Genomic DNA, 57,671 nt, shown 5'->3' with positions numbered 1-57,671 from the left:
GTGTCGAGCTTCATCCAGACATCCACCGGCGCGCTCAGGGTGGCGGCTTCCAGGGCTTCAAGCTGTTCGACGCTGTGGATCACCGTATGCAACTGATGCTCAGCCACCAACGTTAAATCGCTGGCGGCAAAGAAGCCTTCGAGTAACAGAATCGGTTGAGTAATGCCCCCTGCGCGCAGTTGCAGGGCCTCTTCAAGACGGGAGACGCCGAAAGCATCGGCATCGGGGAGCGTTCGCGCGGTCTCGAGAAGACCGTGTCCATAAGCGTTCGCTTTCACGACCGCAACCAGTCGGCTGGCGGGAGCCAGTTCGCGCAGGCGTTGCAGATTGTGTCGCAGAGCGCGGCGGTTAACTACTACGGTTGCCGCTTGCATGTTTTTCCTCAAAAACAATTTTGTCGATCGTTCGTGGGCAGGTGCGTTGAAGGCACCTGCGGCGCGAAGAGTAACGAAACGTTATTCGTCGTCGTATTGTGGCCCGGCATAGTTATCGAAGCGTGACCACTGCCCATTGAATGTCAGACGTACCGTACCGATAGGGCCGTTACGCTGCTTACCAATAATGATTTCAGCGATGCCTTTTAAGTCGCTGTTTTCGTGATAAACCTCATCACGGTAGATAAACATGATTAAGTCGGCATCCTGTTCGATAGAGCCCGATTCACGCAGGTCGGAGTTGACCGGACGCTTATCGGCGCGCTGCTCCAGCGAGCGGTTAAGCTGCGACAGCGCCACCACCGGCACCTGCAACTCTTTCGCCAGCGCTTTCAGCGAGCGGGAGATCTCGGCAATTTCCAGCGTACGGTTATCCGACAGCGACGGCACGCGCATCAGCTGGAGGTAGTCGATCATAATCAGGCCAATGCCACCATGCTCGCGGGCGATACGCCGCGCACGAGAGCGCACTTCCGTCGGCGTCAGGCCGGAGGAGTCATCGATATAGATATTACGTTTTTCCAGCAGAATGCCCATCGTGCCGGAGATGCGCGCCCAGTCCTCATCATCGAGCTGCCCAGTACGAATGCGGGTCTGATCGACGCGCGACAGCGACGCGAGTGAACGCATCATAATCTGCTCGGAGGGCATCTCAAGGCTGAAGATAAGCACCGGCTTATCCTGCAACATCGCCGCATTTTCGACGAGGTTCATCGCAAACGTCGTTTTACCCATCGAGGGACGCGCCGCGACAATAATCAGATCCGACGGCTGCAAACCGGCGGTCTTCTTGTTCAGATCGTCATAGCCGGTGTTTACGCCGGTCACGCCATCATGAGGCTGCTGGAACAGCAGCTCGATACGCGCCACCGTCGCCTCAAGCACATCGGCGATGTTCTTCGGCCCTTCATCTTTATTGGCGCGGCTTTCGGCGATTTTAAATACGCGGGACTCGGCCAGATCGAGCAGATCCTCACTGCTGCGGCCCTGCGGATCGAAACCGGCATTGGCAATCTCATTCGCCACCGCGATCATTTCGCGCACTACCGCACGTTCACGCACGATATCGGCGTAAGCACTGATGTTCGCCGCACTTGGCGTATTTTTGGACAGTTCAGCGAGATAAGCGAAGCCGCCGACGATATCGAGCTGGCCCTGTTGCTCCAGCGATTCGGCAAGGGTAATCAGGTCGATGGGTTTGCCCATCTCCTGCAGGCGGTGCATTTCCGTAAAGATATGGCGATGCTGGCGAGTATAAAAATCCTCGGAGACGACGCGTTCGGCAACGTCGTCCCAGCGCTCATTATCCAGCATTAAACCGCCCAACACCGACTGCTCCGCTTCGATCGAATGCGGAGGCACTTTCATCCCCTCAAGCTTGTGGTCGCGGGGCTCAGTCTGTTTGTTGAAGGGTTTATTTCCTGCCATAGTGAATGGAGTTATCCGGGTAATGAATGGGTTGAGAGATTATCACAGATCAGGAGGAAGCATGGCGACAAGAATCGAGTTTCAACAGCACGGCGGCCCTGAAGTCTTAAAGGCTGTGGAGTTTACGCCCGTCGATCCGGCAGAAAATGAGGTGCAGGTCGAAAACAAAGCTATTGGCATTAACTATATCGACACCTACATCCGCAGCGGTCTCTATCCGCCGCCGGGCTTGCCAAGCGGGCTGGGAACCGAAGCCGCCGGCGTGGTCAGTAAAGTGGGTTCTGGCGTCACGGATGTGAAAGTTGGCGACCGCGTGGTCTACGCCCAATCGGGACTTGGCGCATACAGCTCCGTGCACAATGTGCCTGCCGATAAAGTCGCCGTCCTGCCCAACGCCATCTCCTTTGAACAAGCCGCCGCCTCCTTCCTCAAAGGGTTGACCGTCTTCTATCTGCTGCGCAAAACCTATGAAGTGAAGCCCAATGAGATGTTCCTGTTTCACGCTGCGGCGGGCGGCGTTGGCCTGATCGCCTGCCAGTGGGCAAAAGCGCTCGGCGCGAAACTGATTGGCACCGTTGGCTCGGCGCAAAAAGCGCAGCGCGCTCAGCAGGCGGGCGCCTGGCAGGTGATCAACTACAGCGAAGAGAGCGTGGTTGAGCGGGTAAAAGAGCTGACCGGCGGTAAAAAAGTGAGCGTCGTATACGATTCCGTTGGTAAAGACACCTGGGAAACCTCCCTCGACTGCCTGCGCCGCCGCGGCCTGATGGTCAGCTTCGGCAACTCCTCCGGGCCGGTGACCGGCGTCAATCTGGGCATTCTCAACCAGAAGGGATCGCTCTACGCCACCCGCCCTTCGCTGAACGGTTACATCACCACGCGCGACGAGTTGCAGGAAGCGAGCAATGAACTCTTCTCGCTGATCGCCAGTGGCGTCATCAAAGTGGAAGTGGCTGAGAGCCAGAAGTTTACGCTCGCCGATGCGCAGCGCGCCCATGAAGCGCTGGAGAGCCGGGCCACCCAGGGATCGAGCCTGCTGATTCCGTAAGTGATTGTGCAGAAAGAATTAGGGCTTCCCGCAGGAAGCCCTTTCTTTTTTTGTTCGGCTGTATTGTAGGGTACAGCGCGATGAATTCGTTACGCCGGAATAGTGACAGATTTACGCGCTAAATCCTATTTGCTTCACCGGGCTGCACGGGGAAATGTTTCAAGGATGTGACGAAGCGCTCACTCCTTTCGTAACCGATCCCACGATTGCGCAATAAATCTGCACGCCTTAGCGTTTCGACGCCACCAGATTGAGGGCGTGCTCCACCACATTGATATCCGCCCCCGCTTTGTGCGCGTTTTCACTCAGGTAACGACGCCACTGACGCGCGCCCGGCACGCCCTGGAACAGGCCCAGCATATGGCGAGTGATATGGCCGAGATAGGCTCCCTGGCTCAGTTCGCGCTCAATATAGGGGTACATTGCGCGCACCACCGCCACCGGGTCGGCATCCGGCGTATCGACGCCGAAAATCTCTCTGTCTACCGACGCGAGGATGCCGGGGTTTTGATAAGCTTCGCGCCCGACCATCACGCCATCCATATGTTCGAGATGCGCTTTCGCCTCTTCCAGCGATTTGATTCCGCCGTTGATCGACATCATCAGGTGCGGGAAATCGCGTTTTAGCTGATAGACGCGCGGGTAATCGAGCGGCGGAATTTCGCGGTTCTCTTTCGGGCTAAGGCCAGAGAGCCAGGCTTTGCGGGCGTGGATCGTGAAGCTTTCGCACTCGCCTTTACCGGCCACGGTGCCAATAAAGTCGCAGAGGAATTCATAGCTGTCCTGCTCATCAATGCCGATACGGGTTTTGACCGTGACCGGAATAGAGACAACATCGCGCATCGCTTTAATGCAGTCCGCCACCAGCTGCGCTTCGCCCATCAGGCAGGCACCGAAACGGCCATTCTGCACGCGATCGGAGGGGCAGCCGACGTTAAGGTTGATTTCGTCATAGCCGCGCGCTTCGGCAAGCTTCGCACAGTGAGCCAGCTGCGCCGGATCGCTGCCGCCGAGCTGCAACGCCACCGGATGCTCCTCGTCGCTGTACGCCAGGTAATCACCTTTGCCATGAATAATCGCCCCGGTAGTCACCATCTCGGTATAGAGCAGCGTGTGGCGCGACAGCAGACGCAGGAAGTAGCGGCAGTGCCTGTCCGTCCAGTCGAGCATCGGGGCAACCGAGAATCGGCCGGGCCAGTGAGAAGCCGAATCGGCGGACGTTACGCAGGTTTGAGGGGTGTTTGTCATATCAGGATTACCGTGCATTTTTTGGGCAATTAAAATCAATCTCTCGTCATCGCTCCCACCTCAGGCGCGGGCAAAAAAACCGGCTCCAGAAATCGCGGGCCGCCATTCTAGCACAGAGAAATGCGTTAAATCCGACGGCGTGCAGCCCGCATCCGCAAACAGGTCCGCGCCGTCACGCTGGTCAAAACTTAACCATGACCTATTATTTTTGTTAGTCAACGTAGTTCTATTCCAATAAATCGCACTATTCACTTCACCTCTGCGGGTAACAGGAGCTGAAACATGACCACACCTTATGTTCGCCTTGATAAAGATAATGCTGCGGTACTGCTTGTTGATCATCAGGCAGGTTTACTCTCTCTGGTGCGGGATATCGATCCCGACAAATTCAAAAATAACGTGCTAGCGCTGGGCGATCTCGCAAAATACTTTAATCTTCCCACCATCCTGACCACCAGTTTTGAAACCGGCCCAAATGGCCCGCTCGTCCCTGAGTTAAAGGAGCAGTTTCCCGATGCGCCTTATATCGCGCGCCCGGGCAATATCAATGCCTGGGATAACGAGGATTTTGTGAATGCCGTTAAAGCCACAGGTAAAAAACAGCTGATTATTGCCGGCGTGGTGACGGAAGTGTGCGTCGCCTTTCCGGCTTTATCAGCCATTGAGGAGGGTTTTGAGGTGTTTGTGGTGACCGATGCATCAGGAACATTCAACGAAATCACGCGACATTCGGCATGGGATCGCATGTCGCAGGCCGGTGCGCAGTTGATGACCTGGTTTGGTATCGCCTGTGAATTACACCGCGACTGGCGTAATGATATTGAAGGCCTCGGGACGCTCTTCTCTAACCATATTCCCGATTACCGCAACCTGATGACCAGTTTTAACACCCTTAACAAGCCATAACCGCAATAAAAAAACCGGAGGCGCAGAGCCTCCGGTTACTCCTTAGAATGTCAGGCTAAGCTGTGCTCCAGCACCCCAGGTTTCGTCTTCGCCCACCAGCCCCATCAGATCAAGATGAACGCGGTTGAACGGCGAGAAGCCAACACCGGCGGTGAAGACATCTTTGTCATCGCCCTTCACATCAGCGCGATAACCGGCACGCACTGCCAGCCAGTTAAGCGGACGGACTTCTGCACCGACGCCAACATACTGCGAGTTCTTCTCGCTCTTAAAGCCTTTGGTTTCAGTCAGATCGCCGTCAGCACTCAGCGTTACCAGCTCGTTATGCCATGCGGCACCGGCGGTGACGATCGGGCTAATCTGGTAGGTATCTTTGTAGTTGCGCACTTCGCCCGTTCTGCCGTTACGAATAATGGCGTCCTGGGTGTCGATATTACGCGAGATGAGGTTCTGGCCGGTTAAGCCGAGCGTCACGTTTTCATTAAGGTCGGCGGCGAGGCCAACGTCAACGTTGAAGCCGGTGTCATCGCGGCGGTAGCGGCTGCTGTTCCAGTCACTGCTGTCGTAGTCATAAATCGACGCCGTGTAGTTGTAGACCCACACCTTTTGCAGCTTCGGCGTTACGCCAACGGAGAGCGGAATGCCGCCCGCGTCAAACTGATGTGCCAGCGCCACGCCAAAGTCGGTGACAATCGCGCCACGTCCGGAAGCGGTGGAGTTCAGGTTACGGGTGATCTCATCGCTGCCGTTTGGCGACAGCGCCGCGCCCAGTGCTTCACGCACCGCAACGGCATCGCTGTTCTGAATGCTGCGCAGGTAATCAATATCCTGCTGTTCGATATTGGAGCTAACGCGCGCGTGGGCGTAGGCTTTGGTGACAAACGCCGCAGAGAGCACATCGTTAGGGATGCTGACCGCAATACCGGCTGCCGCTTTAGCCTGCGCAGTTTTGCCACGTAGTTTAACCAGCTCGTCACCCAAATCTTTGGCCGCGTTCTGGAACTGATCGACGGTGCCGAAAGGGTTGGTAATAATCTCTATCGGCGTCAGATTATTGACGACATCTTTATACTGATCGACTTTGTCATTGATGTAGTCAATTTCGTCGCGCAGATTATCCTTATCTGAAATTTGTGCCTGTACGCTTGGCAGGATCACGGTGACATCATCTTCCGGCTGACCTTTCGCCAGCAACGCCGGGTTGATTAATGCTCCACTGCCATAATTTGCCGATGCGACGCCCGTTCCACCCATTGCATCGTTACGCGCCTCTGCCCATGTATTGGCTGCTCCCGCCTGATTTGCCATAAAAAAGGAGACACCAATAGCGACCACCGAAAGTTTCGCATTTATTTTCACAGTATGTTCTCGTAGCCAGATGAGTATTTAAGCCTGTTAGTTTGCGCACAAACAGGAATTTATATTGCTGTGAATAACAGTAGAAAAAGGCACTACCTCTTCCGAACGCTCCAGGGCGGCCGGTTCATATTTATAGTGATGGCACTCACTATTTATAGAAGAGGAAAATCATTTCGGGAAGGAAAGTTCCGAAAGTGTCTTTAAAGTTGGCGGTCTCGGCGTTTCCGGCAGGACATGGTAAAGTGTGAAGCTTCATCTTTTCACCAACCCGAGAGCGCCTATGGATAAGACCACTTCGCAAGAGATGTTAGTGCAGGCTGAAAAGCTGTGCGCGCAGCGCAACGTGCGCCTGACTCCACAGCGTCTGGAAGTTTTACGTTTGCTGAGCCTGCAAAAGAGCGCCATTAGCGCCTATGATCTGCTCGACCTGCTGCGGGAGAGCGAACCGCAGGCGAAGCCGCCCACGGTGTATCGCGCGCTCGATTTTCTGCTGGAGCAGGGTTTTGTGCATAAGGTGGAGTCGACCAACAGCTATGTGCTGTGCCATCTCTTTGATCAGCCGACGCACACCTCTGCGATGTTTATCTGCGACCGCTGCGGCGCGGTTAAAGAGGAGCAGGCGGAAGGGGTGGAAGATATTATGCATGCGCTGGCGGCGAAGATGGGCTTTGCCCTGCGCCACAATGTAATTGAAGCCCACGGCTTATGCGCGGCCTGCGTCGAGGTCGAAGCCTGTCGTCATCACGACCATTGCCAGCACGATCACAGCCTGCAGGTGAAGAAGAAACCACGTTAGAGATTTTTACTTTTCTTTTTCTGTTTCTCTTTTACAAGGCAATCCCAAAAGATTTCGCGTTTTAGCAAGGCGGCAAACGCGCGAATCATGGGGAGCATACGAAAGTATGTGACTCATGTGAGCAAGTGCAGCCAACGCAGATAAAGCGTGAAATATGAAGGGATTGTAGATAAAACGTGGAAGATAAGGGGTGATTAGGGAGGTACATCCTTGTACCTACGGGCAGGGTAGCCTGTGAGGGTTAATACACTTGAGGGGGAAGTGTTGGCTACCAGCGGTATTCGTTACGTGATTCCCAATCCGTAACTTCCTTCTCCGCTTCGTCTTTCGCGTAACCGTAACGCTCCTGGATTTTACCTACCAGCTGGTCACGTTTACCTTCGATGACGGTCATATCGTCATCAGTCAATTTGCCCCATTTCTCTTTAACAGTGCCTTTAAACTGTTTCCAGTTACCGCCGACTTCGTCTTTGTTCATAATTGACTCCTTATCGTTCGGTTAAAATGACGTTCTTGCGTGCTGAACGTATTAATTATTGTAGATAAGGATTCGGCGTTCGGTTTTTTATTCGGAATCTTTAACCATACACGCCAGACGAAGCCGCAGATCCTCATGCATTGTCGGCATTGGCAAACCAGCTGCCGTTGCGCCAGTGATGACGCCAGATCAGCGCCAGCGTGATGCCACGCAGCGCAAGGAAAACCGCCAGAGAGAGCCATAAACCGTGGTTGCCCAACCACGGCACCGTCAGCAGAGTCAGGCCAAAACCGGCAGCGGCAACCGCCATACTGTTACGCATTTCAGCCGCACGCGTCGCACCCACAAACATGCCGTCGAGCAAATAGCACCACACCCCCACCAGCGGCAATACCACTTGCCAGATGAGATAGTGCCCGGCAACCGCCTGCAGTTCAGGAATGGAGGTCAGCAGCGTAATAAGCGTGCTTCCTGCCAGCGCATAGACAAGGGCAAAGGCGAGCGCCACAAACCCTGCCTGCCTGCAGGCCGCGCGCCAGACGTGCAGCAGCTGGCTACCATCACGCGCACCGTAAGCCTGACCGGAGTGGGCTTCGACGGCATAGGCAAAGCCGTCCAGCGCGTAGGCGGTAAAAGTGAGGAACATCATCAGCACCGCGTTGGCGGCGACCGTTTCGCTGCCGAGGCGTGCGCCCAGCACGGTGATGGAGCCAAAGCAGAGTTGCAGCAGCAGGGAGCGCAGCATGATATCGCGATTGAGCGCCAGCAAACGGCGAACGCCGCCGCGCCACGCGGATTTCAGCATCGAAAGAGAGATAGCTTGCCGGCGTAAAACCTGCCACACCATCAGCAAGCCGATAAAGAAGGTGACATATTCCGCGATAACCGTCGCGAGCGCAGCGCCCTGCACATTCATATGCAGGCCCATCACCAGCCAGAGGTCGAGCACGATATTAAAGAGGTTGCCGACCACCAGCAGTATCACCGGTGCGCGGGCATACTGCACGCCGAGCAGCCAGCCAAGCAGCACCATATTGCCCAGCGAGGCGGGCGCGCTAAGCCAGCGAATGGCAAGAAAGCGCCGCGCCTGTTCCAGCACCGCCTCGCTGCCGCCGGTAATATGCAGAGCCAGGTCGATAAGCGGCGTACGCAGCAGCGCAATGACGATACCTGCGCCGAGCGCCAGCAGCAGAGGCTGGACAAGCGCACGTGAGAGTGCAGAGGGATTTTTTGCACCAAATGCCTGGGCGGTCAGCCCGGTGGTGCTCATACGCAAAAACAGCAGCAGCATAAAGAGGAAGCTGGTTGCCGTTGCGCCAATCGCCACGCCGCCAAGGTAGACGGGGCTATCCAGATGACCAATCACCGCTGTATCAACTAAGCCCAGCAGCGGAACGGTGATATTCGATAAAATCATCGGCAGCGCAAGCCGCCACAAAGCTTTGTCGGATGCGGTTAACAGCGGCATAGCGTAAGCGTCGTTAAAGAGGAGAAGCGTGGCGCTGCGGCGCTAAACGGGGCGCCACAGCAGAGAAAAGAGGCGTTACAGCCATTCACCGTTACGGATCACGCCAACTGCCAGCCCTTCAATGGTGAAGTTCTGTTTGCGCAGATCAACCACAATCGGGGAGAAGTCGCTGTTTTCCGCCAGCAGTTCAACGGTGTTGCCATGTTTTTTCAGGCGCTTCACCGTCACTTCATCTTCAATACGGGCAACGATCACCTGGCCGTTACGCGCATCCTGGGTTTTATGCACCGCCAGCAGATCGCCGTCCATAATACCGATATCTTTCATCGACATCCCGCTAACGCGCAGCAGGAAGTCCGCATGCGGTTTAAAGAGATTCGCATCGACCTGATAGTGGCTTTCGATATGCTGTTGCGCCAGCAGCGGCTCACCCGCAGCGACGCGACCAATCAGCGGCAGACCAATATCGTTCTCTTCTTCCAGCAGCAGGCGCAGACCGCGCGATGCACCAGATACGATTTCGATCACCCCTTTGCGCGCCAGCGCTTTAAGGTGTTCTTCGGCTGCATTTGGGGAACGGAACCCCAATTGCTGTGCGATTTCCGCACGCGTCGGTGGCATACCGGTTTGGGTGATGCGATCGCGAATCAGATCGAACACCTCTTGCTGCCTGGCCGTTAATGCTTTCATCCCGCCCCCTGGGTGTATATACAGTTATGCTGTGAGTATATACAGTCAACGGCGATTTTGAAACCACATTTAAGCAAAAATCCAGAGTGTTATAGAATTATGGAAACGCTATCGAAAATGTGACCAAAGAAGCGAGATCCAGGTAAAGAGCGCCAGTAAGATTGTCATCAGCACCGCCGCCGAGCCCATATCTTTTGCCCGGCCGGAAAGCTCATGGAATTCAGACCCGATACGGTCTACAACCGCTTCGATAGCGCTGTTGAGGATTTCGACAATCATCACCAGCGTGACCGAGCCAATAAGCAGGACGCGCGTGATGACATCAATATCCAAAAATGCAGCGATAATAATAGCCAGAACAACGGCTACGCCCTCCTGGCGAAATGCAGCTTCATTAATCCAGGCTGCGCGTACACCTTTCCACGAATATCCTGCGGCTTTAATGATCCGGGTAAAACCGGTGGTATTATTGGCCATGAAAAGAACCTTTTTAACTATTAAGCGTCAATGAGTAGTGGTACACGCAGCGGTACCACAGAAATTATGCGTGCTTTCTGATATTCTTGCGGCGCAATGGCACTATTAATAACCAGAGGCTTTACACCCTTTATGTCCGGCTGGCCACGAATTTACTACAAATTACTGAACTTACCATTAAGCGTGCTGGTAAAAAGTAAATCGATCCCCGCAGAACCTGCACAGGAACTGGGGCTCGACACATCACGTCCTATTATGTACGTGCTGCCTTACAACTCAAAGGCAGACTTAATGACCTTGCGCGAGCAGTGCCTGGCGCATGAATTACCCGATCCCCTCGAACCGCTGGAGATCGATGGCGCGCTGCTACCACGCTACGTGTTTATTCACGGCGGCCCGCGCGTATTCACCTATTACACGCCGAAAGAAGAGTCGATCAAACTGTTCCACGACTATCTGGATTTACACCGCAGCCATCCCGATCTGGATGTGCAGATGGTGCCGGTATCGGTGATGTTTGGCCGCTCGCCGGGGCGTGAAAAGGGTGAGGTCAACCCGCCGTTGCGCATGCTCAACGGTATTCAAAAATTCTTCGCTGTTTCGTGGCTTGGCCGCGACAGCTTTGTGCGCTTCTCCCCGCCGGTTTCGCTGCGCCGCATGGCGACCGAACACGGCACGGATAAGATCATCGCGCAGAAACTGGCGCGCGTGGCGCGTATGCACTTCGCCCGCCAGCGTCTGGCCGCCGTTGGCCCACGCCTGCCGGCGCGTCAGGATCTCTTCAATAAGCTGCTGTCGTCTAAAGCGATTGCCCGTGCGGTGGAAGATGAAGCGCGCAGCAAAAAGATCTCCCACGATAAGGCGCAGCAGAACGCTATCGCGCTGATGGAAGAGATTGCCGCTAACTTCTCTTACGAGATGATTCGCCTGACCGACCGTATCCTCGGCTTTACGTGGAACCGGCTCTATCAGGGGATCAACGTGCACAACGCCGAGCGCGTACGCCAGCTGGCGCACGAGGGCCATGAAATAGTCTATGTGCCCTGCCACCGCAGCCATATGGACTACTTGCTGCTCTCCTACGTGCTTTACCACCAGGGCCTGGTGCCGCCGCATATTGCGGCCGGGATCAACCTCAACTTCTGGCCCGCCGGTCCGATTTTCCGCCGCCTTGGCGCATTCTTTATTCGCCGTACCTTTAAAGGCAACAAGCTCTACTCGACGGTATTCCGTGAATACCTGGGCGAGCTCTTCAGCCGTGGTTATTCGGTAGAGTATTTCGTTGAGGGCGGCCGCTCGCGCACCGGGCGTCTGCTCGATCCGAAAACCGGTACCCTGTCGATGACCATCCAGGCGATGCTGCGCGGCGGCACGCGCCCGATCACGCTGGTGCCGATCTATATCGGTTACGAGCATGTGATGGAGGTCGGCACCTACGCCAAAGAGCTGCGCGGCGCGACGAAAGAGAAAGAGAGCCTGCTGCAGATGGTGCGCGGCCTCAGCAAGCTGCGTAACCTCGGTCAGGGCTATGTGAACTTCGGCGAGCCAATCCCGCTGATGAACTATCTGAACCACCATGTACCGGAGTGGCGCGAATCAATCGATCCGATTGAAGCGATCCGCCCGGCATGGCTAACGCCGACGGTTAACAGCATCGCCGCCGATCTGATGGTTCGCATCAACAATGCCGGTGCGGCAAACGCCATGAACCTCTGCTGTACGGCGCTGCTGGCTTCGCGCCAGCGCTCGTTGACGCGCGAGCAGCTCACCGAGCAGCTCAACTGCTACCTTGAGCTGATGCGCAATGTGCCCTACTCCCCGGACTCTACCGCACCGTCCGCAAGCGCCGCTGAGCTTATCGCTCACGCGCTGCAGATGAACAAATTTGAGGTCGAGAAGGACACCATCGGCGATATCATCATCCTGCCGCGCGAGCAGGCGGTGCTGATGACCTATTACCGCAACAACATTGCGCATATGCTGATGCTGCCGTCGCTGATCGCAGCGATTGTGACCCAGCATCGCGCCATCTCACGCGGTGAAATTCTGCGTCATGTGGAACTGCTCTACCCGATGCTGAAGGCCGAGCTGTTCCTGCGCTGGGAAATTGCAGAGCTGGCGGAGGTGCTGGATAAGCTGATTCAGGAGCTGGTGCGCCAGGGGCTGATTACCCTGAAAGAGGATCTTCTCAGCATCAATCCTGCACACTCACGCACTCTGCAGCTGCTGGCCGCAGGTGCGCGCGAGACGCTGCAGCGTTATGCCATCACCTTCTGGCTGCTGAGCGCCAACCCGGCGATGAACCGCAGTACGCTGGAGAAAGAGAGCCGTACGCTGGCGCAGCGTCTTTCGGTGCTGCACGGCATCAACGCACCGGAGTTCTTCGATAAAGCGGTCTTCAGCACGCTGGTGCTCACACTGCGCGACGAGGGTTATATCAGTGATACCGGCGACGCCGATCCGGCGCGCACGCTTGGCGTTTACCAGATGCTGGCGGAGCTGATGACATCGGATGTGCGTTTAACGATCGAGAGCGCGACGCAAGCGGAGTGACGGTAGTGCCGGATGGCGCGTAAACGCTTATCCGGCCTACGTGATAATGCTAAACGGTATGCTCATTGCCGGATGCCGCGCTAACGCTTATCCGGCCTGGGCGGTTTCAGCGGCACCGACCCCGTAGGCCGGATAAGGCGTAGCCGCCATCCGGCACTTCAGCGCATGAGCGCAGCAAATTAGCGCACGAGCCCGTCGATTCAGCGCACAACCCCGACAAACCCGCGCTATAGGTGCAGATAACTCACCGCCAGCCCCAGAAACAGCACCAGACCAACGTAGTTATTATTCAGAAAGGCTTTAAAACAGGCATCGCGTTCACGGTCTGCAATCAACACCTGCTGATAAACAAACAGCGCCCCGGCAACCAGCACGGTGGCGTAATAGATCCACCCCAGCCCGTTCAGCCAGCCGACTGCCGCCATCATCGCCATCACCAGCACCTGCAAAATGCCGATAATCAGCTTGTCGTGACGCCCAAAGAGGATCGCCGTCGACTTGATACCAATCTTCACATCATCGTCGCGATCGACCATCGCATATTCGGTGTCATAGGCCACCGCCCACAGGATGTTGGCGAAGAACATAATCCAGCAGCTCAGCGGTACGGACTCGCTGACGGCGGCAAACGCCATTGGTATCGACCAGCCAAACGCCGCGCCCAGCACCACCTGCGGCAGATGCGTATAGCGCTTCATAAACGGGTAGATCCAGGCCAGGCCCAGCGCCGCGACCGAGAGCAGAATGGTCATCAGATTGAGGGTAAGCACCAGCGCAAAAGCCAGCAGCACAAGGATGATAAACAGCCCGCGCGCCTCATTTTCCGTCACCGCGCCGCTCGGCAAAGGACGATTTGCAGTACGCTTGACGTGCCCATCAAACTTACGATCGGCGTAATCATTCACCACGCAGCCAGCCGCGCGCATCAGCCAGACGCCAGCGACAAACACTAACAAAATCCACAGCGGCGGTACGCCAGGTGTCGCCACCCACAGCGCCCACAGCGTCGGCCACAGCAGTAACAGCGCACCAATTGGTTTGTCCGTACGCATCAGCCGATGAAAGGCCAACAGTTTAGTTGGCGTGAGACTCCACTCCATTTTCAGTTCCTCTTAGTACAGCGGTGACGCGGGCAGAAACAGTTCGGTCAACATCAGCGGTTTACCGCCGAGACGCAGGCGGGAGCGCCGCCCCCATAACTGCTCGTGGCGTCCAATATCAATAAAGTCACGCGTAAGTGTAGAAGAGGTGAAAAGATATCGCCCCAGCGGCGTATTCCCCAGCTTCTGCAGCGCCAGTTCGGGGCCGCTCAGGGTTGACTCGGGCACCACGGTGCGACCGGCAAGCCAGGGCTCTCCGTCGGCACAGAGCAGAATTTCCCGCAGCCAGTAACGGGCTTCATCGGGCAGATGATCGCGCTCTTCGGCGATCTCATCAGGCGTGACAAACCCCTCGCGGATCAGCGTAACCGTGACCTTTTTGCCCTGTTGTTCAAAACGTTTGGTCATGGAATCTTCCAGCAACAGCCACTCGAGCAGTTGCGGTTCCAGCGCGGGGATTGCGTCCAGGTAGCGCAGCGCACGCAATTGCGTAAGCGCAGGATGTGACATGCCATACTCTCCGGTACATAACGTCGCAGTAGTGTATCGCAGAACCGATAAGTGAGTGGCGGGAAAGTTTATTCGCGTTTCATCCGTGCAACAGTTGAGCAACAGCGCATCCGCACGGCGGAAAAAAAGGTGCGTCTGGCGACGCACCAGTTACTACAAATATCAACAACGTGGGGAGAGATTACCCCTTGCCTTTTACACTGCTGATAAAAGTGGCACGGGCAGTTTTCGACCCGAGACGCTCTGCTTCATTCAATAATTTCAGGGCCTTATCGATATCACCCTTCTCAGCCGCCTGTTTGATCGCCCGGTTAAAGTAGCTCTCGGTATCATTGAGCATCGGCTCGCTTTTCGCCGCAGGTGCCGGAGCAGGTGCAGCCACCGGCGCTGATGCAGGCTGCGTGTTATAGGCTGGTGCGGCGGTGTTGCCGACCGTCACCGCACTCGGTGCCGAGGAGCCAAACAGCGGGCCAACAAGAATGCTGGACGCGGAAGAGGTGCTGGCTTTCAGCGCCAGTGTGCCGCTGGTGGCATGGCGGGCGATGGGATCCGGAATATCCGGCACCGCGTTACCGTTTCCTTTGGCGTAAGCTTTCGCCGGGTCAACCATTTGCGTGGTCTGACGCAGATCTTTTTCCGTGGTGAACACTAATAAGTAGAGCTTTTGCTGACCCAGCGCAGGCGTCAGTTTCATGGTGCCTTCGAGGCGGTTATCGGACATCACGCCCGGCTCCTGGTAGGCAAAAAAGCTGGAGGGGAAAAAGGCTGCTGGCGACAGATTCTGGTCCAGCACCAACACGTTCGGCGCGAAGACGCTTTCATCTTTGACTTTGCTGCTTAACGTAATATTCAGTTCGCCGATATTCGCCGGCACGCTATAGGCCATCACCGGGCCGCTGATGCCGCTGACATTCAGACGCTGTCCTGCAACAGAGATATCGTTAGTGACGGTTTGTGACGCATTCACCGGCGTCCACTGCAGCTGCTGAAGCGCGGAGGCAGGAATAGCAGGCGCGGCGGAGAGATCCTGCGGGACGATGTTAATCGCTGCGAAGCTGGTCATGGGCGCAGCCAGCAGGCCAGCTGTGAGGCACAATGCGAGAAGACTCTTTTTCATTTTCATTGTTATCACCTTAATTTCGTTGTGAGCGGTAGCCAGGCAATAGCGCGCTTCACCTAAAATTGAGGGGCTTGCGCCCCTCTTTTCATGCATTACAGCGGGTAAAACTCGATTACCACCAGATTTCCATCTGCGCGCCGAAGGTCCACTCGTCGTTGTCACCACGGCTGGTGGTGCCAAACGGTGTTACCGTGCCATTGCTGGCTGCAAAGGAAGAGCTGTTGCCGGTAGCATCGGTCTTCACGTAACCCCATTTTTCATCCCACTTGGCGTAGGTGGCGAACACACGAATCGCCGGGCGGGACCAGATGCTGTCGCCAGCCTGCCACTGTTGCGCGAGGGTGATTTTGTACTGGTTGTTGCGATCGCCCGTTTCCTGAGACTTCACATTGTCGTAGCCCACTTCCATCAGGGTGCTCATGATCGGTGTCCATTTGTACATCGGACGCACGCCCACGGTGTACCAGGTGTTGCCGCGGTTATTATCGCGATCGGTATCCTGATACATACCGACATACATCAGGTCCCACTTCTCAGCGAGGTTGATAGCACCGTGATCCAGCACGCGGATCAGGTGACCGTCGTTATCTACTGAGCCGCCACGCGCCTGGCCTTTACCCTGAGAAATCATTGAGTTGGTGGCATACTGCACCACGAACTTGTTGTAACCCTTCATCATGCTCTGGGTATGTTCAGCGGTGAACATCCAGCCATCTTTCGACGCGCCCGGCTCGAGGTAGTAGTCATCCGGAATGTTGGTATGGCCATAATCCACGCCCAGTTCCAGCACGCCGTCCGGGTTAGTTTGCAGACCGGCTAAACGCACATCGAACACGTCGTTAGGCACATCGTTGTTGTAGGTTCTGATGCCCGTCGTAGGATCGCGGTCGCCGAAGGCTGAAGAGCCGCCGGATTCAGAGGAGCGGGTCGCGGCCAGCGAGAGTTTACCGATGCCAACGTCAATATTTTCAAGACCTGCGCCCGGGCCGGAGATATCCCAGTAGTAGAAGTCGATCATATGTACGTCATGACGCTGATAGAAGCGTTTACCGGCCCACATGTTAGCGCCCGGCAGCGCGTCGATCAGGTTTTTACCCACGACGTTGAATTCACGCACGGCTGGCGTGTTGCTGTCTTCCCAGTCATTCAACTGAGCGGTTTTGTAGGCGATGTTGGAGTCGAAATAGAAGCTTTTATCAGCGTCTTTCCACACTTCCTGACCTAATTTAATTTCAGCGTAGGTTTCGCATTCGTTACCGAGACGGTATTTAGCGTCCGCACCGGTGGCCTGGAAGCACTGCTGCTCGCCGCCGCTGCCGGTCCAGCCAATGCCGGAACGTGCATAACCTTTAAAATCAACAGCGCCCGCCTGAGCAGACAAAATGCCTGCCGTAATAGCGATTGCCAGAGGAACTTTGCGCAGAGTAATCATCGTTCTATCTCCTGAGAGCTTGCTTTTCTTTTTTTACACGCACCCGTCCGGCTAACGCTTTGTTGGCTGCCGTATTCACCCGTGCGCCTACCTTTGTAGGCTCACAAGTGCATGCCGTTGCCGCCTCGACATCATGCGAATGGCTTTGTGTAATCTCTTTGTGGGGTAGCTTAAACGCCAGGTTCTTTATGCAACCGGCGGCAGGCGGTGCCATCTTCACGGAACAGATGGCAACGCTCCGGCGGTAAGCCGATGGCGAATGTGGCACCCTCTTCTACCAGCACCACGTCGTTCTGGCGGTAAACCAGGTTCTGACGTATTGCGGGGATCTGGATATGAATCTGTGTTTCGTGACCGAGCTGTTCGACGACCTGAACCGTGCCGGAGAGCGTGACATCGGCGATATCGCTGGGCAGCAGATGCTCCGGGCGAATGCCGAGCGACATATTGGCGCCGACCTGCACGTTCGCGCTGTCGACCGGCAGCCACACCTGCTGGCGGTTGGGCAGCTCAACCTGCACCTGCTCAATCGCCGTGGCGGTCACTTTTACCGGCAGGAAGTTCATCTTCGGCGAGCCGATAAAGCCCGCGACAAAGCGATCTGCCGGGTAGTGATAAAGCTCCAGCGGCTTGCCGACCTGCGCCACGCGCCCGGCGTCCAGCACCACGATTTTGTCGGCCAGCGTCATCGCTTCGACCTGATCGTGGGTGACGTAAATCATCGTGCGGCGCAGGCGCTTATGCAGACGGGAGATCTCAATACGCATCTGCACGCGCAGCGCGGCATCAAGGTTGGAGAGGGGTTCATCGAGCAGAAAAACGCGCGGCTCGGCCACCAGCGTACGGCCAATTGCCACGCGCTGACGCTGACCACCGGAGAGCGCCTTCGGCTTACGCTCCAGCAGGTGCCCGAGTTGCAGCACTTCGGAGACCTGGGTGACGCGCGATTTGATTAAATCTTTCTTCGCGCCCGCGAGCGTGAGGCCGAACGACATATTATCCGCCACCGACAGGTGCGGATAGAGCGCATAGGACTGGAACACCATGCCGATACCGCGCTCAGCGGGCGGCACGTCGTTCATGCGGGTATCGCCAATCAGCAGATCCCCGCTGGTAATCGTCTCCAGCCCGGCAATCATGCGCAGCAGCGTTGACTTACCGCAGCCTGACGGGCCGACAAACACGACGAACTCACCTTCGTGAATGTCCAGACTGATATCTCTCGATACCACCACATCGCCCCAGGCTTTCGTGACATTTCGCAGCTGTACGCTCGCCATCCCCATCTCCCTTCGTTACAACCTGATACCAACGGATACATTCAAAGTGGCCTGACTATGGCGTAAGGATTTTTCCGGCGAATCCTCCACCCCCTGCGTTTTTTATGGGGGAGGAGATGGGAGGATGAGACGCGCTGCTCTGCCCCCCCGGCGAGCGGGCGGCGGGTAAATTCGTGACCGGCTTTGCAAAAAACGGCGCATTTTTATGTGCGCTGCGACACATAACGAAAATCCCTGTAACAGAGATCACACAAATCACCCCAGGGGCGTAGGGGTGGGGATGATGAGAAGCGCTTGCCAAAAAAGGAGACTACTCCCGTCAAACCACCTTATGCGTATTCATGAGCACATCATCTAAAGGACGGGATATATGAAAATCAAAACAGGCGCACGCATCCTCGCATTGTCCGCAGTGGCAACGATGATGTTCTCCGCCTCTGCCCTTGCCAAAATCGAAGAAGGTAAGCTGGTTATCTGGATCAACGGCGACAAAGGCTATAACGGCCTGGCCGAAGTGGGTAAAAAATTCGAGAAAGATACCGGCATCAAAGTGACCGTTGAGCACCCGGACAAGCTGGAAGAGAAGTTCCCGCAGGTTGCGGCGACCGGCGACGGCCCGGATATCATCTTCTGGGCGCATGACCGTTTCGGTGGCTACGCACAATCTGGCCTGCTGGCGGAAGTGACGCCGGACAAAGCCTTCCAGGACAAACTGGTTCCCTTCACCTGGGACGCGGTGCGCTACAACGGCAAGCTGATCGCCTACCCGGTCTCCGTAGAATCCCTGTCGCTGATTTATAACAAAGACTTAGTGCCGAACCCGCCGAAAACCTGGGAAGAGATCCCGGCGCTGGATAAAGCGCTGAAGGCGAAAGGCAAGAGCGCGCTGATGTTCAACCTGCAAGAGCCCTACTTCACTTGGCCGCTGATTGCCGCCGATGGGGGTTACGCCTTTAAGTATGAAAACGGCAAATATGATGTGAAAGATGTCGGCGTGGATAACGCGGGCGCGAAAGCCGGTCTCAGCTTCCTGGTGAAACTGATCAAAGACAAGCACATGAATGCCGACACCGATTACTCGATTGCCGAAGCCGCGTTTAACAAAGGCGAAACGGCGATGACCATCAACGGGCCGTGGGCGTGGACCAATATCGACAAGAGCAAGATCAACTACGGCGTCGCGCAGCTGCCGACCTTCAACGGTAAACCGTCGAAAACCTTCGTTGGCGTGCTGAGCGCAGGCATCAACGCCGCCAGCCCGAACAAAGAGCTGGCGAAAGAGTTCCTTGAAAACTACCTGCTGACCGATGAAGGCCTGGCGGAAGTGAACAAAGACAAACCGCTGGGCGCGGTGGCGCTGAAATCCTATCAGGATCAGTTAGCGAAAGATCCGCGCATCGCCGCCACCATGGCGAACGCCAAAACCGGCGAAATCATGCCGAATATCCCGCAAATGTCCGCCTTCTGGTACGCCACCCGTACCGCGGTGATCAACGCCGTGACTGGTCGCCAGACCGTGGATGCGGCGCTGAAAGATGCGCAGGGCCGCATCACCAAGTAAGAACGTAACGGCCCTGTTCCTCCCGGAGCAGGGCTAACTGGACAGGCTGTATACACGCCAGATTTCACGCTGCCTCGCTCACAACGAAGCGGCGTGGAGAGGGGCGTGTAGAGAGGACACTCCCATGGATGTTGTAAGAAAACGCCACTGGTGGCAAAGCTCGCAGGTTGCATGGGCTGCCATCGCCGTGATCGGGCTGCTGGTGGCTTACCTTGTCGTCATGATGTATGCCCAGGGGGAATACCTTTTTGCCATCACCACGCTCGTGCTGAGTTCGGCAGGCCTCTACATTTTTGCCAATCGTAAAGCGTACGCCTGGCGCTATGTCTATCCGGGTCTTGCGGGCATGGGGCTGTTCGTCCTCTTCCCGCTGATTTGCACCATCGCCATCGCCTTTACCAACTACAGCAGCACTAACCAGCTCACCCAGGAGCGCGCGCAGCAGGTGCTGCTCGACCGCTCATATCAGGCGGGCAAAGCCTATAACTTCGGCCTCTATCCGGACGGGGATAAGTGGCAATTAGCGCTGACGGATGGCGAGAGCGGCAAACACTATCTCTCCGACGCCTTTAAACCCGGCGGCGAACAGCAGCTGAAGGTTAAAGAGGTCGATGCGCTGCCTGCGGGCGAGCGCGCCAATCTGCGTGTGATTACGCAAAACCGCCAGGGGCTGAACCAGCTCACCGCGGTACTACCGGATGAGAGCAAAGTGGCGATGAGCTCGCTGCGCCAGTTCTCCGGCACCCGCCCGCTCTATCAGGTTGAGCAGGATGGCACGCTGCTCAATAACCAGAGCGGCGTCAAGTATCGCCCGAACAACCAGACCGGCTTCTACCAGGCGCTTAACGCCGACGGCAGCTGGGCCAGTGAGAAACTGAGCCCCGGTTATACCGTCACTATCGGCTGGGATAACTTCACCCGCGTCTTTACCGATGAGGGTATCCAGAAACCGTTTATCGAGATTTTTATCTGGACGGTGATCTTCTCCATCCTCACCGTAGTGCTGACGGTGGCGGTCGGTATGGTGCTGGCCTGCGTTGTGCAGTGGGAGTCGTTAAAGGGTAAGGCTGTCTACCGGCTGCTGCTGATCCTGCCTTACGCCGTGCCGTCGTTTATCTCGATCCTGATCTTTAAAGGGCTATTCAACCAGAGCTTTGGTGAGATCAACATGATGCTGAGCGCGCTGTTCGGCATTAAACCGGCATGGTTTAGCGATCCGAATACTGCCCGCGCGATGGTGGTGATCGTTAACACCTGGCTCGGCTACCCCTACATGATGATCCTCTGCATGGGTCTGCTGAAAGCGATCCCGGAAGATCTCTATGAAGCCTCGGCAATGGACGGCGCCGGGCCGTTACAGAACTTTTTCCGTATCACCTTCCCGCTGCTGATCAAGCCCCTGACGCCGCTGATGATCGCCAGCTTTGCCTTTAACTTTAACAACTTCGTGCTGATCCAACTGCTGACCAACGGCGGCCCGGATCGTATCGGCACCACCACGCCGGCGGGCTATACCGACCTGCTGGTGAGCTACACCTACCGCATCGCCTTTGAAGGCGGCGGCGGCCAGGACTTCGGTCTTGCGGCGGCTATCGCCACGCTGATCTTCCTGCTGGTGGGCGCGCTGGCCATCGTCAATCTGAAAGCCACGCGCATGAAATTCGATTAAGGAGGAGGAAAACTATGGCTATGGTGCAGGCGAAATCGCAAAAGCTGCGGCTCTTTTTCACCCATGCGTTACTGCTGCTGTTTATCGCCGCGATTATGTTCCCGCTGCTGATGGTGATCGCCATTTCACTGCGTGAAGGCAACTTCGCCACCGGCAGCCTGATCCCGGAGCGTATCTCCTGGGAGCACTGGCGTCTGGCGCTGGGCTTTAGTGTTGAGCATGCCGATGGGCGCGTCACCCCGCCGCCCTTCCCGGTGCTGTTATGGCTGTGGAACTCGGTGAAGATCGCCGTGATTACCGCCATCGGCATTGTCGCGCTCTCCACCACCTGCGCCTACGCCTTTGCCCGTATGCGTTTTCGCGGTAAAGCGACGCTGCTGAAAGGGATGCTGATTTTCCAGATGTTCCCGGCGGTGCTGTCGCTGGTGGCGCTCTATGCCCTGTTTGATCGTTTAGGCCAGTACATTCCGTTTATCGGGCTGAATACGCACGGTGGGGTGATCTTCGCCTATCTCGGTGGGATCGCACTGCATGTCTGGACGATCAAGGGGTATTTCGAAACGATCGACAGCTCGCTGGAAGAGGCCGCCTCGCTGGATGGCGCGACCCCATGGCAGGCGTTCCGCCTGGTGCTGCTGCCGCTGTCGGTGCCAATTCTGGCGGTGGTGTTTATTCTGTCGTTTATTGCGGCCATTACCGAAGTGCCGGTCGCCTCGCTGCTGCTGCGCGATGTCGACAGCTACACGCTGGCGGTGGGGATGCAGCAGTATCTCAACCCGCAGAACTACTTATGGGGCGATTTCGCCGCCGCGGCGGTGCTCTCCGCCATCCCGATTACCCTGGTGTTCCTGCTGGCGCAGCGCTGGCTGGTCAATGGCCTGACGGCCGGCGGGGTGAAGGGCTAAATTTCATCGTTGTCATACCCTTGTTGTTATTGCCACTGCACCCTCAATTTCGGCGGCCTGAACAGGCCGCCTTTTTTATTCGCGGCGCAGGCGTTGGGAGTTACAGATCCACAGCGTGATCACCAGCAGCAAGATCGCCGCCGAGTAGATCAGCACATCCATCGGCGACTGATGATCGATGATGATCAGCCGCACAATCGCCGTAATGCCGATATAGACAAAGTAGCGCAGCGGGAAGTGAAGCCCGGACTGAAAATACTTCACAATCAAGGCGATAAATTCGAAGTAGAGGAAGTAGACCACCAGCCCTTCGACCAGCTCATATTTGCTGGTTTGTACCGGCGCGAAGAGCGCAATGGCCAGATGCAGCGTCTCTTTGCCCAAAAAAACAATCAGGATAATACCCAGCGCCAGCAGACCCAGGCTGAGTATGCCCTGCAAAATAGTTGAAACAAACGCCACCCGCGGGTGATTAAGCGACGACATAACAGCACCTCATTATTGTTAGAAGATCCTCTGTATATCGCGTAAATGTGATCTTGATCTACTTTTTTTACTTAGATTATGTGACAGCCCGTGATGAGATGTATCGCTGAGCCAGCGAAGCGGGAGAGTAATAAGCGATGATGACGATACGTAAAGCGAGCGTGGAAGATGCCGCGCTGTTGAGCGAGATGGGCTATGCCAGTTACACCCACCATTTCGCGCACTTATGGCAGGAGAAGAGTGAACTGGAGGCATTTCTGCACCAGGAGTACGCTGTGCCATCCCTGCAACAGAGCCTGCAAAGCGAAGCGGGAAACTGGTTTATCCTCTCCGATCCCAGTCCGGTGGGATTTGCTAAAGTCACGTGGCATTGCGCCAGTGACGACAACGGCCCAGCCGGCACGCTGCTGCATAAGCTCTATCTCTTACCTGGCGAAACGGGAAAAGGCTACGGCGAGCATCTCATTAATGAGATAGCGCGTGAGGCACAAGGCCGTGGCGAGACCTTTTTCTGGCTGGAGGTGCTGGATGCCAACCCGCACGCGCAGCGTTTCTATCAGCGCCAGGGGTTCGCGTTTATTAAGAGCGCCCTCTTCACCACACCTTCTCAACAAAGCACGCTGCATATTTTCGGCAAAGCGCTTTAAGGAGCCATTATGCACACCGCCTCTCTTCGCCACGCCGCCGTTCGCAACGTGACCTGCGGTGAAAATGTGGTGATTTATGAGCCCGCCAATCTGTATGACTGCACGCTGGCGGATGAGGTTTTTGTCGGCCCGTTTGTAGAAATCCAGAGTAATACGCAGATAGGCAAAGCCACGAAGATCCAGTCCCACACCTTTATTTGTGAGTACGTCACCATTGGCGAAGGCTGCTTTATCGGCCATGGCGTAATGTTCGCCAACGATCTGTTCCGCGACGGCAAACCCGATCCAAATCGCGAAAACTGGGGGCGGATCACGATTGGCGATGGGGTATCTATTGGCAGCGGTGCGACGATTCTGGCGGTCTCGATTTGCGATGGCTGCGTAATTGGCGCGGGCAGCGTGGTGACAAAGTCGACTACGGTGAAAGGCGTTTATGCGGGCAATCCGGCGCGACTGCTGCGCCGGTTGTAGAACAGCGCCCTTCTCAGCGCGAGAAGGGCGTTTGCTTACTGGAAGTTAACTGACTTATCGCTGGTCAGGCTGTAGAGATCGAATTTACGGCCCAGTTTCTGGCCGCCGTCACGCGTCAGCGGTGTCCAGCCGATGGCGGCACGGCTGCGGGTCGGGCTGGCGCTGAACAGATCCAGCGGTACGGAGACATACACCCCTTTGGTGAAATCCCCTTCGCCGTACTGCGCGGCGGAAACGTTAGTTTTCGTCGCATACGCCCCGACCACGATGCCGCTGTCGAAGTGTTTCGACACTTCCAGCGTCACCCCTTTATCGCCCGCCAGATACTGCCCGGCGCTCGCTTTTACCAGCACGTTATCAGCGAACCACGGCGTCCAGTAGGCGGTGAAGTGCCCGGTTTTCACACTGTAATCGGTGAACTTCATCATGTCCTGGGCGCTGCGCCAGTCACGCTGCTTCACGTAGTTGGCGTCAATCCCGAAGGCGAGCGGCCCGTCAACCGGACGCCACAGCACCTCTGCACCCGCACCGCCGTACATGGTCTCCAGATAACCGCCATAGACCTGGCCATAGAAATTATTGCCGAGGTACTGGAGGTAGTTGGCCTGCAGGTTGTTCACATAGACATCGTTCTGCACATATTCACGCACGCGGGTACGCACACGCGGCAGCGCGGAGTCCTTCGGCGGGTTGGTGTAGTTAAACTTGTCATAGTTATTGGAGATGTTGCCGAACAGGCTGCCGGTGGTCAGCAGATGGTCAGTCACCCACCAGTCGGCGGTCGCCATTATCCCCAGCTGATACATGTAGAAGCCTTCCGGCCCGCCGAGCGACTGGTTAAGCACCGGATCGAGATGGAAGTCGAACGCCGTGCGGTCGATATACCAGCCCTGCTCGGTTTTATCCGGCACGATTGGCGTGACGCGTTTTTGCACCAGCTCCGTATCCTGTCCCAGCGGTTCGCCCTCAAGGTGGCGTTTCAGGCTGGCGACATCCGTTTCGGTGGTCACGGCTGGCATGCGCAGACGGTTTTCCGTCACCCGGATGGTGCGAATACCGTCCGGCAAATCATTCATGATGATACGGTTTGCGCGCTCAACGCCTTCCTGGTTATGACGATATTTCACCTGCTCACCGGTGACATAGAGCGTATCGCCCTTGACCTGAATTTGCGGATCCGCAAGACCGGCGTTGTACTTCAGCAATGTAAGCTGGTTCGCCACCACCGAGTGTTGCAGGATCGCATCCTGCGGCTGCGGTTGATACTTCGGCCGTGGATTATCGTTATACGCCGGGCGTAAGTTATTGAAGTTATTACGCAGGGTGAAGCCGAACATCCAGGTGTTGCCGCGCTCGTAGCTCAGGTTGATGTCTGCCCAGTCCGACACGCGATAGATCGCGCCGACGTTAACTTTGCTGCGCTGCGGCAGTTTGCCGGCAAAATCCTGCTGATAGTTGTTGCCGTCATACTCCAGCTTCAGGCGCAGCGGGTTCCACGGCGTCTGGTACTCCACGCCGCCGAACAGCGCGCTCGGGCCGCGGAACATCTGGCTGGTATCCGTTGAACCGGCCTGTTTATAGCGGTTGTCACGCACGCAATAGGCTGACTTGTAGCTACAGAGCGGGTTTTTAATATTTCCATTGGTGCCGAGATAGCCCCAGCCAATACCGAGGGAGAAATCAAACGGTCCCCAGGCTTTGTTCGCCACCAGATATTCGCCATCGAACAGCCCTGTCCCGCCGATATCGCGCGCGCCGACGGAGACCTGCGGTAGCCAGTAGCCCTCTTCCCAGAGGCGTAATTTCAGATCGAACGCTTTATCTTTATAGGTCTGATTGCCGGAGAACGCTTCGACCGAGCTATATTTGCGCGTGCGCACGTCGGTGTAACGCAGTGTAGTTTCCAGCCACGGGAAGAGCTGCACCGAGCCAGAGTAGTAACGATACTGGTCGTTATCGCGGTAGTTCAGGCTCAGCTCGCCCTCGGGCGCCATACGTGCGGTGGGCGTTTGCAACAGGCCAACGCCGCCGAAATCTGACTGCGAAGGCCCGATTGGGTCCGGCCAGGACTCCGCGTGACAAGCGGCGCTCACGCCAAGCGCCAATATGCTAATAACAAACGATTTTTTCATTATTATTCCGGTATCCGATGCGTCAGGGACTGGAGAATGTCGGCATTGAGCTTGTCATTCTCATCGCTCCACAAACCCGGTGCGAAACCGACGAAAATCACGCTGCCGGGCATCGGCTCGACGTGACGACGGTTCCAGTAAGCCACCGGTACCTTTTGCGTTTTACCGTTGGGATAGACCACCCATGCATAGCTGCGATCCGCGCCGCTCAACAGATCCATCTCATCGAGGTAGCTCACCACATCGCGCTCTGGCGTAAAGGGTTTCTTGCCCGGCCGGCTCACCAGCCCGACCACGGTAATGGTGGTCGGCTGCGGTCCCACCCACAGGGTGTAGTCGCCTTCCAGCGGCCGGTTAGCGCGGCGGTGCGTGCGTAAAAAGTCGGGATCGAGTTCAACAAGTTGCCTGCCGGTGACCTTGATTCCCTGCAACTGCTGACGCAAGCCGTTAATGGCGGCGGCGCTGTCACCGCCCTCTTCTGACGCGAGCGTGGTGAGCCGGGCCAGCAGCGCCTGATGGCGTGCCTGCTCGGTAATGGTCGCCTTACGCTCGCTGACCACCGCACCCGGCCACCAGCTGTTCGCCAGCCTCGGCTGACCCACCAGATCGACCAGATGTTCGGCATTGGTTAAGGTTTTCGGTTTGCTGTCGCCGGGGGTGTAGACATCAACGGTGCCGGTCGCCAGCGCCAGCGGGGAGACGAGGCTTGAAAGCATCAAAAGGAGCGCGCGTGTTTTCATTGTTTGCCCGCCTTAATCAGCGTGGTTTTCACCGGGAACCAGTCCGCGCCAAGATACTGTTCAGACTGGCGGATCACCCCGTCCTCATCCACCCAGTAGCGGTTGCGCCAGCTTTTTTGATCCGTTGTGACCTCTTCATCCAGCACGCGAACGCGGGTTTCGTCGCTGCCCAGCTGCACGGTGTCGGTGCCATTCCAGTGGAACACCGAGCGGGCAGTGGCATAGCGCACCTGTTTGTATTCGGTCCAGCCCATCATGCGCGTCCAGCGGGTGCCGTCGATAATTTGGTTAGGTTTCGCCAGCGGGTCTGCCGCCAGGTTGGTGACATCAAGCAGGTTATCGGTGCCAAGGTGGGTTTTTACGATGCGATAGTTTTGCGTCACGATGACGGCCTGATCTTGCGTCACCCATTTTTGCTGGCCGTTTTCGGCAAATGCCAACACCACAAACAGCTGAGGACCGTTGTTAAGGCGCATATATTGGCTGGCGTAGGGCATATTACGGATATCTTCATCGGTAAGCTGCACGCCCGGCGTGCCAAATACGCTATTCCAGAGTGAATTCCCGAGGCCTTTGATCGGGCCTGAACATGCCTGAAGGAGCAGGCAAATCAAAATGATACCAGGTCGCTTCACGACTCTTCTCCGAAAGGGACGAAATAACCACACCGAAGTGTGGTTATAGTTAATGCACTCGCTATTACTGAGTACTTGTCGTGGTGGTGGTTGTGGTCCCCGTATTGGAACCATCACCGCCACCGGTTGCCGCCAGAGCGACACCTACCGCTGACCCTACGGTGCTCGCACTCGTTGCCGCAGAGCTGCCTGCAGAAACAGAGGTCGCTGCCGAGCCTGCTGCGTCACCGGTTTGCACCGGTGCAGCGAAAGCAGACGTCGCCGCAAGCGCGGTTATGGCAAAAATGCCATAAAGAGCTTTTTTCATATCAATTTCCCTTCATTGAATGAATGGAGATTTGCCTGAAAAAATTCAGGCGATAGGGAGTATACACAACTAAAGCAGATGAATTACGCCTCAGGAAATAGCGGGGAACCTTTTCGGAACATTAGCCGGAGCGTATATTTAGCAAGCAGCTATCTTTATAAATACTTTAAAAAACATAGACATAAATAATCACATATTATTCATACAATAAGGCTAGTCCTAAAATAGATAGCAAGCGTTACGCTATACGCCCTGATTTTCGGATAAACCTGATGAATGATAATACGCGCGGTAAAGAAGGCTATTCCGACCGGATTAGCCCTAACGGAAATAACATTATTGGAATTACTTATATATTGATTGGCGCAGACGGTGGATATTTATGGCGCGGCGGGAATAATTGCGCAGACAAAAAAAAGCGCCGCCGAAGCGACGCTTTCTCTGTTAACCGCGCCAGGATTTGTAGCGGTTAATCAGCCCGTTTGTCGAGCTGTCATGGCTGGAGATGGAGCGATCGTCACCCAGCTCTGGCAGGATACGGTTCGCCAGCTGTTTACCCAGCTCAACGCCCCACTGGTCAAAGGTGAAGATGTTGAGGATGGCGCCCTGGGTGAAGATTTTGTGCTCATAGAGCGCAATCAGCGCGCCGAGGCTAAACGGCGTAATTTCACGCAGCAGGATGGAGTTGGTCGGGCGGTTGCCTTCAAACACTTTGAACGGCACCACGTGATCCAGCGTTGCCGGATCTTTACCCTGATCGCGATACTCCTGCTCAACCACCTCACGGGATTTGCCGAACGCCAGCGCTTCGGTCTGAGCGAAGAAGTTGGAGAGCAGCTTCTGGTGGTGATCGGAAAGCGCGTTATGGGTGATGGCCGGAGCGATGAAATCGCACGGCACCATTTTGGTTCCCTGGTGAATCAGCTGGTAAAACGCATGCTGACCGTTGGTACCCGGCTCACCCCAGATGATTGGGCCAGTCTGGTAATCCACGGCGTTGCCATTACGGTCAACGTATTTACCGTTGGACTCCATGTTGCCCTGCTGGAAATAAGCGGCAAAGCGGTGCATGTACTGGTCATACGGCAGGATCGCTTCGGTTTCAGCGCCGAAGAAGTTGTTGTACCAGATACCGATCAGCGCCAGCAGCACCGGCAGGTTCTTATCCAGCTCGGTGGAGGCGAAGTGCTTGTCCATCGCATGCGCGCCGGAAAGCAGCTCAACAAAGTTGTCGAAGCCAACCGAGAGGATGATCGACAGGCCAATCGCCGACCACAGGGAGTAACGGCCGCCCACCCAGTCCCAGAACTCAAACATATTAGCGGTATCAATCCCGAACTCACCCACCGCTTTCGCGTTGGTCGAGAGCGCGGCAAAGTGCTTCGCCACATGCTTTTCATCACCAGCGGTTTTCAGGAACCAGTCGCGCGCGCTGTGGGCGTTGGTCATGGTTTCCTGGGTGGTGAAGGTTTTCGATGCCACGAGGAACAGGGTGCTTTCCGGGTTCACTTTCTTCAGCACTTCGGCGATGTGGGTGCCATCGACGTTAGAGACAAAGTGCATGTTAAGGTGATTTTTGTACGGGCGCAGCGCTTCGGTGACCATAAACGGGCCGAGATCCGAGCCGCCAATGCCGATGTTGACCACGTCGGTGATCGGCTTGCCGGTGTAGCCTTTCCAGCTACCTGAAATGATCGCTTCAGAGAAGCTTTTCATCTTCTCCAGCACCGCGTTCACTTCCGGCATCACATCTTTGCCATCGACCATAATCGGCGTATTGCTACGGTTACGCAGCGCGACGTGCAGCACGGCGCGATCTTCGGTGCGGTTGATCTTCTCACCGGAGAACATCGATTTGATGGCACCGGCCAGATCGGTCTCTTTCGCCAGCGCCAGCAGCGCGTCGAGGGTCTCTTGCGTGATGCGGTTTTTGGAGTAATCCACCAGCATCAGATCGTCGAAGGTGGCGGAGAATTTGGTAAAGCGGTCACCGTCTTTTGCGAAGAGATCCGCAAGAGTGACGTCCTTCATTTCAGCGTAGTGTTTCTGTAGTGCCTGCCAGGCAGAAGTCTGCGTTGGATTGATGTTTTTCATAGCAATACTCTTCTGATTTGAGAAGTGAGACTGCCGTCGATTGTAGCGCCTGCGAAGGGAAGGTGTGATGGTTTTTATGTCAAAGGTTCGGTCGATGTGCGCAAAAGCCAGGCAAAAAACAGCGAAAACCAGCACAACATAAGTCATTTTACTAACAGCAAAAGCAGCATGAAAAATCCGCATAATCCCGACGTTGACACTATGCCCGCCCAGCCTTTATTTATAAATACACTGTTTTGCGAATGTTTTTTGCAGGAAAACTGCACGCTTCAGTTTCATCTACCCAGGCCACCGCTGTGGGGTGAAAGGCGAAGGTTCAACCTTGTGCCATGGCTGAAATGATATCCCCTGACACGAGGTAGTTATGTCAAGTTTCGTTGTCGCTAAATTTGGCGGCACCAGCGTTGCCGATTACGATGCCATGAACCGCAGTGCGGACGTGGTGCTCTCCGATAACAGTGTCCGTCTGGTGGTGCTCTCCGCTTCCGCAGGCGTGACCAACTTACTGGTTGCGCTGGCCGAAGGCCTTGAAGCGACCGAGCGTTTCGTCAAGCTCGACGCCATCCGCAAAATTCAGTTCGATATTCTGGAGCGTATGGGCAGCCAGGCGGTGATCCGCGAAGAGATCGAACGCCTGCTGGAAAATATTACTACCCTCGCTGAAGCTGCTTCGCTGGCAACCTCGGCGGCGCTGACGGATGAGCTGGTCAGCCACGGCGAACTGATGTCGACCCTGCTGTTTGTGGAAGTGCTGCGCGAGCGTAGCGTGCAGGCGCAGTGGTTTGATATTCGCAAAGTGATGCGCACCAGCGACCGTTTTGGCCGCGCCGAGCCAGACGTAGCCGCCCTCTCAACGCTTGCCACGCAGCAACTTGCCCCGCGCATCAACGAAGGCCTGGTGATCACCCAGGGCTTTATCGGCAGCGAAGCGAAAGGCCGCACCACTACGCTTGGCCGCGGCGGCAGCGATTACACCGCCGCGTTACTGGCTGAAGCGCTGAGCGCGTCGCGCGTCGATATCTGGACCGATGTCCCGGGCATTTACACCACCGATCCGCGCGTGGTGCCAGCGGCAAAACGCATTGATGAAATCGCCTTTGAAGAGGCGGCAGAGATGGCGACCTTCGGCGCGAAAGTGCTCCATCCAGCGACGCTGTTACCGGCGGTACGCAGCGATATTCCGGTGTTTGTCGGCTCGAGCAAAGATCCGCAGGCGGGCGGTACGCTGGTGTGCAATAACACTACCAATCCGCCGCTGTTCCGCGCGCTGGCGCTGCGTCGTAAGCAGACGCTATTAACGCTGCACAGCCTGAATATGCTCCACTCGCGCGGCTTCCTCGCCGAAGTGTTCGGCATTCTGGCGCGGCATAATATTTCGGTCGATCTGATTACCACCTCGGAAGTGAGCGTGGCGCTGACGCTGGATACCACCGGTTCCACCTCCACGGGCGATACGCTGCTGACGCAGGGGCTGCTGATGGAGCTTTCGGCGCTCTGTCGGGTGGAAGTGGAAGAGGATCTGGCGCTGGTGGCGCTGATTGGCAACGATTTGTCGAAAGCGTGCGGCGTGGGCAAAGAGGTGTTCGGCGTGCTCGAACCGTTCAATATCCGCATGATCTGTTACGGCGCGTCGAGCCATAACCTCTGTTTCCTTGTCCCCGGAAAAGAGGCCGAACAGGTGGTGCAGAAGTTACATCACAACCTGTTCGAGTGAGATTTTGCCTGATGGCGGCTGCGCCTTATCAGGCCTACGGGAATGATGCCGTTTGTAGGCCGGGTAAGCGCAGCGCCACCCGGCAGGATTACGCCATCACCGTTTCAAACAGCAACTGGTCGAGATCGTGAACATTGCCGCTGCGGCTCTCGGGCAACGCATCGGCCACTTCACCGCGCGCCAGCTCCTGGCTTATAAAATCATGCATCAACGGCCGCCGCGCGCCGTACTGCGCTTCACCTGCGCGCTGCTTCACCTCCAGCAGCTCATCGATTTCAGCCCGCAGCGGCGCGCCGAGATCGCTCCCTGCCAGCAGCGTGGCGAAACGCATCGGCGGCATCCCTTTCCCCGCCTCTATCCAGCGCACCGCCAGTAGCGGGCGCAGCACATAGAAGTATTTCTTCAGCCGCACCTGCTCATCCTGCAAGTAGCTGCGAAAGTTCTTCTTCGCCATCGCGTAGTAGTGCCAGCGCGCGCGAACCGGTGAAAACCAGTGCGGCACCTGATCGCGTAACGCCGCCAGCACGCCCTCATCCTGCTGATAGACCACCGGCGAATCGAGCCACTCGATAAGCGTCGGGTTTGCGGACTTCAATAACCCCAGCGCTTTGCGCCACTCCCAGCCGCAAACATCCAGCTCCGCGTCTATCGGCAGCTCGATCACATCGCGCTGCGGTTCAACGCGCAGATACCAGCGCGGCTTGTGCACATACAAAAAGCGCACATCATAATCGCTGTCCGGCGAGGCAAAGCCCCAGCCGCGACTGCCCGATTCGCAGGCGTAGAGCACTCTCACATCATATTTGCGCTCTACTGCCTCTAACTCGAGCCGCACGCGTTCACGCATGGCGGCATCAACTCCGTGCTGTTCCATTTCTGACTCCTTTATCCTTTTACGCACACCACCTGACGCAGGGTATGCACCACTTCCACCAGCGAGGCCTGCGCCGCCATCACGGCGTCGATATCTTTATAGGCCATCGGGATCTCATCGATCACCTCGCTGTCTTTACGGCACTCCACATGCGCGGTAGCGCGGATCTGATCCTCAACGGTAAAGCGCTTTTTAGCCGCGGTACGGCTCATGGTGCGCCCGGCACCGTGGCTGCATGAACAGAAGCTCTCTTCATTTCCCAGCCCGCGCACGATAAAGCTTTTCGCACCCATTGAGCCGGGAATAATCCCCATCTGCCCCTTTTGCGCCGACACCGCGCCTTTACGCGTTACCAGCACCTCTTCACCAAAGTGCGTCTCTTTTTGCACATAGTTATGGTGGCAATTCACCGCTTCCTGCTGGGTCATAAAAGGTTTGGTGATAATACTCGACAGCGCTGCCAACACGCGCGACATCATCACTTCCCGGTTATGACGGGCGAAATCCTGCGCCCACTCGACCGCTTCCAGATAGTCGTCATAGTGCTTGCTCCCCTCGCGGAAATAGGCGAGGTTTCGGTCCGGCAGATTGGCGATATGCTGCTGCATATCCTGCTGGGCCAGGGTGATAAAGACGTTGCCGATGGCGTTACCCACGCCGCGCGAACCGCTGTGCAACATCACCCAGACCCGCTGCTGCTCATCCAGACACACTTCAATAAAGTGGTTACCGGTGCCCAATGTTCCCAGATGCTGATAATTGTTAGTTTTCAGCAAGCGCGGATATTTATCCGTCAGCCGCTTAAAGCGCGGCGCAAGCGACGCCCAGTGCACATCCACCTCTTCCGGCGGTCTTGACCATGAGCCTTTATCCCGCTTCGATCGGTTTACCGAGCGCCCGTGCGGCACAGCTTGCTCAATGGCGCTGCGCAGCCCGCTCAGGTTATCCGGCAGATCGCTTGCCAGCAGCGAGGTGCGCACGGCAATCATGCCGCAACCGATATCCACGCCGACCGCCGCCGGGATAATCGCCCCTTTGGTCGGGATGACGCTACCAATGGTAGAGCCTTTCCCGAGGTGCACATCCGGCATCACCGCCAGATGTTTGAAGATAAACGGCATTTTGGCGGTATTAAGCAACTGCTCACGCGCTTCTGGCTCGACCGGCACGCCGTGGGTCCACATCTTCACCGGCGCGCTGTTTTCACGCGCCAGCAGGTTGTAATCGTTATGCTGCATTATCTTTTCCTTTAATGTTTACAAGGCCGTGCAATACCTGGTCGAGACCACCGAAGACCGAGATCTTATCGATGCGCTCTGCGACACGCTCCAGCGTTTCCAGCTCTTTCAGGCGCAATGCCACCGGGTTGCTCTCCATCACTTTTGCCGTGTTCAGCAACGAACGGGTGGCGGCGGTCTCTTCGCGGCGGCGGATCACATTCGCCTGCGCCGACTTTTCTGCCTCCACTAAGCGCGACAGAATGGTTTTCATCTCGCCCGGCAGGATGATGTCTTTTACGCCAAGCGACGCCACTTCGATGCCGAAGGCCGCCATGCGGTTCGCCACCTGCACGCTAACGACATCAGCAATAATCTGCTTATCTTCCAGCAGCTCATCCAGTGTGCGGGTACCGATCGCTTCACGCAGGGCAAACTGCAGCTCGCGGTAGAGGTGATCCAGCGGTTTGCTCAACTGGGCAAACGCGCTCAGCAGATCGCTGTAACGCCAGTTCGCCGCCAGGTTGAGGCGCAGGGTCACTTTATCTTTGGTCAGGATCTCCTGGCCGCTTACTTCCAGCACCTGCAGGCGCAGATCGACCACTTCCGCTTCCACCAGGTGGTTCACTTTCCAGTAACCGCTGATACCCGCCGGTAACAGCGCCTGGGTTTCACCATCGATTTTCAGCACGCCCGCATGCCAGGCGGGAACCTGCACCACGAGGATTGCGTCGCGCCCTTTCACCGCTGCGCCGCGTTTCGGCTGTAATACGGCGTTCAGAATATCGGCCGGGACGCTCACCTCGTCGGTATTGAGGCGCACCAGCGTCAGGGTGTCGTCCGCTTTCCAGTAAAGACGGCGCGTGGCGGGCGGCAAAATCTCCAGCAGCATGCCGTTCAGGCAGAGCGCGCCCGCTTCGTTATCGCCCAGATCGGCTGCCAGGCAATATTTTTCCACCCACTCCGGCTGGAAACGGCGCAAATACTCGGCAAGACCCGCCGGCACTTCGCTGCCGTCACGGTTAACAACCAGCACATCCGGCTTTTTGCCAAACCATGGCAGACGGTGCTCTCCGGTTTCCAGAACCTGGTAGTAGTCGCCCTCTTTTGCCAGTAACGCTAACTGACCTTTTCGAATTGTGATTTTGTTGGTCATCTCTATTCCCTCTTATTTTTGTTGTTACGACCGCGGATGCAGGGGCGAAGCGACAGGGGAAACACTGTTTTGCCTGCCGCCCGGCGCCATTATCGGCGGTCGTCTCATGTCACCGTAAACTGCGCGATGACGGGGTACTGCATCATGATTATCTGGAGAGATAATGGTTGCGAACTCGGGAGTCGAACCCGATCAATAACCGATTTTTCGCAAATGTCTCTGCACTGACGGAACGCCTCCGGGAAAACGGCGCTTGCCGCTCCTGATGCGCCGGCGGGGTGAATAACCCCAGCGAACTCAGCGTGTTGACGAGATAACTATTGCGAGAGGCGTGCCAAAAAGAGGGAAACAAACAAATAAATTTTTATATTATTGAAAATTAATAACTTATTTTTTTAGTCTGATGCCAGGCATTGTGCCAGCCTACGAGATTTCTTATCTTTATATATCGCCCTTTATTATTCAGGATAAAGATGAAACGTCGGGTTGTGATTGGGGTGCTGGGAACAGTGCTGGATAAACGCGGAAAACGGCATAACCGCTTTCGCAAATGGCGACCGACGGTGGCGCTCTGCCAGCAAGCGGATTTTCCTGTTGACCGGCTGGAGTTGATCCACCAGCCGCGCGATGAGGGGCTGGCGGCGCACACCGCAGAAGATATCGCTGTGCTCTCGCCGCGCACCGAGGTGCGCACCCACCCGGTGGAGATCAAAAACCCGTGGGATTTCGAAGAGGTCTACGCCGCGTTTCTCGATTTCGCCACTCACTACCCTTTCGACACCGACAATGAAGAGTACCTGGTGCATATCACCACCGGGACGCACGTGGCGCAGATCTGCTGGTTCCTGCTCACCGAAGCGCGCTACCTTCCCGCTAGCCTGTTGCAGACCGGCCCGGCGGCGAGAGGCGCGAACGATAAAGAGATCTCAGCGGGCGTCTGTTCGGTTATCGATCTCGATTTAAGCCGCTATGCCACGCTGACCAGCCGTTTTCAGCGCGAGCAGCAGCAGTCGGTCTCGTTCCTGAAATCGGGTATTGATACGCGCAACGCTACCTTTAACCGCCTGATCGATCAGATTGAGCGCGTGGCGCTGCGCTCCTCTGCGCCGATTCTGCTTACCGGCCCGACCGGGGCAGGAAAATCGTTTCTGGCAAAACGCATCTTTCAGCTACGCCACTCCCGCCATCTCGTTGCCGGGCGGCTGGTGGCAGTGAACTGCGCCACCCTGCGTGGCGATAACGCCATGTCGACGCTGTTTGGTCACGTTAAGGGAGCGTTTACCGGCGCACAGCAGGCGCGAACCGGGCTGCTGCGCGAAGCGGACGGCGGGGTGCTGTTCCTTGATGAGATCGCTGAGCTGGGGCTGGATGAGCAGGCGATGCTGTTAAAAGCGATTGAAGAGAAGACCTTTTTCCCCTTCGGCTCAGATAAAGAGGTGCAGAGTGACTTCCAGCTGATTGCCGGTACCCATCGCAATATGCAGCAGTGGGTTGATGAGGGGCGCTTCAGGGAGGATCTCTACGCGCGTATCAATATGTGGACCTTTGAACTGCCGGGGCTGGCGCAGCGGCGGGAGGATATCGCTCCCAATATCGAGTATGAGTTGCAGCGTTTTGGCCTTGAGCAGCAGACGCAGATCCGCTTCGACAAAGGGGCGCGCGAGCGTTACCTGGCCTTCGCCTGCTCGGCGCAGGCGGCGTGGCGCGGCAATTTCCGCGAGCTGAGCACCTCGATTGCCCGCATGGCAACGCTGGCGGAACAGGGCCGCATCACCGATACGCTGGTGTCAGAGGAGATCGCCCGCCTGGAGTACAACTGGCGCGGTGCGCCATCAACGGGCGATCTTCCGGTCGACCTTGAGACGCTGGATCTCTTCGACCGACGCCAGCTGGAGAGCGTGGTGGAGGTGTGTCGCCGCACGCAGAGCCTCTCTGAAGCGGGCCGTGAACTGTTTGCGGTCTCGCGGCAGAAAAAAGCCAACCCCAATGATGCTGACCGGCTGCGTAAATATCTTGCGCGCTTTGGCCTCAGTTGGGAGAGCGTGCGTGGCGCAACATAAACGATCTTCATCATAATTCGTTTGAATATTAATCCTTAGCACGATAAACATTGGCTATGGTCGGGCTTGAACCCGGTCGTTAATAAACCCCCGAATCGTTTACGAGAACGGGGAATAACACAACACAATGTCATCGCAAGGAAATCCCCATGCTCGCAACCTTCACGCGGCTGTTCCCGCTCTGGGCCGTGCTGCTCTCCGTTCTCGCCTACTTCTTCCCGCCGACATTTGTCGCTATCGGCCCGTGGGTCACTACGCTACTGATGCTGATTATGTTCGGCATGGGCGTACATCTGACCCTCGACGACTTTAAGCGCGTGCTCTCCCGACCGGCCCCCGTCGCGGCGGGTACGTTTCTTCACTACCTGGTGATGCCGCTGGCGGCGTGGTTGCTGGCAATGATTTTCAAGATGCCACCGGATCTCTCGGCCGGAATGGTGCTGGTCGGCAGCGTCGCCAGCGGAACCGCATCCAACGTGATGATCTATCTCGCCAAAGGCGATGTCGCGCTGTCGGTGACCATCTCTTCAGTCTCAACGCTGGTAGGGGTTATCGCCACGCCGCTGCTGACGCGCCTCTATGTCGATGCCCATATTCAGGTCGATGTGATGGGGATGCTGCTGAGTATCCTGCAAATCGTGGTGATCCCGATTGGGCTGGGATTGATTGTTCACTACCTCTTCCCACGCGTGGTGAAAGCGGTAGAACCCTGGCTGCCCGCCTTTTCGATGGTCTGTATTCTGGCCATTATCAGCGCGGTGGTCGCCGGTTCCGCATCACACATTGCTTCTGTTGGGTTGATGGTGATTGTGGCGGTGATCCTCCATAACGCGATTGGTCTGCTCAGCGGCTACTGGGGCGGGCGTCTGTTTGGTTTTGATGAGTCCACCTGCCGGACGCTGGCCATTGAAGTTGGGATGCAGAACTCGGGGCTGGCTGCCGCGCTCGGCAAGCTCTACTTCTCACCGCTCGCCGCCCTGCCCGGCGCGCTCTTCTCGGTGTGGCATAACCTTTCCGGCTCGCTGCTGGCAGGCTACTGGTCGGGTAAACCGGTAGAGGGCCGTCAGGCAGAAAAGCGTAAAGCGAGTTAACGGATAAATGGAGAGCGGATCGCAGCAGGTCGATCCGGTTATCCTGACTTGGCGATAACCTGCGAGCCAATTTCCAGTTATCGCGTTCTTGCCTGCGCTTTTGACGCGTTATCGCGTAAACTCGTGACACTTCCTAAGGAGAACATGCCATGGCCGTGACCAGACTGACGCAGAAAGAGATGACCGAAAGTGAACAGCGGGAGCTTAAAACGCTGCTCGATCGCGCCCGCATTGCGCATGGACGCCCGCTGAGTAACTCTGAGGCGAACCATGTTAAGAAAGAGTATATCGATAAGCTGATGGCGCAGCGTGAAGCGACCGCGAAGAAAGCCCGCCAGGTGAAAAAGCAGCAGGCTTATAAACCTGATGAGAACAGCACTTTTTCGTGGTCGGCAACCACGCAAACGCGTGGACGCCGCTGATTAGCGCCCTTTCTTTTTCCTGCCCGGCTGGGTAAAGCGCTTACCGGCCGGTTTCGCCCGGCTTTTCTCTTCCGGCTTCGCCGCTTTTACCGCGGGCTTTTTCGCCGCCTGCGGTTTCGCATTGCTCTTCGCTTTCGGTTTGGCTTCCGAGGTGGAGTTCTCAATCAGCTTAAACAGCGCAATCAGCTCATCACCGGTGAGGTCGCGCCACTCGCCGGGCGGTAATCCGGTCAGGCTGACGTTCATAATGCGCGTGCGCTCAAGCTTGGTCACCTCATAGCCAAAGTGCTCGCACATGCGGCGAATCTGGCGGTTAAGCCCCTGCACTAGCGTGATGCGGAAGGTAAAAGGCGCTTCCCTCTTCACTTTGCACTTTTTGGTCACCGTACCGAGGATCGGCACACCTGCGCCCATCCCGCGAACAAACTCGTCGGTAACCGGCTTGTTGACCGTGACCAGATACTCTTTTTCGTGGTCATTTCCCGCGCGCAGGATCTTGTTCACCAGATCGCCGTGGTTGGTCAGGAAAATCAGCCCCTGCGAATCTTTATCGAGCCGGCCAATGGGGAAGATGCGGCTACTGTGGTTAACGAAATCGACAATATTGTCCTTTTCGCCCTCTTCGGTGGTACTGACGATGCCAACGGGTTTATTCAGCGCGATAAACACCAGATCTTCTTCATTTCGCGGTTCGATAAGTTGCCCGTTCACTTTCACCACGTCTCCGGCCACCACCTGGTCGCCAATCCCGGCACGTTTGCCGTTGATAAAGACGTTGCCCTGTTCGATGTAACGGTCAGCCTCGCGGCGTGAGCAGATTCCGCTTTCGCTAATGTATTTGTTTAAACGTGTTGATTGGGTTGGCAGCATAAGTTCTCCTCTGAAAGCGGAATATAACGTTGTTGAGCAGAAGAGAAAAATGGATTTTTGCCCCAACGGCAAAGAAATGTGCGCTAACTCGTTAAAATATATGCACTATGTGAAAGCGAGCAAAGTAGTCTGCGAGACGCTTTCCAGACTGAAAATGAATCGCTTTTTTGGTGCGCCGGGCATGCCATGATTTTGCCTTGAACAAAACGATCGTAGTTTATAAACTACAAGGCAACAGGCATGAAAGAGATAGTCCAAACCGACGCGTTTAAACTCTGGGAGTCATCATTACGCGATGCGAAATTGCGAGCGATTATCTCAGCGCGTCTTTTTAGATTGGCAAATGGCCTCACCGGAGATGTGAAACCAGTCGGGGAAGGGATAAGTGAATTACGAATACATTATGGTGCCGGTTACCGCATCTATTTTCAGTTGCGGGGTAATACCGTTGTCGTGTTGTTGTGTGGGGGGGATAAAAGCACCCAACCAAAAGACATTATCTATGCCAAATACCTGGCAAAATGTGTTTAAACCATCAGGTGATTACCATGAATAAATTAACCCCTTACGATCCCGCAGCGGCACTGGTTAACGATGAGGCGATAGCACTCTTCATGGCGGATGCGCTCGAAACCGGCGATGCGGCTTATATCGCCCGAGCATTAGGGGTGATTGCTCGGGCCAAAGGGATGAGCGACATCGCTGCAGAAACCGGTTTGTCACGCGAGCAGCTCTATCGCTCTTTCAGCGAAAAAGGGAATCCGACACTGAAGACGACACTCTCCGTAATGAAAGCGCTGGGCATTGAACTGACAGTCAAACGCTAAACTGCCGTGCCCGAAGGCACGGCGTGGATTAATACTCTTCGCGGGATTCGTCTTCGTCGGGCTGCTCCAGTACGCTGTAGGCCACCGAGCAGAAGAGCGAGTTGAGGCGCTTCATATCGCCGAGCAGGCCGAGGTGCAGCGAGCTGGTTTCAATGCCCTGCACGTTTTGCTGATGCAGACGATCGACGTGCGCATGGGAGTAACGGCGGTTCAGAATGCGGAAGCGGTGCTTGCTGCGGCGCAACCGACGCGCGCTGGTGACATCGCGGGAGAAAAAGACCGACATCGCCAGCTTCAGGTTGTTAAGCAGTTGCTCATGCAGAGCATCCAGCTCTTTCAGCCCTTCAAAGGAGAACGCGCGCCGCGCGGCGAGGGATTTATCGGCGATCTCACTGCCCATGCGCTCAATAATGTCGGAGGCCTGCTCAAGGTTGAGGGACATCTCAATCACCTCGCCCCAGCGTTTAGACTCCTCTTCCGCCAGCTCATCTTTCGGCATGCGCGCCAGGTAGAGTTTGATGGCGGTGTAGAGCACATTTACATCGTCAGCCTGCTTACGCAGCTCCTTCTCCTGACGCGGTTCGCCATGCATCACTTTATGCAGGCCCTCGAGCATCTGCTCCATCGCATCGCCCATGCGCAGCGTTTCGCGTGCGGCATTGGCCAGCGCCAGCGTTGGCGTATCGAGCGCGGAGCTGTCGAGGTGCTTCGGCTTGAGACGCGCCTCCAGTTCAGGCTCTTCGTGAATAATACGTTTACAGAATCGCGCCATCGGGCTGGCAAACGGCACCATCGCCAGGCAGCGAATAACGTTATAGAAGACATGGAAATAGATCACCAGCTCCGATTCCGGCAGCGGCAGTTTCTGCATCCCGTCAGCAAGAAGGTGAACAAAAGGCAGAATAAGAAGGCTACCCACCAGTTTGAAGAGCAGGCTGCCGAGCGCAACGCGGCGTGCGGCGGCATTGGCCCCGCTGTTATTCAGCATCGCCAGCAGACCGGATCCGAGGTTGGCACCAATCACCAGGCAGAGCGCTACCGGGAACGAGATAATACCGGCCGCGGTTAACGTCGCGGTCAGCAACACCGCAGCAAGGCTGGAGTAGCTGATAATGGCAAACACCGCGCCAATCAGCGCGTCGAGCATGATATCGCCAGTCAGCGAGGCGAAAATCACCTGCACGCCATTCGCCTGGGTAATCGGCGTCACGGCCTGCACAATCAACTCCAGCGCCAGCAGGATCAGCCCAAGGCCGATGCTGACGCGGCCAAGCTGCCCTTCGCGGGTCTGTTTACGCCCAAGAAAGAAGATCACGCCGACAAAGATCAGCAGCGGCGAAAGCCAGGAGAGATCGAAGGTCAGCACACGCGCCATCAGCGCGGTACCCACATCCGCACCGAGTACGATCACCAGTGCCGGAGTCAGCGCCACCAGATCCTGGGCGACAAAGGAGGCCACCAGCATGGTGGTAGCGTTGCTGCTCTGCACCAGCGCGGTTACGCCAATACCGGCGCAGAAGGCGAGTGGTTTTTTCTCTACGCTGCGGCTAAGCACCGTGCGTAAACGCGCGCCAAACACGCGCATGACGCCGGTTCGTACAATGTGTGTGCCCCACACCAGCAGGGCGACAGCAGAAAGAAGATGTAGCAAAGTTAACACGGAATCAGCTTCTCCTTATCGTTATGCGCTGCCTGTTATCCACCTGGATACGGCAACTTTATGAAGTAAGTATAAGGCGTTAAACCTGAGACGGGCACAGGGCGCGCAATCCGCGCCCTGTGAGTTGTAAGAATAGATGACAGTTATGTGACGGAAGCGAGGCGTTGGCGGTTAACGCGTTAAAGCGGCATCCGCGCGTGGGGTGCCGTTGCGTTTCGCCCAGATCACCGAGCCAATTTTTAACGCTTCCGACAACATAAACAGCACAACCGCGCCCCATGCTGAGCTAAATCCACTCAGATGCATCATCATCGGGATCAGCGCAACAGAGCATTTTAATGAGAATACACGGGCAATTTCCTGCACCACAAAGAAAATCATATTGATATTTTTCTTCGCCAGAAACGACCACGCGGAAAATATTAATGAAACAATTAATACAATATTAATAAAGAACATCAACTGCATTAATCCGCCCGTCACACCGCTGACGCCTAAGCGGCCATAGTTGGAATAAAATGCACTGATGTCAGAATAAAAAGGTACGTTACCGCTCTGCATCGAAAAAAAGAGATATCCGAGCAGCGCCAGCACGTCCATCACGCCCCAAAAGATAAATATTTTATTTCTTAAATTCATAATCTTCATCCCTTACGCCTGGAATCCAGTGCCATGATTTACCTGACACCGCCCAGGCATCATCACCCTCAAGATATTTCTGGTAGATCGTCCGTTTTTCGCCGTAGCGGCGGATCACCGAACGATTATAGAGGAACTCGCGCGTATCGGACGCCAGGTCTGCCGGCAGTGGCGTCCACAGCTGAATTTTATCGCGCGAGGTGTTCATATAATCTTTGCCGTCGGAGCCGAAGACGCGCCCTTCGTCGCCCATACTGGTCGCCCGGTTAAGCAGCATCACTGCCGCATTCTTCACACCGTGGAAGTCCGTTTCGCTGGTTTTCCAGTAGCCGGGGCCAAACTCATCCGTCACCGGCGCGAAATCGCTGCGGGTGGGAGCCGGACGCCCGTGTACCGCCACGCTATCTTTGAAGCCGTTAATAATCGTACGCACAAAGACGGCGCTGAACGACAGGCTCTGCACGCAGAACAGCTCAGCGTTTTCGGAAATAAAGAACGGATAGTAGAAGCGGTTGCGTGCACTGACGTTCGGCCTGACCACCACCACAATGCCTTTATCAATCAGGCTATCGATATAGTTCTCTTTTTGATGGCCCAGCGGATCGTGCGGTAAGCCATATTTAAAACCGTGATGAGGTTTAATGGTGTAGCCATCAATACTGCCTAAAAGATTATTAGGGCTGCTTTCAATAAAGTACTCTTTTTTAATGATGTTTTTTGCAATATCTGGCGCAAGGATATTCTCATAATCCTTCGGCAATAAATTTCTTTTCCTGATATCATAAATATCCATTTTATAATACTCACGTTTAATTGATGTCAGCCAAAAGCAGCGCAAAAAAGAGAGCAACTTTACTTTTTAATCTGCCTCCATCATACGCATGAAGCGGAATGAGGGCCTAAGAAAATATCATACTTTAAGAATGTTCTTAGTTCAAATTTGTATTATGTCTGCTTCACGATAGTTTCGTGAAAATGAAATGAAAAAACGGGGCAATTAACCTGCCCCGTATAATTTAATCCGCATCGTAACCTAAATGGGACGCCAGCCAGCGTTCCACTTCCGGCACGCTCATCCCCTTGCGACGCGCGTAATCTTCCACCTGGTCACGCTGAATTTGCGCCACGGCGAAGTATTTACTCTCCGGATGGCTGAAGTACCAGCCGGAAACCGAGGCGCCAGGCCACATGGCGAAGGACTCCGTCAGCTTCATGCCGGTATGTTTTTCCACATCCAGCAGTTGCCAGATGGTCCCTTTTTCCGTGTGCTCCGGGCAGGCAGGGTAACCCGGAGCCGGGCGGATCCCCTGGTAATTCTCGCGGATCAGCGCCTCGTTGCTGAGGTTTTCATACGGCGCATAGCCCCAGTAGACTTTGCGTACCCGCTCATGGAGATACTCGGCAAAGGCTTCTGCCAGCCTGTCGGCTATCGCTTTGACCATGATTTTGTTGTAGTCGTCGTGCGCGGCGTCGTAGGCGTCTGCCAGCGCGTCCTCTTCCAGCCCGCCGGTCACGGCGAAGGCACCAATGTAATCCGCTTTACCGCTCTGTTTCGGCGCGACAAAATCGGCGAGGCAGTAGTTAGCAAAGCCGATTTTTTCCGTCTGCTGGCGCAGATGGCAGCCCAGCGCCAGCAGCTCTGTGCGGGTTTCATCCTGGTAGATCTCGACGTCATCGCCGACGCGGTTCGCCGGGAATAAGCCAACCACGCCGCGCGGGTTGAGCCGCTTTTCTGCGCCGAGCATATCGAGCATCTCGTTGGCATCGGCGAAGAGCCGTTTTGCCTCTTCACCCACCACCTCATCTTCGAGGATGCGCGGATATTTGCCCGCCAGCGACCAGGTCATAAAGAAGGGCGTCCAGTCGATGTAGTTACGCAGCGTCTCAATACTGGCCGTAACTTCCTGCACACCTAAACGATGCGCGACCGGCGGCGTGTAACTCGCCCAGTCAAAGGCGAGATCGTTTTCGCGCGCGGCCTGCAGCGTTACGGGTGGCGTACGCGGTTTTTTACGCGCGTGCTGAATGCGCACCGTTTCATACTCTTTGCGGGTGCGGGCAACAAATTCATCGTGCTGCGTGGCAGAGAGCAGCGCAGAGACCACGCCGACGGTGCGCGAGGCGTTCTGCACGTAGACCGTCGGCCCGCTGTAGTTCTGCTCGATTTTGACCGCCGTATGGGCTTTCGAGGTGGTCGCGCCGCCAATCAGCAGCGGAATGGTGAAGCCCTGACGCTCCATCTCTTTCGCCACGTTGACCATCTCATCGAGCGAAGGAGTGATAAGGCCGGAAAGACCAATCAAATCGGCATTCACTTCGCGGGCGGTTTTGAGGATTTTATCCGCCGGCACCATCACGCCAAGATCGATAATTTCGTAGTTGTTGCACTGCAGCACCACGCCAACGATATTCTTGCCGATATCGTGTACATCGCCTTTTACCGTGGCGATCACCATCTTGCCGTTGCTGCTGCCCTTCTCTTTACTGGCTTCGATGTAGGGCTCCAGATAGGCCACCGCCTGCTTCATCACGCGGGCGGATTTCACCACCTGCGGCAGAAACATTTTACCCTCGCCAAACAGATCGCCGACCACGTTCATGCCATCCATCAGCGGCCCTTCGATCACTTCGATCGGGCGTGCGGCCAGTTGGCGGGCCTCTTCGGTATCCTGCTCAATAAATTCGGTGATGCCCTTTACCAGCGAATATTCGAGGCGCTTTTTCACATCCCAGCTGCGCCACTCCGCCTGCTGGGCGGCGGCACCCTCATCGGCACCTTTACTGCCGCGATACTTCTCCGCCAGATCCAGCATGCGTTCGGTGGCATCGTCGCGGCGATTAAGGATCACATCTTCTACCCCATCGCGCAGCTCGGCGGGCAGATCGTCATAAATCGCCAGCTGACCGGCGTTGACGATGCCCATATCCATACCGTTACGAATGGCGTAATAGAGGAACACGGCGTGAATCGCTTCACGCACCGGGTCGTTACCGCGGAACGAGAAGGAGACGTTCGACACGCCGCCGGAGATCAGCGCATGGGGCAGTTCACGTTTGATATCTTCGCAGGCCCCGATAAAGTCCTGCGCATAGTTGTTGTGCTCTTCGATCCCCGTCGCCACGGCGAAAATGTTGGGGTCGAAAATAATATCTTCCGGCGGGAAACCCACTTCCTGAGTCAAAATCTGGTATGCGCGACGGCAAATCTCAATCTTGCGCGCACGGGTATCCGCCTGGCCCACTTCATCAAAGGCCATCACCACTACCGCTGCGCCATAGCGGCGCACCAGCTTCGCGTGATGGATAAAGGCGTCAACGCCCTCTTTCATTGAGATGGAGTTAACAATGCCCTTGCCCTGGATGCACTTCAGCCCTTTTTCAATCACCTCCCATTTGGAGGAGTCGATCATGATGGGCACGCGGGCAATATCCGGCTCACCGGCAATCAGGTTGAGGAAACGCACCATCGCCGCTTCGGCATCGAGCATCCCTTCATCCATATTGATATCGATGATCTGCGCGCCGCTCTCCACCTGTTGGCGGGCGACATCGAGCGCTTCGTTGTACTTCTCTTCTTTAATCAGGCGTTTGAATTTGGCGGAGCCGGTGACGTTCGTCCGCTCACCGACGTTCACAAACAGGCTCTCATCACCGATGTTGAGCGGCTCAAGACCGGCGAGACGGCAGGCAACGGGCAGTTCCGGCAGCTTGCGTGGCGGCACACCGGCAACCGCGCGGCTCATCGCCGCAATATGTTCCGGCGTGGTGCCGCAGCAGCCGCCGACAATGTTGAGGAAACCGGCCTGCGCCCATTCACCGATTTGCGCCGCCATGGTGTCGGCGTCGAGATCGTATTCGCCAAACGCATTCGGTAAACCGGCGTTCGGGTGCGCGGTGACGTAACACTCGGCAATGCGCGAAAGCTCCTGCACATACTGGCGCAGCTCGTCCGGCCCCAGCGCACAGTTGAGCCCGAAGGTGAGCGCATCGGCATGGCGCAGGGAGTTATAGAATGCTTCGGTGGTCTGCCCGGAGAGCGTGCGCCCGGAAGCATCGGTAATGGTGCCGGAGATCATGATCGGCAGATCGATGCCCAGCGCGTCGAACTCCTCTTTTACCGCGAAGATCGCCGCTTTGGCGTTGAGGGTATCGAACACCGTTTCGATCATGATCAGATCGGCTCCCCCCTCCACCAGCGCGCGGGTTGATTCGCGATAGGCAGTAACCAGTTGATCGAAGGAGATATTACGAAACGCCGGGTCGTTAACGTCTGGCGAAATGGAGGCGGTGCGGTTGGTTGGGCCGAGGACGCCGGCTACATAGCGCGGTTTATCCGGCGTCTGCGCGGTCCACTTATCGGCGCTGGCACGCGCCAGCTTCGCGGCAGCAAAGTTGATCTCCGCCGACAGGGATTCCATCTGGTAATCCGCCATGGCGATGGTGGTGGAGTTAAAGGTGTTGGTTTCAATGATATCCGCGCCGGCTGCAAAATAGGCATCGTGAATATCAGCAATTACCTGCGGTTTGCTGAGAACCAGCAGGTCATTGTTACCTTTCAGATCGCAGGGCCAGTCGGCGAAGCGTTCGCCGCGGAAATCCTGTTCACTTAAACGATAGCTCTGGATCATGGTTCCCATGCCCCCATCCAGAACCAGAATACGTTCACTTAACTGCTGTTTCAGTTGCTCAACGTTGCTGCTCACACTCACTCCCGACGGCGCCAGATCAGGCCAAAAGGCCAGCAGGACATACTGGCATAAAGTCACTGGGCGGAAAAGCAACACGGGGGGAATATGAGAGAAGTTCACCATCACTCATCCGATCAGTAGAGTGAAGAGTTACGTTATACTCTGGCAAAACGAAAATCATTTCCACGATACAGAAAAGGAGCTCCTATGGTCGCTTCCGTCCCCGCAAAACGTGGCAGAAAAGCCGCCGCTCCCGCCGCGCCCGCTGGCGGGCAGGTGCAATCCTTAACGCGCGGCCTGAAATTGCTCGAGTGGATTGCCGAATCACACAGTAGCGTCGCGCTGACCGAACTGGCGCAGCAGGCCGGTTTACCTAACTCCACCACCCACCGTTTATTGACCACCATGCAGCAGCTGGGCTTTGTCCGCCAGGTCGGCGAGCTGGGGCACTGGGCGATTGGCGCGCACGCCTTTATCGTCGGCAGCAGCTTTCTGCAAAGCCGCAACCTGATGGCAATTGTGCACCCGATTCTGCGCAAGCTGATGGAGGAGTCTGGCGAGACGGTGAACCTGGCGGTGCTGGATAAGAGCGATCATCAGGCGATCATTATCGATCAGGTGCAGTGTACGCAGTTGATGCGCATGTCGGCGCCGATTGGCGGCAAATTGCCGATGCACGCCTCCGGCGCGGGAAAAGCGTTTCTTTCCCGGCTGGATGATGAGCAGGTTGGTAATCTGTTGCATCGCCAGGGGCTGCATGCTTATACCCACGCCACGCTGGTGTCGCCGTTGCATCTGAAAGAGGATCTCGCCCAGACGCGTAAACGCGGCTACTCCTTTGATGATGAAGAGCATGCGCTCGGCCTGCGCTGCGTCGCCGCCTGCATCTTTGACGAGCATGGCGAACCGTTCGCCGCCATCTCCATCTCCGGGCCGATTTCGCGCATCACTGACGATCGCGTCACGGAGTTGGGCGCGATGGTAATCCGCGCGGCAAAAGAGGTGACGCTGGCTTACGGCGGCATCCGCACCTAAAAAAGAGTTCTCTCGATAAGCGCGAGCACTCTCGCAGGCGATAAGAGGGATCTCTGATTGTTGTTCCCCCTCAGGCAGTGGCACTTTGGCAAAAATGCCCTTTCTGAGGTTCTGTTGTATGAAGTGTAATAGTCGTACGCTTGCCGCCCTCCTGCTGGCACTCCCTGTTCCGGTGTGGGCGCATGTGAAATGGTTTGTGGATTATGACGTTAAAGTCGCCCCGGCCTCGCTGACGGCGATTGCCGGTTCGCTCAGCTTTTGGGCGCTGCTGGTTTTCGCCACGCTGGTGATTTTCGCCACCTCGCTGGCCGACCGCCGCCTTCCCTCATTACCTGAGATCCCGCGTTTTCGCCCGCCGCTTCTGCGCGCCCATCGCTGGGTTCCGGTGATTATGCGTGTGGGAACCGGCCTCTTTTTTCTTATCCTCGGCCTCTTCTACCCGCATGTTATTCTCACGCCAGAGCTGATCGTGGCCAATCCGTGGCTGACCTTTATTCACCTCGCCATTGCCATCACCGCCGTGACGCGGAAAACCAGCTTTATCGCCGGGCTGCTGATGCTGTTTCTTTATAGCTATGCGGTGCAGCTTTACGGCGCGTTCCATATGCTCGATTACCTGCTGTTTATCGGCCTCGGGATCTATCTCCTCAGCCAGACCTTTCTGCCGAAAGAAAATGACGAGCGGGTGATTGCCTTTGTGCGGCTGATGCTCTGCTACTCCTTTTTATGGGGCGCCGTAGAGAAATTTATGCAGCCGAATCTCTATTTCCAGCTGCTGGGCGCGCACCCGTGGCTGGCGATGGGGCTCGACTGGGCTTTCTTTGTGCGTGGCTGCGGGTTTGTGGAGCTGTGCCTGATTTGGCATATCTACAGCGGCAAGCTGGCAAGCTACGCCTGCATTACTCTCTTCGCGCTGATTGCAGTGCTGGCCTTTATTCCCTTTGGCATCACGGACGTGGTGGGTCATTTCGCCTTTATTGTGCCGCTGGTTGCGATCCTGCTTACGCCAAGGGAAACCGTGCTATTTCGCAGCGCCGCAGCCAATACCGCCGCCTTTTTGGCGATGCTGCTGACGCTGCTACTGTTTGGCTCACTGAGCTACTCAGTGTTGCAGTACAACACCCATCTGCATTAACCCGCCTGCCGCAGCGTGCTTTGGGCGAAGCGAATGCAGAAGCGCTGGCGTTTGCGGTAGGCGTAGACATCCTCGACGTGCCCCTGGCGAATGCGCGCCTGCAAACCACGCCAGTAGTCGGCGCGAAAGAGATCGGCGTGCATCTCTTCAAACAGCGGGCCGATCTCCGGGTCGGCGCAGAGCCAGTGGCGAAACTCTTCAGGAAAGACATCGCCCGGCGCGACGCTGTACCACGGCTCGGCGCTCAGCTCATCTTCCGGGTAACGCGGGGCGGGAATATCGCGGAAATTCACTTCCGTCATGTAGCAGATTTCGTCGTAGTCATAAAAGACCACCCGGCCGTGGCGCGTCACGCCGAAGTTTTTAAACAGCATATCGCCGGGGAAAATATTGGCGGCGGCAAGCTGGCGAATGGCATTGCCATACTCCTCCACCGCGTCGCGCAGTTGCTGGCCTTTCACCTGCTCGAACCAGAGATTGAGCGGCACCATGCGCCGTTCGATATAGAGATGGCTGATGGCAATCCGATCGCCAAGATCGGTGATTTTGCCCGGCGCCTGCTCCAGCAGCAGCGCCATTAACGGCGGCGCAATCTGCCGCTTCTCCAGCACAAAATTTTCAAACTCCTGGGTGTCTGCCATGCGCCCGACGCGATCGTGCTCCTTTACCAGCTGGTAGCAGGCGCGAACGTGGGCGGCGCTCATCTCTTTTTGCGGCGGGAAGATATCCTTGATCACTTTGAAGACGCGATCGAACCCCGGCAGGGTAAACACCAGCATCACCATGCCGCGAATGCCAGGCGCTTCGATAAACTGCTCATCACTGTTAGTGACGTAGTGGAGGTATTCGCGGTAACTCTCTGTTTTCGCATGCTTCTGGCAGCCAATCGCCATATAGAGCTCGGCGGTAGTTTTGCCCGGCAGGATCTCGCGCAGCCACTCGACGGTGGCCGCCGGGAGCGGCGCATAGACCATAAAGTAGGAGCGGGCGAAGCCAAACACGATGCTCGCTTCAGCATGCGTGGTGAGGCAGGTATCAACAAACAGCTCCCCCTCATCGCTGCGATGGATTGGCAGCAGAAACGGCAGCGTTCCCGCCGGGGTGATGAGTTTACCTACCAGCCAGGCGGCCTTGTTGCGATAGAAAAGCTCGTTCGCTACCTGTAAATGCGCGTGGTTGAGCGCATCCATGCCAAAGGCTTCCAGCAGGTGAGCGCTGATATAACGCACGTCACGCGCTTTGTCCTGCCACGGCAGCCGCAGCGGCAGATCCGATAACACTTTTGTCAGCAGCGCTTCCCAGCCGCGCTCCGGCCAGAAGGCTTTCGCCAGTGGGCGCGGAATGGTGCGAAAACGGCGTTCGGGCTGCGAACTGAAGATGAAAAGCCGCTCGGGCGACAGGGAGCGATGATCAAACAAGCGGCAATAGACTGAGTTAAAGAAGCTTTCAGCAATTTCAAAACGGGGATAGTCGGGCAGCAATTGCGTGTAGTGGGCTTTTACCTCTTGCAGAAACGCCTCATCCGGATGCTGGCTGTCGGTGATACAGCGCAGCTGCTCCACCACCAGACCGACGTGGTGATCGTAGAGGTGGATACGCTGTTTCATCGCCTGCTGCACGGCGTGCCAGTCCGCCTGCTCAAAGCGCTGCTGCGCCCCGGCGGTCACTTCCAGAAAGCGCCCATACTGCGCGTCAAAACCTTGCAAAATGGTTTGTGCAATTAACAACGCCAGGCCACGCGACATGGGCACCTCCAGGGTAAAGTTCGGGTAAGTGTGTAAGCCGGAGACGCGCCCGCGCCATCCGGCAGCCACAATGCAGCCGGGCGCATTAGACGCCGAACTGCGCCTCTTCTGTCGATCCGGTTAACGCCGTGACCGAGGAGGCTCCGCCCTGAATAATGGTGGTCACTTTGTCGAAGTAACCGGTGCCCACCTCCTGCTGGTGCGAGACGAAGGTGTAGCCCTCTTTCCCGGCAGCAAACTCCGGCTGCTGCACCTTCTCAACGTAGTGCTTCATCCCCTCGCCCTGCGCGTAGGCGTGCGCAAGGTCGAACATGTTGAACCACATGCTGTGAATACCCGCGAGGGTGATGAACTGGAATTTGTAGCCCATATCCGACAGCTCCTGCTGGAAGCGCGCGATGGTGTCGTCGTCGAGGTTCTTTTTCCAGTTAAAGGAGGGCGAGCAGTTGTAGGCCAGCAGCTTGCCGGGGAATTTCGCGTGGATAGCATCAGCAAAGCGGCGTGCCAGCGCCAGGTCGGGCGTCGAGGTTTCACACCACACCAGATCAGCGTAAGGAGCATAAGCGAGGCCACGGCTGATCGCCTGCTCGATGCCAGCATGCGTGCGGTAGAACCCTTCGCTGGTGCGCTCTCCGGTAATAAAGGCGCTGTCATAGGGATCGCAGTCGGAGGTGATCAAGTCAGCGGCATCCGCATCGGTACGCGCGACCACGAGTGTCGGCACGCCGAGCACATCGGCGGCCAGACGCGCGGCAACCAGTTTTTGCACCGCTTCCTGCGTCGGCACCAGCACTTTACCGCCCATATGACCGCACTTTTTCACCGAGGCGAGCTGATCTTCGAAGTGAACCGCCGCTGCACCGGCTTCAATCATCGATTTCATCAGTTCAAAGGCGTTCAGCACACCGCCAAACCCCGCTTCCGCATCGGCAACGATCGGCAGGAAATAGTCGACATAACGTGGGTCGCCAGGCTCAATGCCGCTTGACCACTGGATCTGATCCGCGCGGCGGAAGGTGTTATTGATGCGTTCAACCACCGCTGGCACCGAGTTCGCCGGGTAGAGGGATTGATCCGGGTACATGCTGGCGGCAAGGTTGGCATCCGCCGCTACTTGCCAGCCGGAGAGATAGACCGCCTCAATGCCCGCTTTCGCCTGCTGCAACGCCTGCCCGCCGGTTAATGCGCCAAGGCTGTTCACGTAACCCTTTTTCGACTCACCGTTCAGCAGACGCCAGATTTTGGCTGCGCCAAGCTGCGCCAGCGTGCACTCCGGGTTGACCGAGCCGCGTAACTTCACCACCTCTTCCGCGCTGTACGGGCGGCGAATGCCTTCCCAGCGTGATTGTGTCCATTCCTGTTGCAGCGCTTCAATTTGTTGGGTACGGGTTTTCATATGCAGATGCTCCCTATTCTTCTCCTGGCGTACCAGGCGTTATTGATGAAGGCCGTTTGCTCAGGGTCAGCACACCCACCGCAGCCTGTTTGTCATAAGCGGGGATGGTGAACGCTGCCCTGGCCAACGTGGCAAACAAATTAGCCCGGGTAGTTACGCCAGCAGGCGGTAACCCGGCAGGGTTAAGAAATCAATCAGCTCATCGGAAGTGGTGATTTGCTCCATCAGCCGTGCGGCATCGTCGAAACGCCCGCTGCTGTAACGGTGCTCACCCAGCTCTTCCTGAATGACCTGCATCTCTTCAGCCAGCATCTGGCGGAACAGCGCTTTGGTCACCGGTTTGCCGTTGCTCAGCGTCTTCTGGTGGTGGATCCACTGCCAGATAGAGGTTCGGGAGATTTCCGCGGTGGCGGCATCTTCCATCAGACCGTAAATGGGCACACAGCCGTTACCGGTGATCCACGCTTCGATGTACTGCACCGCCACGCGGATATTGGCGCGCATCCCCTCTTCCGTGCGCTCCCCGTCGCAGGGTGCCAGCAGCTCTTCCGCGCGGATCGGTGCATCCTCTTCGCGGGTGACGAAAAGCTGGTTTTTGTGTTCGCCCAGCGCTGCGTTGAAAATCTCCATCACGCTATCGCCAAGGCCGGGGTGCGCAATCCATGTGCCATCGTGTCCGTTATCCGCTTCCAGCTGCTTGTCGGCTTTTACTTTGTTCAGCACCCAGTTATTGCGCTCGACATCTTTGCTGGGGATGAACGCCGCCATGCCGCCCATGGCAAACGCGCAGCGACGATGGCAGGTTTTGATCAGCAGGCGGGAGTAGGCGCTGAGGAAGGGTTTATCCATCGTCACCACCTGGCGATCCGGCAGTACGCGGTCCGGGTAGTTTTTCAGTGTTTTGATGTAGCTGAAGATGTAATCCCAGCGCCCGCAGTTCAGTCCGACAATATGGTCACGCAGCGCGTGGAGGATCTCATCCATCTGGAAGACGGCCGGCAGCGTTTCAATCAACAGCGTTGCTTTGATGGTGCCGCGCGGCAGGTTGAAGCGATCCTCCGTGAAGCTGAAGACTTCGCTCCACCAGGCGGCCTCTTGCCAGGCTTGTGTTTTCGGCAGATAGAAGTAGGGACCGCTGCCTTTAGCCAGCAGACTTTTATGGTTGTGGAAGAAGTAGAGCGCGAAGTCAAAGAGGCTGCCTGGGATCGCCTCTCCACGCCAGGTGACATGTTTCTCCGGCAGGTGTAAGCCGCGCACGCGACACACCAGTACCGCCGGGTCGGGCTTCAACTGATAAATTTTTCCCGCTTCATTGGTGTAGCTGATGGTGCCATTGACCGCATCGCGCAGGTTGATCTGCCCATCGATCACTTTTCCCCAGTTTGGCGCCAGCGAATCTTCAAAGTCCGCCATAAACACTTTCACGTTTGCGTTCAGCGCGTTGATGACCATTTTGCGCTCGACGGGCCCGGTGATCTCGACGCGACGGTCCAGCAGATCGTCAGGAATACCGAGGATCGTCCAGTCGCTTTCACGGATGGAAGCGGTTTCCGAAATAAAGCCTGGCAGCTTGCCATTATCAATCTCTTGCTGCTGATGAACGCGTGCGGCCAGCAGTTGATTGCGTTTAGGCGTGAAGCGCGCGACCAGGTCGCTGAGGAATTCTACTGCTGCCGGCGTCAGGATCTGCTTCTCCTGCGCGCCAAAGGGCTGGGTAAAGGCCAGTTCTTCAGTTGTGGTCGCCTGTTGTGTCATGGTGCGGTCTCCTCTTTTGGCAGCGAACTCATTTTCCAGGGCAAACGACGATCGGTTGTGCAGTTTTCGTGCAGCAGGATCAATCCTGGACAATAACTTTTCCAAAATCAAAAACAATTTCCATTTTAATTATAAATGCATGATAAGTGATTGATTAGAATGGAGATAAATTTTTACTGGGGAGTGAAGTGATTTTCGCAAACAAAAAAGGCACCCGAAGGTGCCTGTGGTCTGATGCTGAAACGCTTAATCTAGCGTCGGATTCATATGACGCAGATCGTATGGCGTGATCTGGTAGACGTAGTAGTTGAGCCAGTTGATGAACAGCAAATTACCGTGGCTGCGCCAGGAAGCGCGCGGTTTATTTTGCGGATCGTTGTGCGGGAAATAGTTGTGCGGCAGTTCAGGTTGCAGGCCCGCTTCCACATCACGGAAATATTCGCTCGCCAGCGTGTCGGGATCGTATTCCGGATGGCCGGTAACAAACGCAATGCGCTTATCTTTGCTGGCGAAGAGGTAGGCATCGCCATCTGCCGTTTCCGCCAGAATATCGAGATCGGTGTAATCACGGATCAGCGCAGCGGGGAAATCAGCATATCGCGAGTGCGGCGCGAGGAAATAGTCATCAAAGCCGCGCGTCAGCAGGGCATGAGGCTGCAGGAGGTGATGCTCATAAACGCCGGAAAGTTTATCGCTGCGGGTCTGTTTCGGAATGCCGTAGAGGATATTGAGTGCTGCCTGCACGGCCCAACAGACGAAAAGCGTTGAGGTAACGTGATCTTTTGCCCATGCCAGCACCTGCTCGATCTGCGGCCAGTAGGCAACATCGTTAAACTCGACCAGGCCTAACGGCGCGCCGGTGACGATCAGGCCATCGAAATTTTCGTCGCACACTTCATCGAAATTACAGTAGAAGGTGTTGAGGTGCTCAGCGGGGGTATTGCGCGACTCGCGTGAATCGATTCGCAGCAGGCGGACATCAACCTGCAGCGGGGAGTTGGAGAGTAAACGCAGGAACTGGTTTTCCGTCTCGATCTTTTTCGGCATCAGGTTGAGGATAAGCACCTTCAGGGGACGAATTTCCTGCACTGTCGCGCGTGAAGTCGTCATCACAAAGACGTTTTCATCCCGGAGAAGATTGACGGCCGGCAGCTCGTCCTGCACCCGAATCGGCATAACTTATATCCTCACAACATACGTTTATACGTTTAGACATCCAGACAGCTGACAATACCCATAAATGGTCTGAATGTCGAGCCTGCCGGTGGAAGGTGAGAAAGTTTCACATCACGGTTTGCGGCGTAACGCCTTAACTGATGATAGTGGGATTGTTACTGCCTGGCGGTTTTGGCTTTTTAGCCTGCTGCAGCGCGTCTAAAACCTGCGGATCGCTAAGTGGGGCGGGATTGGCGATGACATAAGGCGCGCGGCACCGGCCATATGCTGCACCGAAAGTCATTTCCATGATGGCACGCTCCTCTACCGCCGATAAACCGCCTTCGTTCATCTCCAGCGCATGGGCGAGAATGGCCAGCTTACCGGCTCCGGGCAGAGCATGCCAGAAAGAGCGGGGGGCGACTTCCAGGAGCAGATCCCGGAGCAGTTTCTCTGCAAGGAAGAAGTCGGCAACAATGATGCGCTGGTTGCTGAAGGGCTGGTGGCCGGAAGCCTGCTGCTGAGTGGCGAGATTGCGCACAACCATGCGATTTTTATAAAGCTGAACGTAAAGCGTGACCATGGCTACTTCCTTTAGCGACGAAGGGGGGATTAAAACGCGTGGAAAAAGAATAGCAAAAAGCCTCATGCTTTCGCATGAGGCTTTCGGCTTTGTTTGATGCCTGGCAGTTCCCTACTCTCGCATGGGGAGACCCCACACTACCATCGGCGCTACGGCGTTTCACTTCTGAGTTCGGCATGGGGTCAGGTGGGACCACCGCGCTAGTGCCGCCAGGCAAATTCTGTTGTCATGCCGCGTTCCGCCGCACAACTAATCTGGTATCAGCTGAAAATCTGTCTCTCATCGCCAAAACATCTTCGGCGTTGTAAGGTTAAGCCTCACGGTTCATTAGTACCGGTTAGCTCAACGCATCGCTGCGCTTACACACCCGGCCTATCAACGTCGTCGTCTTCAACGTTCCTTCAGGAGACTTAAAGTCTCAGGGAGAACTCATCTCGGGGCAAGTTTCGTGCTTAGATGCTTTCAGCACTTATCTCTTCCGCATTTAGCTACCGGGCAGTGCCATTGGCATGACAACCCGAACACCAGTGATGCGTCCACTCCGGTCCTCTCGTACTAGGAGCAGCCCCCCTCAATTCTCCAGCGCCCACGGCAGATAGGGACCGAACTGTCTCACGACGTTCTAAACCCAGCTCGCGTACCACTTTAAATGGCGAACAGCCATACCCTTGGGACCTACTTCAGCCCCAGGATGTGATGAGCCGACATCGAGGTGCCAAACACCGCCGTCGATATGAACTCTTGGGCGGTATCAGCCTGTTATCCCCGGAGTACCTTTTATCCGTTGAGCGATGGCCCTTCCATTCAGAACCACCGGATCACTATGACCTGCTTTCGCACCTGCTCGCGCCGTCACGCTCGCAGTCAAGCCAGCTTATGCCATTGCACTAACCTCCTGATGTCCGACCAGGATTAGCTGACCTTCGTGCTCCTCCGTTACGCTTTAGGAGGAGACCGCCCCAGTCAAACTACCCACCAGACACTGTCCGCAACCCGGATCACGGGTCCACGTTAGAACATCAAACATTAAAGGGTGGTATTTCAAGGTTGGCTCCACGCAGACTGGCGTCCACGCTTCAAAGCCTCCCACCTATCCTACACATCAAGGCTCAATGTTCAGTGTCAAGCTATAGTAAAGGTTCACGGGGTCTTTCCGTCTTGCCGCGGGTACACTGCATCTTCACAGCGAGTTCAATTTCACTGAGTCTCGGGTGGAGACAGCCTGGCCATCATTACGCCATTCGTGCAGGTCGGAACTTACCCGACAAGGAATTTCGCTACCTTAGGACCGTTATAGTTACGGCCGCCGTTTACCGGGGCTTCGATCAAGAGCTTCACCTTGCGGTTGACCCCATCAATTAACCTTCCGGCACCGGGCAGGCGTCACACCGTATACGTCCACTTTCGTGTTTGCACAGTGCTGTGTTTTTAATAAACAGTTGCAGCCAGCTGGTATCTTCGACTGGTTTCAGCTCCGTGAGCAAGTCACTTCACCTACGCACCAGCGTGCCTTCTCCCGAAGTTACGGCACCATTTTGCCTAGTTCCTTCACCCGAGTTCTCTCAAGCGCCTTGGTATTCTCTACCTGACCACCTGTGTCGGTTTGGGGTACGATTTCGTGTTACCTGATGCTTAGAGGCTTTTCCTGGAAGCAGGGCATTTGTCACTTCAGCACCGT

49 protein-coding genes and 2 rRNA genes (1 of these 51 running past the window's edge) are annotated in these 57,671 nt (G+C 56.2%); 17 read left to right on the top strand and 34 right to left on the bottom strand.

Annotated elements, in window-relative coordinates; translation table 11 throughout:
• Positions 1-374, bottom strand: the 5' portion of a protein-coding gene (gene alr / locus IAE48_RS11720; protein ID WP_200134491.1) for an alanine racemase. Its footprint begins 706 nt before the window's first position; only the first 374 of its 1,080 coding nucleotides appear in the window; the start codon lies at positions 372-374; its stop codon lies beyond the left edge, outside the window.
• An 81-nt stretch (positions 375-455) separates the two neighbouring features.
• A complete protein-coding gene (dnaB, locus tag IAE48_RS11715) occupies positions 456-1,862 on the bottom strand; it encodes a replicative DNA helicase (protein WP_023478500.1) in 1,407 nt (468 codons plus the stop codon).
• A gap of 61 nt (positions 1,863-1,923) precedes the next feature.
• Here dnaB and IAE48_RS11710 point away from each other — a divergent pair, with 61 nt between their 5' ends.
• Positions 1,924-2,907, top strand: a complete 984-nt coding sequence (locus IAE48_RS11710) for a quinone oxidoreductase (protein WP_200134490.1) — start codon at positions 1,924-1,926, stop codon at positions 2,905-2,907.
• 228 nt (positions 2,908-3,135) lie between these two features.
• Here IAE48_RS11710 and dusA read toward each other — a convergent pair whose 3' ends face one another.
• The gene (gene dusA, locus IAE48_RS11705) at positions 3,136-4,173 is read right to left on the bottom strand and encodes a tRNA dihydrouridine(20/20a) synthase DusA (protein ID WP_369811773.1); all 1,038 of its coding nucleotides are present in this window, start codon (positions 4,171-4,173) and stop codon (positions 3,136-3,138) included.
• Between the two features lie 264 nt (positions 4,174-4,437).
• On the opposite strand from dusA, the gene ycaC reads away from it, so the two are divergent.
• Positions 4,438-5,061: an isochorismate family cysteine hydrolase YcaC gene (gene ycaC / locus IAE48_RS11700; protein ID WP_042712648.1), complete on the top strand. Its 624-nt coding sequence runs from the start codon at positions 4,438-4,440 to the stop codon at positions 5,059-5,061.
• Between the two features lie 42 nt (positions 5,062-5,103).
• On the opposite strand, the gene traF is transcribed toward ycaC, so the two are convergent.
• Positions 5,104-6,369: a conjugal transfer protein TraF gene (traF, locus tag IAE48_RS11695; protein ID WP_233631561.1), complete on the bottom strand. Its 1,266-nt coding sequence runs from the start codon at positions 6,367-6,369 to the stop codon at positions 5,104-5,106.
• Positions 6,370-6,700: 331 nt separating this feature from the next.
• Between traF and zur the strand changes: the two genes are divergently transcribed.
• Positions 6,701-7,216, top strand: coding sequence for a zinc uptake transcriptional repressor Zur (gene zur, locus IAE48_RS11690; protein ID WP_023478461.1), 516 nt, complete (start codon positions 6,701-6,703; stop codon positions 7,214-7,216).
• Positions 7,217-7,484: 268 nt separating this feature from the next.
• On the opposite strand, the gene IAE48_RS11685 is transcribed toward zur, so the two are convergent.
• The 4 genes from IAE48_RS11685 to IAE48_RS11670 form a co-directional block, all read right to left on the bottom strand.
• Positions 7,485-7,694, bottom strand: a complete 210-nt coding sequence (locus IAE48_RS11685; RefSeq protein WP_042712644.1) for a CsbD family protein — start codon at positions 7,692-7,694, stop codon at positions 7,485-7,487.
• A 133-nt stretch (positions 7,695-7,827) separates the two neighbouring features.
• Complete coding sequence (dinF, locus tag IAE48_RS11680; RefSeq protein WP_200134488.1) at positions 7,828-9,162, bottom strand: MATE family efflux transporter DinF; 1,335 nt, start codon at positions 9,160-9,162, stop codon at positions 7,828-7,830.
• Between the two features lie 75 nt (positions 9,163-9,237).
• A complete protein-coding gene (gene lexA, locus IAE48_RS11675) occupies positions 9,238-9,852 on the bottom strand; it encodes a transcriptional repressor LexA (protein WP_042712642.1) in 615 nt (204 codons plus the stop codon).
• Positions 9,853-9,960: 108 nt separating this feature from the next.
• Positions 9,961-10,329 (bottom strand): diacylglycerol kinase, encoded by a 369-nt coding sequence (locus IAE48_RS11670; protein WP_042712640.1) that lies wholly within the window; start codon positions 10,327-10,329, stop codon positions 9,961-9,963.
• A gap of 132 nt (positions 10,330-10,461) precedes the next feature.
• Here IAE48_RS11670 and plsB point away from each other — a divergent pair, with 132 nt between their 5' ends.
• Complete coding sequence (gene plsB, locus IAE48_RS11665; protein ID WP_200134487.1) at positions 10,462-12,882, top strand: glycerol-3-phosphate 1-O-acyltransferase PlsB; 2,421 nt, start codon at positions 10,462-10,464, stop codon at positions 12,880-12,882.
• A 227-nt stretch (positions 12,883-13,109) separates the two neighbouring features.
• Here plsB and ubiA read toward each other — a convergent pair whose 3' ends face one another.
• The 5 genes from ubiA to malK form a co-directional block, all read right to left on the bottom strand.
• Positions 13,110-13,982, bottom strand: coding sequence for a 4-hydroxybenzoate octaprenyltransferase (ubiA, locus tag IAE48_RS11660; protein WP_200134486.1), 873 nt, complete (start codon positions 13,980-13,982; stop codon positions 13,110-13,112).
• 12 nt (positions 13,983-13,994) lie between these two features.
• Entirely contained in the window at positions 13,995-14,492 is a 498-nt protein-coding gene (gene ubiC, locus IAE48_RS11655; RefSeq protein WP_023478465.1) for a chorismate lyase, read from the bottom strand.
• 181 nt (positions 14,493-14,673) lie between these two features.
• Entirely contained in the window at positions 14,674-15,615 is a 942-nt protein-coding gene (gene malM / locus IAE48_RS11650; protein ID WP_200134485.1) for a maltose operon protein MalM, read from the bottom strand.
• A 109-nt stretch (positions 15,616-15,724) separates the two neighbouring features.
• Positions 15,725-17,044 carry a maltoporin gene (locus IAE48_RS11645; protein WP_042712634.1) on the bottom strand — a complete coding sequence of 440 codons (1,320 nt, stop codon included), beginning with the start codon at positions 17,042-17,044 and terminating at the stop codon, positions 15,725-15,727.
• A gap of 170 nt (positions 17,045-17,214) precedes the next feature.
• Positions 17,215-18,324: a maltose/maltodextrin ABC transporter ATP-binding protein MalK gene (gene malK / locus IAE48_RS11640; protein ID WP_023478364.1), complete on the bottom strand. Its 1,110-nt coding sequence runs from the start codon at positions 18,322-18,324 to the stop codon at positions 17,215-17,217.
• Between the two features lie 370 nt (positions 18,325-18,694).
• Here malK and malE point away from each other — a divergent pair, with 370 nt between their 5' ends.
• From malE to malG, 3 genes are all read left to right on the top strand, one after another.
• The gene (gene malE, locus IAE48_RS11635; protein ID WP_023478521.1) at positions 18,695-19,885 is read left to right on the top strand and encodes a maltose/maltodextrin ABC transporter substrate-binding protein MalE; all 1,191 of its coding nucleotides are present in this window, start codon (positions 18,695-18,697) and stop codon (positions 19,883-19,885) included.
• A gap of 124 nt (positions 19,886-20,009) precedes the next feature.
• Positions 20,010-21,554, top strand: coding sequence for a maltose ABC transporter permease MalF (malF, locus tag IAE48_RS11630; protein ID WP_200134484.1), 1,545 nt, complete (start codon positions 20,010-20,012; stop codon positions 21,552-21,554).
• Positions 21,555-21,568: 14 nt separating this feature from the next.
• On the top strand, positions 21,569-22,459 hold the full coding sequence (gene malG / locus IAE48_RS11625; protein ID WP_023478487.1) for a maltose ABC transporter permease MalG: 891 nt from the start codon (positions 21,569-21,571) through the stop codon (positions 22,457-22,459).
• 75 nt (positions 22,460-22,534) lie between these two features.
• On the opposite strand, the gene psiE is transcribed toward malG, so the two are convergent.
• Positions 22,535-22,945 carry a phosphate-starvation-inducible protein PsiE gene (gene psiE / locus IAE48_RS11620; protein WP_023478361.1) on the bottom strand — a complete coding sequence of 137 codons (411 nt, stop codon included), beginning with the start codon at positions 22,943-22,945 and terminating at the stop codon, positions 22,535-22,537.
• A 137-nt stretch (positions 22,946-23,082) separates the two neighbouring features.
• Between psiE and IAE48_RS11615 the strand changes: the two genes are divergently transcribed.
• Positions 23,083-23,592, top strand: a complete 510-nt coding sequence (locus IAE48_RS11615) for a GNAT family N-acetyltransferase (RefSeq protein ID WP_200134483.1) — start codon at positions 23,083-23,085, stop codon at positions 23,590-23,592.
• Positions 23,593-23,601: 9 nt separating this feature from the next.
• Positions 23,602-24,063, top strand: coding sequence for an acyltransferase (locus IAE48_RS11610; RefSeq protein WP_200134482.1), 462 nt, complete (start codon positions 23,602-23,604; stop codon positions 24,061-24,063).
• A gap of 35 nt (positions 24,064-24,098) precedes the next feature.
• Here IAE48_RS11610 and IAE48_RS11605 read toward each other — a convergent pair whose 3' ends face one another.
• The 5 genes from IAE48_RS11605 to pgi form a co-directional block, all read right to left on the bottom strand.
• The gene (locus IAE48_RS11605) at positions 24,099-26,195 is read right to left on the bottom strand and encodes a YjbH domain-containing protein (protein ID WP_200134481.1); all 2,097 of its coding nucleotides are present in this window, start codon (positions 26,193-26,195) and stop codon (positions 24,099-24,101) included.
• Positions 26,196-26,197: 2 nt separating this feature from the next.
• Positions 26,198-26,935 carry a capsule biosynthesis GfcC D2 domain-containing protein gene (locus tag IAE48_RS11600; protein WP_200134480.1) on the bottom strand — a complete coding sequence of 246 codons (738 nt, stop codon included), beginning with the start codon at positions 26,933-26,935 and terminating at the stop codon, positions 26,198-26,200.
• On the bottom strand, positions 26,932-27,570 hold the full coding sequence (locus IAE48_RS11595) for a YjbF family lipoprotein (RefSeq protein ID WP_042712624.1): 639 nt from the start codon (positions 27,568-27,570) through the stop codon (positions 26,932-26,934). The genes IAE48_RS11600 and IAE48_RS11595 overlap by 4 nt, the downstream gene beginning before the upstream one ends.
• A gap of 64 nt (positions 27,571-27,634) precedes the next feature.
• A complete protein-coding gene (gene yjbE, locus IAE48_RS11590; RefSeq protein ID WP_071789442.1) occupies positions 27,635-27,877 on the bottom strand; it encodes an exopolysaccharide production protein YjbE in 243 nt (80 codons plus the stop codon).
• Between the two features lie 444 nt (positions 27,878-28,321).
• Positions 28,322-29,971 carry a glucose-6-phosphate isomerase gene (pgi, locus tag IAE48_RS11585; RefSeq protein WP_054804247.1) on the bottom strand — a complete coding sequence of 550 codons (1,650 nt, stop codon included), beginning with the start codon at positions 29,969-29,971 and terminating at the stop codon, positions 28,322-28,324.
• A 364-nt stretch (positions 29,972-30,335) separates the two neighbouring features.
• On the opposite strand from pgi, the gene lysC reads away from it, so the two are divergent.
• A complete protein-coding gene (gene lysC, locus IAE48_RS11580; RefSeq protein WP_139568492.1) occupies positions 30,336-31,685 on the top strand; it encodes a lysine-sensitive aspartokinase 3 in 1,350 nt (449 codons plus the stop codon).
• Positions 31,686-31,773: 88 nt separating this feature from the next.
• Here lysC and IAE48_RS11575 read toward each other — a convergent pair whose 3' ends face one another.
• The 3 genes from IAE48_RS11575 to IAE48_RS11565 are packed head-to-tail and all read right to left on the bottom strand — an operon-like array spanning position 31,774 to position 34,932.
• A complete protein-coding gene (locus IAE48_RS11575) occupies positions 31,774-32,559 on the bottom strand; it encodes a nucleotidyltransferase domain-containing protein (protein WP_042712617.1) in 786 nt (261 codons plus the stop codon).
• A gap of 11 nt (positions 32,560-32,570) precedes the next feature.
• Entirely contained in the window at positions 32,571-33,797 is a 1,227-nt protein-coding gene (locus tag IAE48_RS11570; protein WP_200134479.1) for an RtcB family protein, read from the bottom strand.
• Positions 33,787-34,932 (bottom strand): slipin family protein, encoded by a 1,146-nt coding sequence (locus IAE48_RS11565; RefSeq protein ID WP_200134478.1) that lies wholly within the window; start codon positions 34,930-34,932, stop codon positions 33,787-33,789. Before IAE48_RS11565 ends, IAE48_RS11570 begins: the two co-directional genes overlap by 11 nt.
• A gap of 473 nt (positions 34,933-35,405) precedes the next feature.
• Between IAE48_RS11565 and rtcR the strand changes: the two genes are divergently transcribed.
• From rtcR to IAE48_RS11550, 3 genes are all read left to right on the top strand, one after another.
• Positions 35,406-36,992, top strand: coding sequence for an RNA repair transcriptional activator RtcR (gene rtcR, locus IAE48_RS11560; RefSeq protein WP_200134477.1), 1,587 nt, complete (start codon positions 35,406-35,408; stop codon positions 36,990-36,992).
• Positions 36,993-37,141: 149 nt separating this feature from the next.
• Positions 37,142-38,083 (top strand): ketopantoate/pantoate/pantothenate transporter PanS, encoded by a 942-nt coding sequence (gene panS / locus IAE48_RS11555; protein ID WP_200134476.1) that lies wholly within the window; start codon positions 37,142-37,144, stop codon positions 38,081-38,083.
• A gap of 149 nt (positions 38,084-38,232) precedes the next feature.
• On the top strand, positions 38,233-38,505 hold the full coding sequence (locus IAE48_RS11550) for a DUF3811 domain-containing protein (RefSeq protein WP_042712605.1): 273 nt from the start codon (positions 38,233-38,235) through the stop codon (positions 38,503-38,505).
• Here IAE48_RS11550 and rluF read toward each other — a convergent pair whose 3' ends face one another.
• A complete protein-coding gene (rluF, locus tag IAE48_RS11545; RefSeq protein WP_094419107.1) occupies positions 38,506-39,375 on the bottom strand; it encodes a 23S rRNA pseudouridine(2604) synthase RluF in 870 nt (289 codons plus the stop codon). It abuts the gene before it with no gap.
• Between the two features lie 240 nt (positions 39,376-39,615).
• Between rluF and IAE48_RS11540 the strand changes: the two genes are divergently transcribed.
• Together IAE48_RS11540 and IAE48_RS11535 are read left to right on the top strand one after the other, a co-directional pair.
• Positions 39,616-39,906: a type II toxin-antitoxin system RelE/ParE family toxin gene (locus IAE48_RS11540; protein WP_128483861.1), complete on the top strand. Its 291-nt coding sequence runs from the start codon at positions 39,616-39,618 to the stop codon at positions 39,904-39,906.
• 17 nt (positions 39,907-39,923) lie between these two features.
• The gene (locus IAE48_RS11535; protein WP_042712602.1) at positions 39,924-40,202 is read left to right on the top strand and encodes an addiction module antidote protein; all 279 of its coding nucleotides are present in this window, start codon (positions 39,924-39,926) and stop codon (positions 40,200-40,202) included.
• Between the two features lie 28 nt (positions 40,203-40,230).
• Here IAE48_RS11535 and IAE48_RS11530 read toward each other — a convergent pair whose 3' ends face one another.
• The 4 genes from IAE48_RS11530 to metH form a co-directional block, all read right to left on the bottom strand.
• The gene (locus IAE48_RS11530) at positions 40,231-41,862 is read right to left on the bottom strand and encodes a Na/Pi cotransporter family protein (protein WP_200134475.1); all 1,632 of its coding nucleotides are present in this window, start codon (positions 41,860-41,862) and stop codon (positions 40,231-40,233) included.
• A gap of 171 nt (positions 41,863-42,033) precedes the next feature.
• Positions 42,034-42,510 (bottom strand): hypothetical protein, encoded by a 477-nt coding sequence (locus tag IAE48_RS11525; protein WP_232045116.1) that lies wholly within the window; start codon positions 42,508-42,510, stop codon positions 42,034-42,036.
• Entirely contained in the window at positions 42,485-43,261 is a 777-nt protein-coding gene (locus tag IAE48_RS11520) for a hypothetical protein (protein WP_200134474.1), read from the bottom strand. The genes IAE48_RS11525 and IAE48_RS11520 overlap by 26 nt, the downstream gene beginning before the upstream one ends.
• Before the next feature lie 256 nt (positions 43,262-43,517).
• Entirely contained in the window at positions 43,518-47,204 is a 3,687-nt protein-coding gene (metH, locus tag IAE48_RS11515; RefSeq protein ID WP_200134473.1) for a methionine synthase, read from the bottom strand.
• A gap of 192 nt (positions 47,205-47,396) precedes the next feature.
• On the opposite strand from metH, the gene iclR reads away from it, so the two are divergent.
• Positions 47,397-48,224 (top strand): glyoxylate bypass operon transcriptional repressor IclR, encoded by an 828-nt coding sequence (gene iclR / locus IAE48_RS11510; protein WP_023478496.1) that lies wholly within the window; start codon positions 47,397-47,399, stop codon positions 48,222-48,224.
• A 118-nt stretch (positions 48,225-48,342) separates the two neighbouring features.
• Complete coding sequence (locus IAE48_RS11505) at positions 48,343-49,359, top strand: hypothetical protein (protein ID WP_200134472.1); 1,017 nt, start codon at positions 48,343-48,345, stop codon at positions 49,357-49,359.
• Here the strand turns inward: IAE48_RS11505 and aceK are convergent.
• The 7 genes from aceK to IAE48_RS11470 all read right to left on the bottom strand — a co-directional run.
• Positions 49,356-51,104 (bottom strand): bifunctional isocitrate dehydrogenase kinase/phosphatase, encoded by a 1,749-nt coding sequence (gene aceK, locus IAE48_RS11500; protein ID WP_042712591.1) that lies wholly within the window; start codon positions 51,102-51,104, stop codon positions 49,356-49,358. The two genes, IAE48_RS11505 and aceK, sit on opposite strands and share 4 nt — an antisense overlap.
• 85 nt (positions 51,105-51,189) lie before the next feature.
• Positions 51,190-52,500 (bottom strand): isocitrate lyase, encoded by a 1,311-nt coding sequence (aceA, locus tag IAE48_RS11495; protein WP_042712589.1) that lies wholly within the window; start codon positions 52,498-52,500, stop codon positions 51,190-51,192.
• A gap of 153 nt (positions 52,501-52,653) precedes the next feature.
• Positions 52,654-54,255 (bottom strand): malate synthase A, encoded by a 1,602-nt coding sequence (gene aceB / locus IAE48_RS11490; RefSeq protein ID WP_200134471.1) that lies wholly within the window; start codon positions 54,253-54,255, stop codon positions 52,654-52,656.
• Positions 54,256-54,501: 246 nt separating this feature from the next.
• A complete protein-coding gene (gene metA / locus IAE48_RS11485) occupies positions 54,502-55,431 on the bottom strand; it encodes a homoserine O-succinyltransferase (RefSeq protein ID WP_200134470.1) in 930 nt (309 codons plus the stop codon).
• 133 nt (positions 55,432-55,564) lie between these two features.
• Positions 55,565-55,993 (bottom strand): YjaA family stress response protein, encoded by a 429-nt coding sequence (locus tag IAE48_RS11480; protein ID WP_200134469.1) that lies wholly within the window; start codon positions 55,991-55,993, stop codon positions 55,565-55,567.
• Positions 55,994-56,091: 98 nt separating this feature from the next.
• Positions 56,092-56,207: ribosomal RNA gene (gene rrf / locus IAE48_RS11475) — 5S ribosomal RNA — on the bottom strand.
• 92 nt (positions 56,208-56,299) lie between these two features.
• Positions 56,300-57,671 (bottom strand): 23S ribosomal RNA (locus IAE48_RS11470); the annotation flags it as partial.

The sequence above is a fragment of the Kosakonia sp. S57 genome (assembly GCF_016516575.1).
GTDB lineage: Bacteria > Pseudomonadota > Gammaproteobacteria > Enterobacterales > Enterobacteriaceae > Kosakonia > Kosakonia cowanii.
The sequence above is the reverse complement of the archived record's forward strand: the minus strand, read 5'-3'. Positions and strand labels throughout refer to the sequence as shown.

Excerpts from the sequence above, each read along its gene's own strand:
- dnaB (WP_023478500.1), bottom strand. The coding sequence starts at position 1,862 with ATGGCAGGAAATAAACCCTTCAACAAACAGACTGAGCCCCGCGACCAC.
- IAE48_RS11710 (WP_200134490.1), top strand. The coding sequence starts at position 1,924 with ATGGCGACAAGAATCGAGTTTCAACAGCACGGCGGCCCTGAAGTCTTA.
- dusA (WP_369811773.1), bottom strand. The coding sequence starts at position 4,173 with ATGCACGGTAATCCTGATATGACAAACACCCCTCAAACCTGCGTAACG.
- ycaC (WP_042712648.1), top strand. The coding sequence starts at position 4,438 with ATGACCACACCTTATGTTCGCCTTGATAAAGATAATGCTGCGGTACTG.
- traF (WP_233631561.1), bottom strand. The coding sequence starts at position 6,369 with ATGGCAAATCAGGCGGGAGCAGCCAATACATGGGCAGAGGCGCGTAAC.
- zur (WP_023478461.1), top strand. The coding sequence starts at position 6,701 with ATGGATAAGACCACTTCGCAAGAGATGTTAGTGCAGGCTGAAAAGCTG.
- IAE48_RS11685 (WP_042712644.1), bottom strand. The coding sequence starts at position 7,694 with ATGAACAAAGACGAAGTCGGCGGTAACTGGAAACAGTTTAAAGGCACT.
- dinF (WP_200134488.1), bottom strand. The coding sequence starts at position 9,162 with ATGCCGCTGTTAACCGCATCCGACAAAGCTTTGTGGCGGCTTGCGCTG.
- lexA (WP_042712642.1), bottom strand. The coding sequence starts at position 9,852 with ATGAAAGCATTAACGGCCAGGCAGCAAGAGGTGTTCGATCTGATTCGC.
- IAE48_RS11670 (WP_042712640.1), bottom strand. The coding sequence starts at position 10,329 with ATGGCCAATAATACCACCGGTTTTACCCGGATCATTAAAGCCGCAGGA.
- plsB (WP_200134487.1), top strand. The coding sequence starts at position 10,462 with ATGTCCGGCTGGCCACGAATTTACTACAAATTACTGAACTTACCATTA.
- ubiA (WP_200134486.1), bottom strand. The coding sequence starts at position 13,982 with ATGGAGTGGAGTCTCACGCCAACTAAACTGTTGGCCTTTCATCGGCTG.
- ubiC (WP_023478465.1), bottom strand. The coding sequence starts at position 14,492 with ATGTCACATCCTGCGCTTACGCAATTGCGTGCGCTGCGCTACCTGGAC.
- malM (WP_200134485.1), bottom strand. The coding sequence starts at position 15,615 with ATGAAAATGAAAAAGAGTCTTCTCGCATTGTGCCTCACAGCTGGCCTG.
- IAE48_RS11645 (WP_042712634.1), bottom strand. The coding sequence starts at position 17,044 with ATGATTACTCTGCGCAAAGTTCCTCTGGCAATCGCTATTACGGCAGGC.
- malK (WP_023478364.1), bottom strand. The coding sequence starts at position 18,324 with ATGGCGAGCGTACAGCTGCGAAATGTCACGAAAGCCTGGGGCGATGTG.
- malE (WP_023478521.1), top strand. The coding sequence starts at position 18,695 with ATGAAAATCAAAACAGGCGCACGCATCCTCGCATTGTCCGCAGTGGCA.
- malF (WP_200134484.1), top strand. The coding sequence starts at position 20,010 with ATGGATGTTGTAAGAAAACGCCACTGGTGGCAAAGCTCGCAGGTTGCA.
- malG (WP_023478487.1), top strand. The coding sequence starts at position 21,569 with ATGGCTATGGTGCAGGCGAAATCGCAAAAGCTGCGGCTCTTTTTCACC.
- psiE (WP_023478361.1), bottom strand. The coding sequence starts at position 22,945 with ATGTCGTCGCTTAATCACCCGCGGGTGGCGTTTGTTTCAACTATTTTG.
- IAE48_RS11615 (WP_200134483.1), top strand. The coding sequence starts at position 23,083 with ATGATGACGATACGTAAAGCGAGCGTGGAAGATGCCGCGCTGTTGAGC.
- IAE48_RS11610 (WP_200134482.1), top strand. The coding sequence starts at position 23,602 with ATGCACACCGCCTCTCTTCGCCACGCCGCCGTTCGCAACGTGACCTGC.
- IAE48_RS11605 (WP_200134481.1), bottom strand. The coding sequence starts at position 26,195 with ATGAAAAAATCGTTTGTTATTAGCATATTGGCGCTTGGCGTGAGCGCC.
- IAE48_RS11600 (WP_200134480.1), bottom strand. The coding sequence starts at position 26,935 with ATGAAAACACGCGCGCTCCTTTTGATGCTTTCAAGCCTCGTCTCCCCG.
- yjbE (WP_071789442.1), bottom strand. The coding sequence starts at position 27,877 with ATGAAAAAAGCTCTTTATGGCATTTTTGCCATAACCGCGCTTGCGGCG.
- pgi (WP_054804247.1), bottom strand. The coding sequence starts at position 29,971 with ATGAAAAACATCAATCCAACGCAGACTTCTGCCTGGCAGGCACTACAG.
- lysC (WP_139568492.1), top strand. The coding sequence starts at position 30,336 with ATGTCAAGTTTCGTTGTCGCTAAATTTGGCGGCACCAGCGTTGCCGAT.
- IAE48_RS11575 (WP_042712617.1), bottom strand. The coding sequence starts at position 32,559 with ATGGAACAGCACGGAGTTGATGCCGCCATGCGTGAACGCGTGCGGCTC.
- IAE48_RS11570 (WP_200134479.1), bottom strand. The coding sequence starts at position 33,797 with ATGCAGCATAACGATTACAACCTGCTGGCGCGTGAAAACAGCGCGCCG.
- IAE48_RS11565 (WP_200134478.1), bottom strand. The coding sequence starts at position 34,932 with ATGACCAACAAAATCACAATTCGAAAAGGTCAGTTAGCGTTACTGGCA.
- rtcR (WP_200134477.1), top strand. The coding sequence starts at position 35,406 with ATGAAACGTCGGGTTGTGATTGGGGTGCTGGGAACAGTGCTGGATAAA.
- panS (WP_200134476.1), top strand. The coding sequence starts at position 37,142 with ATGCTCGCAACCTTCACGCGGCTGTTCCCGCTCTGGGCCGTGCTGCTC.
- IAE48_RS11550 (WP_042712605.1), top strand. The coding sequence starts at position 38,233 with ATGGCCGTGACCAGACTGACGCAGAAAGAGATGACCGAAAGTGAACAG.
- rluF (WP_094419107.1), bottom strand. The coding sequence starts at position 39,375 with ATGCTGCCAACCCAATCAACACGTTTAAACAAATACATTAGCGAAAGC.
- IAE48_RS11540 (WP_128483861.1), top strand. The coding sequence starts at position 39,616 with ATGAAAGAGATAGTCCAAACCGACGCGTTTAAACTCTGGGAGTCATCA.
- IAE48_RS11535 (WP_042712602.1), top strand. The coding sequence starts at position 39,924 with ATGAATAAATTAACCCCTTACGATCCCGCAGCGGCACTGGTTAACGAT.
- IAE48_RS11525 (WP_232045116.1), bottom strand. The coding sequence starts at position 42,510 with ATGAAGATTATGAATTTAAGAAATAAAATATTTATCTTTTGGGGCGTG.
- iclR (WP_023478496.1), top strand. The coding sequence starts at position 47,397 with ATGGTCGCTTCCGTCCCCGCAAAACGTGGCAGAAAAGCCGCCGCTCCC.
- IAE48_RS11505 (WP_200134472.1), top strand. The coding sequence starts at position 48,343 with ATGAAGTGTAATAGTCGTACGCTTGCCGCCCTCCTGCTGGCACTCCCT.
- aceK (WP_042712591.1), bottom strand. The coding sequence starts at position 51,104 with ATGTCGCGTGGCCTGGCGTTGTTAATTGCACAAACCATTTTGCAAGGT.
- aceA (WP_042712589.1), bottom strand. The coding sequence starts at position 52,500 with ATGAAAACCCGTACCCAACAAATTGAAGCGCTGCAACAGGAATGGACA.
- aceB (WP_200134471.1), bottom strand. The coding sequence starts at position 54,255 with ATGACACAACAGGCGACCACAACTGAAGAACTGGCCTTTACCCAGCCC.
- metA (WP_200134470.1), bottom strand. The coding sequence starts at position 55,431 with ATGCCGATTCGGGTGCAGGACGAGCTGCCGGCCGTCAATCTTCTCCGG.
- IAE48_RS11480 (WP_200134469.1), bottom strand. The coding sequence starts at position 55,993 with ATGGTCACGCTTTACGTTCAGCTTTATAAAAATCGCATGGTTGTGCGC.